This is a genomic window from Actinacidiphila sp. bgisy160 (genome assembly GCF_057707815.1).
The window spans coordinates 169,740-216,852 of the sequence record NZ_JBYIQW010000004.1; the positions used below are offsets into that span (position 1 = coordinate 169,740).

General features: G+C 72.2%; 44 protein-coding genes and 1 riboswitch. Of the genes, 12 read left to right on the forward strand and 32 right to left on the reverse strand.

The features are described 5' to 3' along the window. Positions 1 to 55 precede the first annotated feature (55 nt). Complete coding sequence (locus AC3EUJ_RS06445; protein WP_431959991.1) at positions 56 to 1,405, reverse strand: class II 3-deoxy-7-phosphoheptulonate synthase; 1,350 nt, start codon at positions 1,403 to 1,405, stop codon at positions 56 to 58. Between the two features lie 280 nt (positions 1,406 to 1,685). Between AC3EUJ_RS06445 and AC3EUJ_RS06450 the strand changes: the two genes are divergently transcribed. Beyond that, the gene (locus tag AC3EUJ_RS06450; protein ID WP_431959992.1) at positions 1,686 to 2,204 is read left to right on the forward strand and encodes a hypothetical protein; all 519 of its coding nucleotides are present in this window, start codon (positions 1,686 to 1,688) and stop codon (positions 2,202 to 2,204) included. Here the strand turns inward: AC3EUJ_RS06450 and AC3EUJ_RS06455 are convergent. Further along, complete coding sequence (locus tag AC3EUJ_RS06455) at positions 2,155 to 2,679, reverse strand: anthrone oxygenase family protein (protein ID WP_431959993.1); 525 nt, start codon at positions 2,677 to 2,679, stop codon at positions 2,155 to 2,157. The genes AC3EUJ_RS06450 and AC3EUJ_RS06455 overlap by 50 nt on opposite strands. A gap of 252 nt (positions 2,680 to 2,931) precedes the next feature. Here AC3EUJ_RS06455 and erm point away from each other — a divergent pair, with 252 nt between their 5' ends. Further along, the gene (gene erm, locus AC3EUJ_RS06460; protein WP_431960040.1) at positions 2,932 to 3,684 is read left to right on the forward strand and encodes a 23S ribosomal RNA methyltransferase Erm; all 753 of its coding nucleotides are present in this window, start codon (positions 2,932 to 2,934) and stop codon (positions 3,682 to 3,684) included. 22 nt (positions 3,685 to 3,706) lie between these two features. Here the strand turns inward: erm and AC3EUJ_RS06465 are convergent, their stop codons facing one another. After that, positions 3,707 to 4,291, reverse strand: coding sequence for a Uma2 family endonuclease (locus AC3EUJ_RS06465; RefSeq protein WP_431960041.1), 585 nt, complete (start codon positions 4,289 to 4,291; stop codon positions 3,707 to 3,709). 284 nt (positions 4,292 to 4,575) lie between these two features. Here AC3EUJ_RS06465 and AC3EUJ_RS06470 point away from each other — a divergent pair, with 284 nt between their 5' ends. Then, positions 4,576 to 6,519 (forward strand): anthranilate synthase family protein, encoded by a 1,944-nt coding sequence (locus tag AC3EUJ_RS06470; RefSeq protein ID WP_431959995.1) that lies wholly within the window; start codon positions 4,576 to 4,578, stop codon positions 6,517 to 6,519. Between the two features lie 144 nt (positions 6,520 to 6,663). On the opposite strand, the gene AC3EUJ_RS06475 is transcribed toward AC3EUJ_RS06470, so the two are convergent. The 5 genes from AC3EUJ_RS06475 to AC3EUJ_RS06495 form a co-directional block, all read right to left on the reverse strand. Next, positions 6,664 to 7,326: a uridine kinase family protein gene (locus AC3EUJ_RS06475; protein ID WP_431959996.1), complete on the reverse strand. Its 663-nt coding sequence runs from the start codon at positions 7,324 to 7,326 to the stop codon at positions 6,664 to 6,666. Between the two features lie 131 nt (positions 7,327 to 7,457). After that, positions 7,458 to 8,486 carry a 6-phosphofructokinase gene (locus tag AC3EUJ_RS06480; protein ID WP_431959997.1) on the reverse strand — a complete coding sequence of 343 codons (1,029 nt, stop codon included), beginning with the start codon at positions 8,484 to 8,486 and terminating at the stop codon, positions 7,458 to 7,460. A 179-nt stretch (positions 8,487 to 8,665) separates the two neighbouring features. Next, complete coding sequence (locus AC3EUJ_RS06485; protein WP_431959998.1) at positions 8,666 to 9,325, reverse strand: response regulator; 660 nt, start codon at positions 9,323 to 9,325, stop codon at positions 8,666 to 8,668. Positions 9,326 to 9,342: 17 nt separating this feature from the next. After that, positions 9,343 to 10,482 (reverse strand): MacS family sensor histidine kinase, encoded by a 1,140-nt coding sequence (gene macS, locus AC3EUJ_RS06490; protein ID WP_431959999.1) that lies wholly within the window; start codon positions 10,480 to 10,482, stop codon positions 9,343 to 9,345. Between the two features lie 114 nt (positions 10,483 to 10,596). Continuing rightward, entirely contained in the window at positions 10,597 to 11,313 is a 717-nt protein-coding gene (locus AC3EUJ_RS06495; RefSeq protein WP_431960000.1) for a lysophospholipid acyltransferase family protein, read from the reverse strand. Positions 11,314 to 11,440: 127 nt separating this feature from the next. Between AC3EUJ_RS06495 and AC3EUJ_RS06500 the strand changes: the two genes are divergently transcribed. Both AC3EUJ_RS06500 and AC3EUJ_RS06505 read left to right on the forward strand, forming a co-directional pair. Beyond that, positions 11,441 to 12,226: an alpha/beta hydrolase gene (locus AC3EUJ_RS06500; protein ID WP_431960001.1), complete on the forward strand. Its 786-nt coding sequence runs from the start codon at positions 11,441 to 11,443 to the stop codon at positions 12,224 to 12,226. After that, positions 12,219 to 12,785, forward strand: a complete 567-nt coding sequence (locus tag AC3EUJ_RS06505; RefSeq protein ID WP_431960002.1) for a hypothetical protein — start codon at positions 12,219 to 12,221, stop codon at positions 12,783 to 12,785. The genes AC3EUJ_RS06500 and AC3EUJ_RS06505 overlap by 8 nt, the downstream gene beginning before the upstream one ends. Before the next feature lie 91 nt (positions 12,786 to 12,876). On the opposite strand, the gene AC3EUJ_RS06510 is transcribed toward AC3EUJ_RS06505, so the two are convergent. The 6 genes from AC3EUJ_RS06510 to AC3EUJ_RS06535 form a co-directional block, all read right to left on the reverse strand. Beyond that, positions 12,877 to 13,644 carry an endonuclease/exonuclease/phosphatase family protein gene (locus AC3EUJ_RS06510; protein WP_431960003.1) on the reverse strand — a complete coding sequence of 256 codons (768 nt, stop codon included), beginning with the start codon at positions 13,642 to 13,644 and terminating at the stop codon, positions 12,877 to 12,879. Positions 13,645 to 14,088: 444 nt separating this feature from the next. Continuing rightward, positions 14,089 to 15,030, reverse strand: coding sequence for an ROK family glucokinase (locus AC3EUJ_RS06515; RefSeq protein ID WP_431960004.1), 942 nt, complete (start codon positions 15,028 to 15,030; stop codon positions 14,089 to 14,091). 104 nt (positions 15,031 to 15,134) lie between these two features. Beyond that, on the reverse strand, positions 15,135 to 15,536 hold the full coding sequence (locus AC3EUJ_RS06520; protein ID WP_431960005.1) for a DUF5304 family protein: 402 nt from the start codon (positions 15,534 to 15,536) through the stop codon (positions 15,135 to 15,137). A gap of 67 nt (positions 15,537 to 15,603) precedes the next feature. Continuing rightward, a complete protein-coding gene (locus tag AC3EUJ_RS06525) occupies positions 15,604 to 16,836 on the reverse strand; it encodes an ArsA family ATPase (RefSeq protein WP_431960006.1) in 1,233 nt (410 codons plus the stop codon). Position 16,837: 1 nt separating this feature from the next. Continuing rightward, complete coding sequence (locus AC3EUJ_RS06530) at positions 16,838 to 17,281, reverse strand: SRPBCC family protein (protein ID WP_431960007.1); 444 nt, start codon at positions 17,279 to 17,281, stop codon at positions 16,838 to 16,840. 97 nt (positions 17,282 to 17,378) lie between these two features. Then, complete coding sequence (locus AC3EUJ_RS06535) at positions 17,379 to 18,146, reverse strand: metallophosphoesterase family protein (RefSeq protein ID WP_431960008.1); 768 nt, start codon at positions 18,144 to 18,146, stop codon at positions 17,379 to 17,381. Positions 18,147 to 18,429: 283 nt separating this feature from the next. Here AC3EUJ_RS06535 and AC3EUJ_RS06540 point away from each other — a divergent pair, with 283 nt between their 5' ends. Next, positions 18,430 to 20,226, forward strand: coding sequence for an AMP-dependent synthetase/ligase (locus AC3EUJ_RS06540; RefSeq protein ID WP_431960009.1), 1,797 nt, complete (start codon positions 18,430 to 18,432; stop codon positions 20,224 to 20,226). A 266-nt stretch (positions 20,227 to 20,492) separates the two neighbouring features. Here AC3EUJ_RS06540 and AC3EUJ_RS06545 read toward each other — a convergent pair whose 3' ends face one another. Continuing rightward, positions 20,493 to 21,623 carry a glycosyltransferase family 4 protein gene (locus AC3EUJ_RS06545; RefSeq protein WP_431960010.1) on the reverse strand — a complete coding sequence of 377 codons (1,131 nt, stop codon included), beginning with the start codon at positions 21,621 to 21,623 and terminating at the stop codon, positions 20,493 to 20,495. A gap of 134 nt (positions 21,624 to 21,757) precedes the next feature. On the opposite strand from AC3EUJ_RS06545, the gene AC3EUJ_RS06550 reads away from it, so the two are divergent. Continuing rightward, a complete protein-coding gene (locus AC3EUJ_RS06550) occupies positions 21,758 to 23,008 on the forward strand; it encodes a glycosyltransferase 87 family protein (RefSeq protein ID WP_431960011.1) in 1,251 nt (416 codons plus the stop codon). On the opposite strand, the gene AC3EUJ_RS06555 is transcribed toward AC3EUJ_RS06550, so the two are convergent. After that, a complete protein-coding gene (locus AC3EUJ_RS06555) occupies positions 22,890 to 24,290 on the reverse strand; it encodes an MATE family efflux transporter (protein ID WP_431960013.1) in 1,401 nt (466 codons plus the stop codon). The genes AC3EUJ_RS06550 and AC3EUJ_RS06555 overlap by 119 nt on opposite strands. Positions 24,291 to 24,398: 108 nt before the next feature. Here AC3EUJ_RS06555 and AC3EUJ_RS06560 point away from each other — a divergent pair, with 108 nt between their 5' ends. Then, a complete protein-coding gene (locus tag AC3EUJ_RS06560) occupies positions 24,399 to 24,923 on the forward strand; it encodes a PadR family transcriptional regulator (RefSeq protein ID WP_431960014.1) in 525 nt (174 codons plus the stop codon). A gap of 471 nt (positions 24,924 to 25,394) precedes the next feature. Here the strand turns inward: AC3EUJ_RS06560 and AC3EUJ_RS06565 are convergent, their stop codons facing one another. The 6 genes from AC3EUJ_RS06565 to AC3EUJ_RS06590 all read right to left on the reverse strand — a co-directional run bounded on the left by AC3EUJ_RS06565 (position 25,395) and on the right by AC3EUJ_RS06590 (position 31,985). Continuing rightward, positions 25,395 to 26,486 (reverse strand): M48 family metallopeptidase, encoded by a 1,092-nt coding sequence (locus AC3EUJ_RS06565; RefSeq protein WP_431960015.1) that lies wholly within the window; start codon positions 26,484 to 26,486, stop codon positions 25,395 to 25,397. Beyond that, complete coding sequence (locus AC3EUJ_RS06570) at positions 26,483 to 27,658, reverse strand: hypothetical protein (RefSeq protein WP_431960016.1); 1,176 nt, start codon at positions 27,656 to 27,658, stop codon at positions 26,483 to 26,485. Before AC3EUJ_RS06570 ends, AC3EUJ_RS06565 begins: the two co-directional genes overlap by 4 nt. Positions 27,659 to 27,689: 31 nt before the next feature. Then, positions 27,690 to 28,745 (reverse strand): C40 family peptidase, encoded by a 1,056-nt coding sequence (locus tag AC3EUJ_RS06575; protein ID WP_431960017.1) that lies wholly within the window; start codon positions 28,743 to 28,745, stop codon positions 27,690 to 27,692. A 154-nt stretch (positions 28,746 to 28,899) separates the two neighbouring features. Beyond that, on the reverse strand, positions 28,900 to 29,925 hold the full coding sequence (locus AC3EUJ_RS06580; RefSeq protein WP_431960018.1) for a C40 family peptidase: 1,026 nt from the start codon (positions 29,923 to 29,925) through the stop codon (positions 28,900 to 28,902). 315 nt (positions 29,926 to 30,240) lie between these two features. Beyond that, positions 30,241 to 31,599, reverse strand: a complete 1,359-nt coding sequence (locus AC3EUJ_RS06585) for an NYN domain-containing protein (protein WP_431960042.1) — start codon at positions 31,597 to 31,599, stop codon at positions 30,241 to 30,243. 134 nt (positions 31,600 to 31,733) lie between these two features. Further along, on the reverse strand, positions 31,734 to 31,985 hold the full coding sequence (locus tag AC3EUJ_RS06590) for a hypothetical protein (RefSeq protein WP_431960019.1): 252 nt from the start codon (positions 31,983 to 31,985) through the stop codon (positions 31,734 to 31,736). Positions 31,986 to 32,101: 116 nt separating this feature from the next. Between AC3EUJ_RS06590 and AC3EUJ_RS06595 the strand changes: the two genes are divergently transcribed. Together AC3EUJ_RS06595 and AC3EUJ_RS06600 are read left to right on the forward strand one after the other, a co-directional pair. Further along, positions 32,102 to 32,881: a rhomboid family intramembrane serine protease gene (locus AC3EUJ_RS06595; protein WP_431960020.1), complete on the forward strand. Its 780-nt coding sequence runs from the start codon at positions 32,102 to 32,104 to the stop codon at positions 32,879 to 32,881. Then, positions 32,878 to 33,159 carry an Lrp/AsnC family transcriptional regulator gene (locus tag AC3EUJ_RS06600; RefSeq protein WP_018557042.1) on the forward strand — a complete coding sequence of 94 codons (282 nt, stop codon included), beginning with the start codon at positions 32,878 to 32,880 and terminating at the stop codon, positions 33,157 to 33,159. Before AC3EUJ_RS06595 ends, AC3EUJ_RS06600 begins: the two co-directional genes overlap by 4 nt. Positions 33,160 to 33,201: 42 nt before the next feature. Here AC3EUJ_RS06600 and AC3EUJ_RS06605 read toward each other — a convergent pair whose 3' ends face one another. From AC3EUJ_RS06605 to ctaE, 6 genes are all read right to left on the reverse strand, one after another. Further along, complete coding sequence (locus tag AC3EUJ_RS06605; protein WP_431960021.1) at positions 33,202 to 34,575, reverse strand: aminotransferase class V-fold PLP-dependent enzyme; 1,374 nt, start codon at positions 34,573 to 34,575, stop codon at positions 33,202 to 33,204. A 151-nt stretch (positions 34,576 to 34,726) separates the two neighbouring features. Continuing rightward, positions 34,727 to 34,843: riboswitch (SAM riboswitch) on the reverse strand. A gap of 128 nt (positions 34,844 to 34,971) precedes the next feature. Next, complete coding sequence (gene trpD / locus AC3EUJ_RS06610) at positions 34,972 to 36,036, reverse strand: anthranilate phosphoribosyltransferase (RefSeq protein WP_431960022.1); 1,065 nt, start codon at positions 36,034 to 36,036, stop codon at positions 34,972 to 34,974. A gap of 127 nt (positions 36,037 to 36,163) precedes the next feature. Then, positions 36,164 to 37,801, reverse strand: coding sequence for a cytochrome bc1 complex cytochrome b subunit (gene qcrB, locus AC3EUJ_RS06615; RefSeq protein ID WP_431960023.1), 1,638 nt, complete (start codon positions 37,799 to 37,801; stop codon positions 36,164 to 36,166). Further along, positions 37,798 to 38,838, reverse strand: coding sequence for a cytochrome bc1 complex Rieske iron-sulfur subunit (gene qcrA, locus AC3EUJ_RS06620; RefSeq protein WP_431960024.1), 1,041 nt, complete (start codon positions 38,836 to 38,838; stop codon positions 37,798 to 37,800). Before qcrA ends, qcrB begins: the two co-directional genes overlap by 4 nt. An 8-nt stretch (positions 38,839 to 38,846) precedes the next feature. Beyond that, on the reverse strand, positions 38,847 to 39,656 hold the full coding sequence (qcrC, locus tag AC3EUJ_RS06625; protein ID WP_431960025.1) for a cytochrome bc1 complex diheme cytochrome c subunit: 810 nt from the start codon (positions 39,654 to 39,656) through the stop codon (positions 38,847 to 38,849). 80 nt (positions 39,657 to 39,736) lie between these two features. Beyond that, complete coding sequence (gene ctaE / locus AC3EUJ_RS06630; protein ID WP_319163544.1) at positions 39,737 to 40,357, reverse strand: aa3-type cytochrome oxidase subunit III; 621 nt, start codon at positions 40,355 to 40,357, stop codon at positions 39,737 to 39,739. A gap of 169 nt (positions 40,358 to 40,526) precedes the next feature. Here ctaE and AC3EUJ_RS06635 point away from each other — a divergent pair, with 169 nt between their 5' ends. Then, positions 40,527 to 40,928 carry a hypothetical protein gene (locus AC3EUJ_RS06635; protein WP_431960026.1) on the forward strand — a complete coding sequence of 134 codons (402 nt, stop codon included), beginning with the start codon at positions 40,527 to 40,529 and terminating at the stop codon, positions 40,926 to 40,928. A gap of 2 nt (positions 40,929 to 40,930) precedes the next feature. Here AC3EUJ_RS06635 and AC3EUJ_RS06640 read toward each other — a convergent pair whose 3' ends face one another. From AC3EUJ_RS06640 to ctaC, 4 genes are all read right to left on the reverse strand, one after another. Next, positions 40,931 to 42,196, reverse strand: coding sequence for a L,D-transpeptidase (locus AC3EUJ_RS06640; RefSeq protein ID WP_431960027.1), 1,266 nt, complete (start codon positions 42,194 to 42,196; stop codon positions 40,931 to 40,933). A 120-nt stretch (positions 42,197 to 42,316) separates the two neighbouring features. Further along, on the reverse strand, positions 42,317 to 42,715 hold the full coding sequence (locus tag AC3EUJ_RS06645) for a cytochrome c oxidase subunit 4 (RefSeq protein WP_431960028.1): 399 nt from the start codon (positions 42,713 to 42,715) through the stop codon (positions 42,317 to 42,319). Then, positions 42,712 to 44,454 (reverse strand): aa3-type cytochrome oxidase subunit I, encoded by a 1,743-nt coding sequence (ctaD, locus tag AC3EUJ_RS06650; protein ID WP_431960030.1) that lies wholly within the window; start codon positions 44,452 to 44,454, stop codon positions 42,712 to 42,714. Before ctaD ends, AC3EUJ_RS06645 begins: the two co-directional genes overlap by 4 nt. Further along, entirely contained in the window at positions 44,451 to 45,416 is a 966-nt protein-coding gene (gene ctaC / locus AC3EUJ_RS06655) for an aa3-type cytochrome oxidase subunit II (protein ID WP_431960031.1), read from the reverse strand. The genes ctaD and ctaC overlap by 4 nt, the downstream gene beginning before the upstream one ends. A gap of 270 nt (positions 45,417 to 45,686) precedes the next feature. Between ctaC and AC3EUJ_RS06660 the strand changes: the two genes are divergently transcribed. Further along, on the forward strand, positions 45,687 to 47,081 hold the full coding sequence (locus AC3EUJ_RS06660; protein WP_431960032.1) for a cysteine desulfurase/sulfurtransferase TusA family protein: 1,395 nt from the start codon (positions 45,687 to 45,689) through the stop codon (positions 47,079 to 47,081). The last annotated feature ends 32 nt before the right edge of the window (positions 47,082 to 47,113 follow it).

Sequence of the window (47,113 nt, forward strand, 5' to 3'; positions counted from 1 at the left end):
GGCGCGGATCGATGTGATCCGCGCCCCTCCGAGCGTCCTTGGCGAACGGCCGCGGCTACTGGCCGCGGTACATCTCCGCCACCAGGAAGGCCAGGTCGAGGGACTGGCTGCGGTTGAGCCGCGGGTCGCAGGCCGTCTCGTAGCGCTGGTGCAGGTCGTCGACGAAGATCTCGTCGCCGCCGCCCACGCACTCGGTCACGTCGTCGCCGGTGAGCTCCACATGGATGCCGCCGGGGTGGGTGCCGAGGCCGTGGTGCACCTCGAAGAAGCCCTTGACCTCGTCGAGCACGTCATCGAAGCGGCGCGTCTTGTGGCCCGAGGCCGCCTCGAAGGTGTTGCCGTGCATCGGGTCGCACACCCAGGCGACCTGCGCGCCCGAGGCGGTGACCTTCTCCACCAGGTTCGGCAGCAGCTCGCGGACCTTGCCGGCGCCCATGCGCGTGATGAAGGTCAGGCGGCCGGGCTCGCGGTCCGGGTCCAGCCGGTCGATCAGCGCCAGCGCTTCCTCGGGCGTGGTCGTCGGGCCGAGCTTCACACCGAGCGGGTTGCGGATCCTCGAGGCGAACTCGACGTGCGCGTGGTCGAGCTGACGGGTGCGCTCACCGATCCAGACCATGTGCCCGGACACGTCGTACAGCCGACCGGTGCGCGAGTCCACGCGGGTGAGCGCCGACTCGTAGTCGAGCAGGAGCGCCTCGTGCGAGGCGTAGAACTCGACGGTCTTGAACTCCTCCGGGTCCGCGCCGCAGGCGTGCATGAAGTTCAGCGCGCCGTCGATCTCCCGGGCAAGGGCCTCGTATCGCTGCCCGGACGGCGAGGACCGCACGAAGTCCTGGTTCCAGGCGTGCACCTGCCGCAGGTCGGCGTAACCGCCGGTGGTGAAGGCCCGTACGAGGTTGAGCGTCGCGGCGGACGCGTTGTACATGCGCTTGAGCCGCTCCGGGTCCGGCACACGGGCCGCCTCGGTGAACTCGAAGCCGTTGACCGAGTCACCGCGGTAGGTGGGGAGGGTCACCCCGTCCCGGGTCTCCGTCGGCTTCGAACGCGGCTTGCTGTACTGACCGGCGATCCGGCCCACCTTCACGACCGGCACGGACGCGGCGTAGGTGAGGACGGCGCCCATCTGCAGCAGCGTCTTCAGCTTGCTGCGGATCTGGTCGGCCCCGATCTGGTCGAAGGCCTCCGCGCAGTCCCCGCCCTGCAGCAGGAACGCCTCACCACGGGCCACGGCCCCCAGGCGGTCGCGCAGCTGGTCGCACTCGCCTGCGAAGACGAGCGGCGGATACGACTCGAGGTCCGCGATCACTTCGCGCAGAGCCTCGGGGTCGGGGTACTCAGGCTGCTGCGCCGCGGGCAGTGAGCGCCAGGTCTGGCGCCCGGCGTGGGTTTCAGCGTTCACGGTCACAAAGCCCACATTACGTGGTCGTGTCCGTTCCTTTGCGCATCGGACCAGAGGATGAGACGACGGGGTGAACCGCGCGGATCCCTTTTCGAGGCGCCCGGAGCGGCTCGACGGCCCGGGAGGGGCGCGCCCGCCCGGCCCGTGCACCGGCGCAACCCGGCGCGCGGCAACGGCGCGTCCGGCCCGCCCCCAGCCGCGGAGTCCACCCAGTGAGACGACCCTCAGCCGGGACATACGCTCGGCGCACCCCACGCCGAAGCCGGGACAGAAGGGGGCCGCCGCCATGCCGACGCCGTCCGGGACGTTCACCTACGTGGCACCGGACGACATCCGCGCCGCCGTCGTCCGGCCGGGCGCGGCGGGCCGGGCCGTGCGGTCGCCGGACGACTTCCGGGAGTGGCTGGAGGGCACCGGCACTGCCGAACGCGAGGAGCCCTTCACCTACGTAGTCGGCCCCGGCAGCACGCTCCTGCTGGCACCGCGCCGCAGCGAGCCCGTGGCGTGCGCCGGGGCCGGGCCCGTGCTCGCCGCCGGGGAGATCGCGTTCGCCGTACGGGAGGACGGCGGGTGGGAGGTGAGCGAGGTCGGCAATCAGTCGACCGGCTACTGCCCCGACCCCGAAGCGTCCTGGCCGGCCCTGGCGGCTGCCCTCGACCGCGCCGGGCTCGCCCGCCCCGGGTGGTTCACGCAGGCGGTCGTCTTCCGGCACTGCCCCCGCTGCGGCGAGCGCAGCCTCGTCAAGGACGGCGACTTCACATGTGCCCTGCGCGACGCGCCGCTTCCGCGGCGACCCGGCCGCTGAGGACGAGCGCCCAGCTCAGGCAGCCCAGCGCACCCGTGCACAGGAGCGTGCGCACCAGGTTCCAGCGGACCCAGGCCGCCTCGAACCGCTCGCGCACGGCGGCGATGTCTGCGAGGCGTGCGGGGTCGCCCGCCGCGTCCAGCCGGTCGTTCAGCGGAATGCTGACGCCGAAGGTGACGACGAGCACCGCCAGGTAGAGCACGATCGCGGCGATCACCCAAGGGAGCGGGCCGCGCTCGCCGTCGCGCGGGCAGAGCGCCACCGCGGCGGCGCACAGCAGCAGCGAACCACCGAAGGCCAGCAGGAACCAGCCGTTCTGGATGGCGACGTTGATGCGCTGCATCGCGTCGACGAGCGTGCGGTCGGCCGCCCTGGCCAGACCCGGCATGACGGCGACGGAGAAGGCGAAGAAGAGCCCGGCCATGAGGCCGACGGCGACGGTGGCCGCGACGAGGACGGCGTCTCGGGAAGTCATGCGCCCAGTGAAGCCACGCCCGGTGAGACGGAACATGGCCCGGACGCTCGACCCCATGCGCGAGCGTCCACGCGGACCCCTGGAAAACCAGATGCGGCACCGGCAGGGAGCGGGATACCGTGCGGCACATGGGTTGCACCTACTGCATCAGGCTGCGCCGGGCATAGCCGCGGCGCTCTTCGCCGCGGCATCGGGTCCACCGTCGGAACCTCTTATGTCGCGGAGTGCACACCCATGCCTCACCACCGGTCCATGGTGGGTGGCCGGCACGAGCTCGGCCAGAACTTCCTCACCGACCGCACCGTCATCGCCTCCATCGAGGCCCTCGTCGCCGCCACCAGCGGGCCCATCGTCGAGATCGGCCCCGGCGACGGGGCGCTGACCCTGCCCCTCAGCCGCACCGGCCGTCCCCTCACGGCCGTCGAGACCGACCCCCGGCGCGCACAGCGCCTGCAGCGGCGGCTCCCGCGCGGCACGCACGTCGTCAACACCGATGTCCTGCGCTACCGCTTCCCGCGCGAGCCGCACGTGATCGTCGGCAACCTGCCCTTCCACCTGACGACCACCATCATGCGGCGGATCCTCGCCGCCGACCGGTGGGAGTCCGCGGTGCTGCTCGTCCAGTGGGAGGTCGCCCGCCGCCGGGCCGGCGTCGGCGGCGCCAGCATGCTCACCGCCTCCTGGTGGCCCTGGTACGACTTCACCCTCCACTCCCGCGTCCCCGCGCGCGCCTTCCGCCCGGCGCCCTCGGTCGACGGCGGCCTGCTCAGCATGGGCCGGCGCCCGGAGCCACTCGTCCCGGGCGACCGGCGCGCCTACCAGGCCTTCGTCCAGCGGGTGTTCACCGGCCCGGGCCGCGGTCTGCGCGAAGTCCTCACCCGCACCGGCCACTTCGACCGGGCGGCGCTGCGCGACTGGCTCCGCGCCGAGCGCGTCCCCCCGTACGCCCTCCCCAAGGACCTCTCGGCCGAGCAGTGGGCGTCCCTGTGGCGACTGGTGCGGTGAGCCAACCCGGCGGGAGGGGCGGCTACAGCCGTTCGATCCCGCCGAGGTCGATGTCCACGGCGAACGGCACGGACACCTTGAGACGTTCGTGGTGGATGCCGGTGGCGACGTAGGTCCCGGTGGCCGGCTCCCGTTCGAAGACGTAGACGACGGGGAGCCGGCCCTCGCCCTTCTCGACCCGCCAGAAGTGCGGGATGCCCGCCTCGGCGTACAACTGCGGCTTGCGCTTGCGGTCCCGTTCCTCGGAGTCCGGCGAGACGACCTCGACGACCAGCACGGCGTCGGCCGCCTGGTACCCCGTCTCGTCGGCCCCGTCGCTCGCGGCCTCGGCCCGCACCAGGACGAGGTCCGGCTCGGGCCGGTTGCGCCGGTTCAGGACGACGCTCATCTCCCGCCGCACCCGCAGGGTCTCGGGGGCCGCCGCCCGCAGGCCCTGCTCCAGCAGGTACATGGCCAGCGAGTGGAAACTCTTCTGCGGGCTCACGAAAACCAGGCTCCCGTCGATCAACTCCGTGTGCGGCGGGAGGTCGGGAATGCGGTCCAGGTCGTCCGAGGTGAAGCCGCCACGCGGCGGAATCGCCCAGGCCGGCAGCGGTTCGGCGGTCATGGTTCCTCCCATGGACGGGATTCTGGACGCATCCCCGAGCGTACCGGGGCAGTACCTCACCGCGATGCCCCGAAAGCGTGAGACACCGCCGCCGCGTCGTGAGCCGATGCGTTAGGGTGCGGAACATGTACGCAGAGCAGACGCACCTGCAGTGGTGGTGGACCGCGGATCCGGCGGCCCACTAGCAGCGCGTACGCACAGGCAGACGCTCAGGCCGCCCGAGGGGCGGCCTTCGGTGTTTCTGCGGCCGTCCCTTCCCTCGCCGAAGACCGGAAGGAACCGCCGTGGAGAACCACGATTCCCGCACCGCACCCTCCGCCGCCGCGCTCGTCGAACGGCTGCTGGACCCCGCGTGCCCACCCTTCGCGCTGCTCAGGCGCAGAACGCCGGGCCGGTACGCGGACACCGTCGAAGTGCTGCTCGGCCCGGTCGGGACGGCGGAGCGGCTGACGGACGTCGCGCTGCCGACCGGGGCCCCGGAGGCGGCGCGGCCGACGGTGGACGCGCTGGCTCTGGTGCCGTACCGGCAGATCAGGGAGCGCGGCTTCGACGTCCGCGACGACGGGGCGCCGCTGGTCGTGCTCCGCCCCCGGGAGACGTACGAGCTGCCGCTGCCCGAGCTCATGGCGGCCCTGCCCGGGCACGCGGTGCGCGTCCAGGGCGGGGCCTTCGACGTCGACGACGACACGTACGCCGGGATCGTGGAGCGTGTCATCGAGGACGAGATCGGCCGCGGCGAGGGCGCGAACTTCGTCATCCGGCGCACCTTCCGCGGCGAGATCCCCGGCTTCGGGGCGGCGGACGCGCTCGCGCTGTTCCGCGGGCTGCTCGACGGCGAGCGCGGCGCCTACTGGACGTTCGTGGTGCGCACGCCCGAGCGCACCCTGGTCGGCGCGAGCCCCGAGGTGCACGTGCGGATGGCGGGGGGCACGGTCGTCATGAACCCGATCAGCGGCACCTACCGCTACCCCGCTCAGGGGCCGGACGCGGCGGGCCTGCTCGCCTTCCTGCGAGACGCCAAGGAGGTGGAGGAGCTGACGATGGTGGTCGACGAGGAACTGAAGATGATGTGCACCGTCGGCGACCTCGGCGGCGTCGTCGTCGGCCCGCGCCTGAAGGAGATGGCACATCTGGCGCACACCGAGTACGAGCTGCGCGGCCGCAGCACCATGGACGTGCGGGACGTGTTGCGCGAGACGATGTTCGCCGCGACGGTCACCGGGTCGCCGGTGCAGAACGCCTGCCGGGTGATCGAGCGGTACGAGCCCGGCGGCCGCGGCTACTACGCGGGCGCGCTGGCACTGATCGGCCGGGACGCGGGCGGCGCGCAGACCCTGGACTCCCCCATCCTGATCCGCACCGCGGACGTCGACGCCGCGGGCGGGCTGAAGGTCCCGGTGGGCGCGACGCTGGTGCGGCGCTCCGACCCGTACGCGGAGGTCGCCGAGACGCACGCCAAGGCGGCGGCCGTGCTGGCCGCCCTCGGGGTGCGGCCGGGGCGGGAGCCGCGGCCGGCGGCGGAGCGGCCGCGGCTCGGCGACGACATCCGGGTGCGGGCCGCACTGGACGGGCGCCGCAGGAACCTCGCGCCCTTCTGGCTGCGGATGCGGACCGCGGAGCAGCCCCGCACGCTGACCGGGCACGCCCTGGTGGTGGACGGCGAGGACACCTTCACCGCGATGCTCGCACACGTTCTGCGGTCGTCCGGGCCGGAGGTCACCGTGCGCCGCTTCGACGAGCCGGGTCTGCGCGAGGCCGCCCTCGCCCACCGCGGCCCGGTCGTCCTCGGACCGGGCCCGGGCGATCCGTCCGACACCCACGACCCCAAGATGGTCTTGCTGCGCGGCCTCGCCGCCGAGCTGGTGCGCGGCCACCGGCACGGACTGCTCGGCGTCTGCCTCGGCCACGAGCTGATCGCCGCCGAGCTCGGCCTCGACATCGTCCGCAAGGACGTCCCCTTCCAGGGCGCGCAGACACCGATCGACCTGTTCGGACGAACGGAGACCGTGGGGTTCTACAACTCCTTCACCGCCCGCTGCGACGACACGACGGCGGAGGAACTGGCCATGCACCGCGTCGAGCTGAGCCGCGACCGGGCCACCGGCGACGTCCACGCCCTGCGCGGCCCGGGCTTCGCGGGCGTCCAGTTCCACCCGGAGTCCGTGCTCAGCCTGAACGGCACGGCGATCGTGGCGGAGCTCTTGGCGGGAGTGACGGTCGCCGGGTAGCCACGGGCGTGGGGGGGGACCGGTGCCGCCGCCGGGCCCTGCGCGGGAAGTGCCCGCGCAGGGGTCGAGTCGTACGTCGGCGCGACCGTCCTCGCCGGGCCCGCCGACGCGTCTGCACCCCGACGGGTCTGCACCCCCGGCGCGTCAGACGGCCGCCGCGGGGAACTGGTGCGTCCGCGGGGTGACCGCGCGGGGCCGGCGGGGGCGGGCGGCCGGGACCGGGTCGGGTACGGACTCGGGGACGGGCGACAGGAGCGGGCCGACGAGGCCCAGCACCGCCGCCACCATCTCCGGGCCCTCGTTCGTGCCGTCCACCACCAGATCGGCCAGCGCCCGGGAGGGCGCGACGTGGGCGACGTGCCGCTCCCGGCCGCTTTGCAGATAGTTCAGCAGGGACAGCCGCGGGTCCTGCCGCTGGACCTCGATCTTGCGCAGGATCTTGCGGGCCAGCCGGACGTCGTCGGGGGCGTCCACGTACACCCGCCAGTCCGCCCGTTCCCGTACCGACGGCAGCGTCAGGGCGAACAGGCCCTCGACCACCACGAGGCGCACGCCGGGCCGGGCCAGCGCCGCGTCGATCGCGGCGCTGACGGCGGCCTCGTCGATGGAGCCGGGATGGTTCCAGTCGAGGATGGCGTGCCCGGCGGCGCTGACCGTCCACACGCCCCTGAGGGGATCGTGCGCGGGCACGTAGTAGTCGTCCAGATGGACCAGTGCGATGCTCTCGGGACACTGCAGCGACAGGGCCTCGGCAAGGGTGGACTTGCCGGATGCGGTGCCGCCTGCGACCGCCAGTACACCCGTCATGCCGGGCGCTCCTCATGTGCTCAAGGGGGATAAACGAAGCGGCCGGACAAGCCGGGTGCAGGGAATGTACGGCCGCGTGATCGCCCATGGCAAGCGGTGAAAGCGCAGACGGCGCCGAGGAAACGCGGTGTTTACCCGAAGAAGACGCCTGCCTCCGTGTAGAGGCGCGGATCGACCGTCTTGAGCTGGGTCGTCGCGTCGCGGAGCGGAACGCGGACGATGTCCGTGCCACGCAGTGCGACCATCTTGCCCCAGTCCTGATCGCGGACCGCGTCGATGGCGTGCAGGCCGAAGCGGGTGGCGAGCCAGCGGTCGAAGGCGCTGGGGGTGCCGCCGCGCTGGATGTGGCCGAGGACGGTGGTACGGGCCTCCTTGCCGGTGCGCCGCTCGATCTCCTTGGCGAGCCACTCGCCGACACCGGAGAGCCGTACGTGGCCGAAGGAGTCGAGCGACTGGTCCTTCAGCACCATGTCGCCGTCCTTGGGCATGGCGCCTTCGGCGACCACGACGATGGGTGCGTAGCGGATCTTGAAGCGGCTCTCCACCCAGGCGCAGACCTGGTCGACGTCGAAGCGCTGCTCGGGGATGAGGATGGCGTTGGCCCCGCCGGCGAGGCCGGAGTGGAGGGCGATCCAGCCGGCGTGGCGGCCCATCACCTCGACGACGAGGACGCGCATGTGCGACTCGGCGGTGGTGTGGAGGCGGTCGATGGCCTCGGTGGCGATGTTGACGGCGGTGTCGAAACCGAAGGTGTAGTCGGTGGCCGCCAGGTCGTTGTCGATGGTCTTGGGTACGCCGACGCAGGGGACGCCGTACTCGTCCGACAGGGCGGTGGCGACGCCAAGGGTGTCCTCGCCGCCGATCGCGATGAGTGCGTCGACCTCGTACTTGGCGAGGTTCTCCTTGACGCGCCGCACGCCGTTCTCCGCCTTGAGCGGGTTCGTGCGGGACGAGCCGAGGATGGTGCCCCCGCGCGGGAGGATGCCGCGCACCGCGGGGATGTCGAGCGGCACGGTGTCGCCCTTGAGGGGGCCGTGCCAGCCGTCCCTGAAACCGGTGAACTCGTATCCGTACTCCTGGACACCCTTGCGCACGATGGCACGGATGACCGCGTTGAGCCCGGGGCAGTCTCCGCCGCCGGTCAGCACGCCAACTCGCATGATCCATCCCTTCCCGTTCGCACCTTTTGCCTGCGCCCACGACGCTAGCGTGACCGGCGTCACAGGTGGGATGGGCCGTTCGGTGAAATCCCTTGATCTACGGGGATGTTGGCGCGCCGATTTCACCCTTCCGGGCGGCGCGCGGCGCGGGGCCGGGCGCCCCCGGGACGGCGTCGGGGCTACTCCTCGTCCAGTCCTCGTTCGATGGCGTAGCGGACGAGTTCGACGCGGTTGTGCAGCTGGAGCTTGCCGAGGGTGTTCTGGACGTGGTTCTGGACGGTGCGGTGGGAGATGACCAGCCGTTCGGCGATCTGCTTGTAGCTGAGTCCCTTGGCGACAAGCCGCAGGACCTCGGTCTCGCGGTCGGTGAGCCGGGGTGCCTCGGGCGTGTCGGCCGCGGCGGGGGCGGGGTCGGAGGCGAGGCGGCGGTACTCGCCGAGGACGAGGCCGGCGAGGCCGGGGGTGAAGACCGGGTCGCCGACGGCGGTGCGCCGGACGGCGTCGAGGAGTTCCTCGCGGCCGGCGGATTTCAGCAGGTAGCCGGTGGCACCGGACTTCACGGCCTCCAGGACGTCCGCGTGCTCGCCGCTGGCGGACAGCACCAGCACCCGCAGGGCGGGGTTGTCGGCGATGACGTCCTTGCAGACCTGGACGCCGGACAGGCCGGGGAGGTTGAGATCGAGGACGAGCACCTCGGGCATGGCCGCCTTGGCGCGCCGCACCGCCTCCGGTCCGTCGCCGGCGGTGGCGACCACCACGTATCCGGCCTCGGTGAGGTCGCGGGCGACCGCGTCCCGCCACATGGGGTGGTCGTCGACCACCATCACCTTCACGGCCATGACCCCAATCTCCTCCCTCACTTGACGAGCCTCAACTCGACTTCTGTCCCCTGCCCGGGCACCGACACCAACTCCGCCGTGCCGCCGAGGTCCCGGAGCCGGCCGCGGATGGACTGGGCGACCCCGAGCCTGCCCTCGGCCTCGGCGGCGGCGAGGCGGCCCTCGGGGATGCCGGGGCCGTCGTCGCGGACGCTGACCAGCACGGCCCCGGGTTCGTCCTCGACGAGGATCCAGGCGTGTGCGTCCTCTCCGGCGTGCCGGCGGACGTTCTCCAGGGCGGCGCCCACGGCGGCGGTGAGCTCGCGTGCGGCGCGGGCCGGGAGGAGGACGGGGGTGCCGGGGGCGGAGACGGTGACCCGGGCGCTGCCGTACGGGGCGAGCAGCCCGCGCAGGTCGCGGGGCGCGTCGGCGTCCTCGCCGGCGGCTTCGGCGTCGGTGCCGTCGCGGGGGGACGGCAGGGCGGCGTCGGTGACCAGGGCGCGCAGGGCCGCCTCCTGCTCTCCCGCCATGCGGCCAAGGGCCTCGGCCTCGCCGCCGATCTCGGCGCCGCGCCGCTGCACCATGGCGAGCACCTGCAGCACGTTGTCGTGGATGTCGCGGGCCAGCCGCTCCCGCTCGCGGGTGGCGGCCTCGATCTGCAGGGCGCGGGCGAGGGTGCGTTCGCTGGCGCGGGCGACCTCGACGACGTATCCGATGGCGATGCTGGCGATGGCGACCAGCAGCACATTGTGGAGGGTGTCGCGGGCCGGGGCGCCGCGTTCGACGATGTTGGCGCCGCCGACGAGGCAGGAGGCGGCGGCGGCCCAGCGCCAGCCGCCCTTGATGGCGAAGGCGAGCACGGAGCCGGCGGTCCAGATCGACGGCAGGGTGGGGCCGCCGTCGAGGATGCGCTGGTGCGCCTCGACGAGCGGGGTGATGAGGATGCCGGTGAGCGCGACGGCGAGGTCGGCGATGAGGAAGGGCCTGGTGCAGCGCTGGGGCGAGCTCACCTTGCCGATGGTGGCCAGCGTCCACACGGCGAGCACCGTCAGGTAGGCCGCGCCCGCCAGGGGGTGCGCGTGCTCGTGGTAGGCGACGGCGTAGAGCCCTATGGCGTAGGCGGCGGTCAGCACCCGGTAGCCGGTGAGGGCGCGCCACAGCGGCTGCTCGACGGACATGCGTGTGACGCGTGCGGGCCGCGCCGCGGCGGGCGCGGCGGTTCTCCGCCCGGTCGCGCCGGTCTTCTCCCCGGCCATGGGCCGTCCCCCCCGTTTCCCCCCGGGCGCGTCCGGCTAGGACTCGCCGTGCTGCTGTTCCTTCTTCGCCGCCTCGGCGATCTGCCGCTTGGCGGCGGTCGCGTAGATGTCCACGTACTCCTGGCCGGAGAGCTTCATGATCTCGTACATCACCTCGTCGGTGACCGAGCGCAGGATGAAGCGGTCGTGCTCCATGCCCATGTAGCGGCTGAAGTCCAGCGGCTTGCCGATCCGGATGCCGGGGCGCATCAGCTTGGGCATGACCTGGCCGGGCGGCTGGATCTTCTCCGTGTCGATCATGGCGACCGGGATCACGGGCGCGCCGGTGGCGAGCGCGATGCGGGCCAGTCCGCCGGGCTTGCCGCGGTAGAGGCGGCCGTCGGGCGAGCGGGTGCCCTCGGGGTAGATGCCGAAGAGCTCGCCCGCCTCGATGACCTTTATCCCGCTTTTGATCGCGGCCTCACCGGCGCCGCGCGCTCCGGAGCGGTCCACGGGGAGCTGGCCGACGCCCTTGAAGAAGGCGGCGGTGAGCTTGCCCTTGATGCCGGGTGTGGTGAAGTACTCGGCCTTGGCGATGAAGGTGACCTTGCGGTCGAGCACGGCGGGCAGGAAGAAGGAGTCCGAGAAGGACAGGTGGTTGCTCGCCAGGATCGCCGGTCCCTGCTTGGGGATGTGCTCGAGGCCCTCCACCCACGGCCGGAACGCGGCTCGCAGGGGATGGCCGATGGCGATCTTCATCACGCCGTACAACAACCGATGACCTCCTGTGTCTGACGGGAAGACCATAACGCCAGATCCGCCGGTGCTCTCCCCCGGTGTCGGCCGTCCGCGTACTGTGAGGTATTGCTTTTCGCGCATTCCACCGAACAGGAGACGTACGGTGCCGCTGATGCCCGGAGCCGAGCCCTACCGCCAGGACGGCGGTGAGGTCGGCGTGCTGCTGTGCCACGGATTCACCGGCACGCCGCAGTCCATGCGGCCGTGGGCCGAGTACCTCGCCGAGCGGGGCCTGACCGTGTCCGCACCGCTGCTGCCGGGGCACGGCACGCGCTGGCAGGACATGCAGCTGACGGGCTGGGAGGACTGGTACGCGGAGGTGGACCGGGAATTCCGCGCACTGTCCGAACGCTGTGACCGCGTGTTTGTCTTCGGAATGTCGATGGGCGGGGCCCTGACCCTGCGGCTGGCCGCGCAGCACGGCGCCGCGGTCAGCGGTATCGCCCTGGTCAACCCCTCGGTCAAGGCCGACAGCCATCGGCTGAAGGCCGTCCCCCTCCTGCGCCACTTCGTGCCCTCCGTGCCGGGCATCGTGAGCGACATCGCCAAGGAGGGCTCGGAGGAGGTCGGCTACGACCGCACCCCGCTGCGGGCGGTGCACTCGCTGAGCCGTTTCTGGAAGCTGGTCCGGCACGAGCTGCCGCAGGTGACGCAGCCGCTCCTGCTGCTGCACAGCCGGGTCGACCACGTGGTGCACCCGTCGAACTCGGCGGTCGTGCTGAGCCGGGTGTCGTCGGCGGACGTCACGGAGACGGTGCTGGAGCGCAGCTACCACGTCGCGACGCTGGACCATGACGCGGAGACGGTCTTCGAGGAGTCGTACGCCTTCGTCGAGCGCCTGTCGGGTGCGGGGGAGCGGGCGGACAAGGAGGACGCCGCCAGTGGCTGAGCCCGAGGAGGAGCGTCGGCAGGTGCCGGAGGGCGGCGAGCCGGAGCGCACGCCGCTGGACGAGGAGTCGGCGTGGGCCGAGCTCGTCGCGGCGTACGAGAAGGACCCCGAGCCCGGGACGGGCTCCTGGCCCGCGGCCGAGGACGTCCCGGCGGCGGACCGGGACGGCAAGGGCGAGGCCGACCGGGAAGGCGGCGAGGGCACGGCGGACCCGTCCGCACTGCCCTCGGCGCCGGACGCGACGCGCATCGTCATCCACCCCGTGCTGTCCGGTCCGCGTGACTACGAACTGGACGAGGACGAGGACGAGGGCCACTACGAGCCGCCGGAGCCGCCGCCGCTGCCGGAGGCGGACGTGACGACGAAGTTCGCCTGGCTCGCCGCCGTGGGCGGGCCGCTGCTGATCTTCGGTTTCGTCCTCTTTCAGGAGCCGATGCCGTGGTGGGCACTCACGGTCGGCGTCGGCGGTTTCCTCGGCGGCTTCGCCACCCTGGTGACGCGGATGCGTCCGGGCGGCGACGAGGACGACGACCTGCCGGGCGGCGGCGCCGTCGTCTGACCGGCGCCACGTACTGCTCTCGTCCGGGACCGGAGGCCCGGCAGCCGGACGGTCGGCGACCGTTCCATGCAGCGGTCCTGAGGCCGCGCCGTCATCGGGCGGAGGCGGGCACCCTGAGGGCGGCCAGGACCGGGAGGTGGTCCGTGGCCGCCCGCAGGTCGTACGGGGTGACGCCGGGCAGGCCGTGCGGGACGCCGCAGCCGAGGACCTCGATACCCGGGGTCGTGAAGATCGCGTCGATCCGCTGGTGCGGGTCCTCGGGGGTGGAGGTGTACTCGCCGCCCCAGGGCCGGACCGCCCAGGCGTCCTGCAGGTCGTCGGCGAGCCGGCGGAAGGTCCTGCCGTGGGGGCGGTCGTTGAGGTCGCCGCCGACGACCGCGTGCGGCTCGCCCATGGCGGCGAGCCGGTCGAGCAGCATGCCGCCCTGCTCGTAGCGTTCGCGCGCGTGGAGCGAGAGGTGGCAGCTGACGACGGACAGGCGGGCGCCGCCGACGCGCACGACGGCGGTGGCGAAGCCACGCCGGTGCAGGCCGGGGGTGCGGGGCAGCAGGACGTCCTCGGCGCGTTCCACGTGTACCCGCAGGGAGGACAGCACGAGGGGGCCGGTGGCGGTGGCCCCGCCGGTGACGGCGACCAGTCCGCAGGCGCGGGAGAGACGGGCGACGGCCTTGCGCCAGCGGAAGAAGCGCGGGGCCTCCTGGATCAGCGCGACGTCGGGGTCGCAGGCGCGGATCACCCGGGCGAGCGCCGCGGTGTCGTCCCGCATCGAGCGGATGTTGTAGCTCAGCACGCGGACGACGGCGGAGCCGTCCGGCTCGGTACGGGACGCCGGCAGCTCCGGCGGCGGGCCCTGGCTCACGGGGTCACTGTAGCGGCGCCCCGGTCGGGCGCGACGGCGGGACGGCCCCGTGCGTGTGGTCGGTGCCGAGGCTCGCGCACCGCTGTCGCGACGGCGTCGACGACTCCGTCGGAGGTCTGCGGGGTCGCCGCCTTCACCTCCGCGCGGGCGGAGTTCGCCGGGGACCACCGGTTGCGTCGCCGAGGTGCGGCTGAGCGCCACGAGGTCGGGCGAGGCGGCCTGCGGGGCCGGCACGGATCCGCTCGACGGCGCCCGGGACGTCGCCCGGGACGGCGCCCGCGAACTCGCCCGTCCGCTCGCCGAAGTCGCCGCGAAGCACGGCGCAGCCCGGGTGCGCACCCACACGGCCGCGCATCCGCCGCGCCCGGGAAGGGCGGGTGCCCCCGTTGCTCCTGGGCGGGAGCGACGGGGGCACCGGATGCCGTGCGGGTGACCGCCGGGGGGCTAGCCCTGGCGGGCGAGGTCGGCCGCGCCGACCAGGCCGGCCTTGCCGCCGAGCTGGGCGGCGAGGACCTGGGCGTGCGGGCGGTACTGACCGCCGACCAGCCAGCGGCGGAAGGACTTGCGGATGGGCTCGAGGACGAGCTCGCCCTCGTCGGAGACACCGCCGCCGACGATGAAGGCGGAGGGGTCGAAGAGCGAGGCCAGGTCGGCGAGGCCGGCGCCGGCCCAGCGGGCCAGCTCGCGGAAGGAGTCGACGGCGACCTTGTCGCCCTCGCGCGCGGCCCGGCTGATGTGCTGGCCCTGGATGCCCTCGGGCGTGCCGTCGCCGAACGACAGCAGCAGCGCGGCGTTCTCCGGCTGGGCGACGGCCCGCTGCTTGGCGTACCGCACCAGCGCCCGGCCGGAGGCGTACTGCTCCCAGCAGCCCTGGCTGCCACAGCCGCAGAGCAGACCGTCCGGCACCATGCGGATGTGGCCGAACTCGCCGGCCACGCCGAAGCGGCCGCGGCGCAGCTTGTTGCCGATGATGATGCCGCCGCCGAGCCCGGTGCCCAGGGTGATGCAGATGACGTCCTCGTGGCCCTGTCCCGCGCCGAAGCGGTACTCGCCCCAGGCCGCGGCGTTGGCGTCGTTCTCGACCACGACGGGCAGGCCGACGCGCTGTTCGACCTTGTCCTTCAGCGGCTCGTGGCGCCACCGGATGTTGGGCGCGAAGAGCACGGTGGCGCGCTTGTCGTCGACGTAGCCGGCGGCGCCGATGCCGACGGCCTCGACCGTGTGGTTGGCGCTGACGTCGTGCACCGCTGTCGCGATGGCATCGACGACGCCCCCGGAGGTCTGCGGGGTCGGCACCTTGACGATCTCGAGAATCGCGCCTTCCTCGTCGACCACGCCGGCCGCGATCTTCGTGCCGCCGATGTCGACGCCGATGGTGAGTCCCATGTATCCCTCAGTATTCGGTCGAGCCCCGCTGCGTCCAACCGTACCGGAGGGCGACCCGCGCCCTGTTCGGGCCCGATGTTCCTCCCGGGTCCGCGTCGCGCCGTTCAGTCCAGGTCGATGCGTTCGCTGGGCGGGGTGTCACCGCCGGAGGTCCAGCGGCGTTCCTGTCCGCTCACCGCCGCGCGGTAGGCGGCCAGGAGTTCGGCGCCCGCGGCGGCGAGGTGGTCGAAGACCTCGGGGTTGCGCTCGACGATCGGCTCGACGGCCTGCTTGACCTGCGAGATCAGCCCCTGCGCGGCCATCTCCGCGGCAGGGCCGCGAAGCATCGACAACCGGTCGGTGACGGCTTCCGCGAGACGCCTCAGCTCCTCGCCGGCGCTGCCGGCGGTCTGGCCGCTCTGCTGCCGTCGGCGGGCGTTCTCCGCGGCGATGTCCTCCGCGCTCGCCTTGGCCCAGGCGTCGGAATCGGTGTCGGGGCGGCCCGCGCGGTCCGTGGATTCGCTCATGGTGGCTCCGTAAGGCTCCGGCTTGGTACCAACGACGGTACCCGAACGGGGGCGGCGCTTTCAGTGCTCAGCGGGGCCAAAGACCGGGATCCGGGGCGAACCGGACCTGCAGCGCGCCGTCACGGAGCGCGGCACCGGCCACGGTGCAGCGGCGCAGCGCGGAGGGCAGCGGGAGGATGCGGCGGTATCCCTCGGCGTCGACGACGAGTTCGTCGCCGCGGCGTACGAGGTCGACGGTGTCGCGTGTCGCGCCCGGCAGCGGCAGCCGCCACAGCAAGTGGCCCTCGGCGGCGAGCCGGTCCTCGGTGGTCCACGGCTGCGCGGCGGGGCCCTCGGGCACCTCGGCCGGCGGCAGGGCGGCGAGCCGGGCGAGGTCCTCGGCGCCGCGTGGTTCCCGGCCGAGGTGCGGCAGTTCGTGGAGCGCGGTGGGCGTGCCGGCCAGTTCCGCGCGCAGGGCGCGCACTTCCTTGCGGCGGTGGCCGGCGAGTTCGGCGAGCCAGGGGTCCGGGGAATCGGCGGGCAGCAGCCGGTTGGCGACGACGGCTTCGAGGCGGTGGCCGTACAGGGCCAGTCCGGTGCGGGCCCGGCGCACGGCGTCGGCGGCGTGGGTGCCGGGGGCCACGACGAGCCGGACGGTCGTGGCGGAGTCCTCGATCACTGCCTGGGCGGTGGCCAGTTCCCGGTCGACGCGGGCGGCCGCCTCGTAGGCCCAGGCACCGGGCGCGGGCACGCCCGCGAGCTGGGCGAGGACGGGGCGCAGGGCGCGGGCGGCCTGCCGCTCCTGGGGAACCAGCCGGGCGATGTAGCGGCGCAGTTGCGCGGGGAGCGCGAGTGCGGCCAGGGCGTCGTGGACCGGCGGGAGGTCGACGACCACGAGGTCCCAGCCGCCGGCGGTGTCCCGCAGGGCGCGCAGCAGTGCGAAGGCGTCGGCGCCGGGGAGTTCGGTCAGCTCCTCGGGGTCCAGCGGGGCCGCGCCGAGCAGGTCGAGCAGGGACCCGAGGCGTTCCTGGACGGCCCCGGCGTCGGCTCGGAAGGCGGCGGCCGCGTCGATGCGCGCGGCCCACAGGCCGGGGACGGACGCGACGGGGGCGATGGGCAGGGCTGCGGTTTCGTCCGTCCGCGGAGCGCCCTCACCCCCGGCCGGGGCGGGCACCGGGCCCAGCACCCTGTCGAGGGAGGCGTCACGGTCGGCGGAGAGCAGCAGCACGCGCCGCCCGGGCGTGCTCGCGGCCACGGCCGTGGCGGCGGCGACCGTCGTGCGCCCGGCGCCGCCCGTGCCGGTGACCAGGAGCGTGCGCACGTCAGCCCTGGGACTCGACGCGCTTCTTCAGGCCGGCGAGGGCGCGGTCGATGATGACCTTCTCGGCCTTACGCTTGATCATGCCGAGCATGGGGATCTTGACGTCGACGGTCAGCTGGTAGGTGACCTCGGTGCGCTTGCCGTCCTCGATGGGGGCCAGGACGTAGGCGCCGTCCAGGGTGCGCAGCATCTGGGACTTGACCAGGGTCCAGCGGACCTCGTTGTCTCCGACCCAGGTGTAGGCGAGGGTGTGGTCGTCCTTGATGGCGCCCGCGTCCAGGAGGAGCCGGACCTGCTCGGCGCGGCCGTCACCGCCGGCCGAGAGGATCTCGGCCTCCTTCACCTCGCCGGTCCACTCCGGGTACCGGGCGAAGTCGGCGATGACGCCCATGACATCGGCCGGGGCCGCGTCGATCGTGATGCTCGACCTGGTGTGTTCCGCCATCGCCGTGGCCCCTCCGGGACGTCGCGTCGTACCTGCTGTCGTATGTCTGCTGGTGAAGGCTACCGCCTGGTCGGGCGGCCGGAGACCGCCGGGGCGGTCACCAGTGCAGTGCCCACGGCGTTCGGGTGGAGTTGAAGTGACCGACGTTGACGCATTCGGTCGCCCCCAGGCGCATCCGCCGTACGAGCGGCTGGTGGACGTGGCCGAAGAGGGCGTAGCGGGGCCGGACCCGGCGGATCGCCTCGAGCAGGGCCTCGCTGCCGCGTTCGAGACGCCGGGCGACGGTGTCGTAGCAGAGCTCGGGAACGGCCGGCGGGATGTGCGAGCACAGCACGTCGACCTCGCCGAGGGCCTCCACCTTGGCGGCGTACGTCTCGTCGTCGATCTCGTACGGGGTGCGGTAGGGGGTGCGCAGCCCGCCGCCGACGAAGCCGAAGACCAGACCGCCGATCTCGGTGGTGGTGCCGTCGAGCACGGTGGTGCCGGGCCGGGCGTACTCCGGCCAGAGCGCGGGGATGTCGACGTTGCCGTAGGTGGCGTACGTCGGGGTGGGGAACGCGGCGAACAGCTCGGCGTACTGCCGCCGCACGGCGGACTCGATGGCGGTGCGCCGGTCGGTGCCGAGCCCCGCCCACAGTTCGCGGTCGAGGGCGCGGGCCTCGTCCCAGCGCAGGGCGGTGCGCAGGCCGACCATGCGGGAGGTGTTCTCGGCGCCGAAGAGGTCGGGGAAGATGCCCTGGGAGTGGTCGGCGTAGTCGAGGAAGAGGATCAGGTCGCCGAGGCAGATCAGCGCGTCGGCGCCGTCCCCGGCCCTGGCGAGGGCCTCGGAGGCACCGTGGACGTCACTGACGACATGGACCCGCATGACGATCACTGTAGGACGCGCCGGGCGGGGTTGGGGAGGGCACACCGGGGCCCCTGTTACCTGCGGGTCACCAGGGGCCTCGACTACGCTTCCGACCAGTGGATCCGCACTGTGCCGCGGCGGGCGTCCGGCGTGTGACGACGATGTGACACACAAAACATCTACACGGCACCCCTACCGGAGAAGCTTTACCGGTGGGTAACGTCCAGGCCGACCGTTCCACGCTCAACCATGCAGTGGACGCAGCCAGCACCGCCGCCGGCGCCGATGAGGAGCAGCAGTTTTGCGCGAGTTCAGCCTTCCGGCCCTGTACGAGGTCCCCGCGGACGGGAATCTGACGGATCTCATCCGCCGCAACGCCGCTCAGCATCCCGACGTTCCCGTCATCGCCCGGAAGACCGCGGCCGGCGACTGGGCGGACGTGACCGCGACCGCCTTCCTGGCCGAGGTCCGTACCGCCGCCAAGGGCCTGATCGCCTCCGGCGTGCAGCCCGGCGACCGGGTGGCCCTGATCTCCCGCACCCGGTACGAGTGGACCCTCTTCGACTTCGCCATCTGGAGCGCGGGCGCGGTGACCGTCCCGGTCTACGAGACCTCCTCCGCCGAGCAGATCGAGTGGATCCTCGGCGACTCCGGGGCCGTCGCCGCCGTGGTGGAGAGCGAGGCCCACGAGAAGTCCGTGGAGTCGGTGCGCGACCGCCTGCCGCACCTCAAGCACGTGTGGCGGATCGAGGCGGGCGCCGTGGAGACCCTCGGCGCGGCCGGCACGGACGTCGCCGAGGCGACGGTGGACGAGCGCGGTGCCTGGGCCAAGGCCGACTCCCCCGCCACCATCGTCTACACCTCGGGCACCACCGGTCGCCCCAAGGGCTGCGTGCTCACGCACCGCGCGTTCTTCGCCGAGTGCGGCAACGTCGTGGAACGCCTGAGGCCGCTCTTCCGCACCGGCGACTCCTCGATCCTGCTCTTCCTGCCGCTCGCGCACGTCTTCGGCCGGCTGGTCGAGGTCGCCAGCATCATGGCCCCGATCAAGCTCGGGCACGTCAGCGACATCAAGAACCTCACCGGCGAACTGGCCGCCTTCCGCCCGACGCTGCTGCTGGGCGTGCCGCGGGTCTTCGAGAAGGTCTACAACTCCGCACGCGCCCAGGCGCAGGCCGGCGGCAAGGGGAAGATCTTCGACAAGGCCACCGACGTGGCGATCGAGTACAGTCGCGCGCTGGACTCGGCCGGTGGCCCCTCGCTCGGCCTGAAGTTCCGGCACAAGGTCTTCGACCGGCTGGTCTACAGCAAGTTGCGCGCCGTGCTCGGCGGCCGCGCCGAGTACTCGATCTCCGGCGGGGCTCCGCTGGGCGAGCGGCTGGGACACTTCTACCGCGGCATCGGCTTCACGGTGCTGGAGGGCTACGGCCTGACCGAGTCCTGTGCGGCCACCGCCTTCAACCCCTGGGACCGCACCAAGATCGGCACTGTCGGCCAGCCGCTGCCTGGTTCCACGGTCCGCATCGCCGACGACGGCGAGGTCCTGCTCCACGGCGAGCACCTGTTCTCCGGCTACTGGAACAACCAGGCGGCCACCACCGAGGCCGTCACCGACGGCTGGTTCCACACCGGCGACATCGGGACGCTGGACGAGGACGGCTACATCACCATCACCGGCCGCAAGAAGGAGATCATCGTCACCGCGGGCGGCAAGAACGTCGCCCCGGCCGTGATCGAGGACCGGATCCGCGCCCACGCGCTGGTCGCCGAGTGCATGGTGGTCGGCGACGGCAAGCCCTTCATCGGGGCGCTGGTCACCCTGGACGAGGAGTTCCTGCCGCGCTGGGCCGAGCAGCACGGCAAGTCCGGCCGCACCGTCGCGGATCTGCGCGAGGACCCGGAGCTGCTGGCCGAGGTGCAGTCGGCGGTCGACGAGGGCAACGCCGCGGTGTCCAAGGCTGAGGCGGTCAAGAAGTTCCGTGTTCTGGCGACGCAGTTCACGGAGAAGTCCGGTCACGTGACGCCCTCGCTGAAGCTGAAGCGCAACGTGGTGCTGCGGGACTTCGCGGACGAGATCGCCGCGATCTACGGCAAGTGAACCCTCCCCGCACGGGCCTGACAGGCCCTCACTCACGTTGACGGTGGCCGCCGTACGCCTTGGGCGTGCGGCGGCCACCGGCGTTCCCGGGTGATGCCGTCCTGGGCCAGGACCCTGGCGATGGTGCGCTCGGCCGGGGCGGTGATGGTGACGAACGGTTCGACCCCGATGGAGCCGGGGAGGAGGCCGTCCTGGCCGTTCGCGCGCGGCTGTCGAAGGCCCGGACGACCCGGGCCGGAACCCCAGGCCTCACGCCGGGGGGCACGTCAAAGGAGTGCCTTCAGCCGCCCGGCGAGCAGATCCCACCGCCACGCGTCCTCGACCCACTTGCGGCCGCGCTCGCCCATCCGGCGCCGCAGCTCCTCGTCGCCCAGCAGCGCCAGGATCCGCTCGGCGGCCTCCCCGGGCTCCCCGCCGCGCACCACCCAGCCGGTCTCGCCGTCCAGCACCGCGTCCGGCGCCCCGCCGGAGTCGCCCGCGACGACCGGCAGGCCGGTGGCCGAGGCCTCCAGGTAGACGATGCCGAGCCCCTCGACGTCCAGCCCGCCGCGGCGCGTGCGGCACGGCATGGCGAAGACGTCCCCCGCCCCGAAGTGCGCGGGTAGCTCCTCCCAGGGCACGGCGCCGGTGAACCGCACCGACTCCGCCACCCCGGTCCGCTCGGCGAGCCGCTTCAGCTCGTCCGCGTACGGGCCGCCGCCCACTACCAGCAGGACGGTGTCCGGCTGGGCGGCCAGGATCAGCGGCATCGCCTCGATGAGGGTGTCCTGGCCCTTGCGCGGCACCAGGCGGGAGACGCAGACGACCACCGGCCGGTCGGTGAGGCCCAGGCGGGCACGCACGGCCTCGCCGCCGGAGGCCGGGTGGAAGGTCTTCTCGTCCACGCCCGGCGGCAACTGCACCATGCGCCCCGCGGCCCCGGGCGTCAGCGCCCGGGCGATCCGGGACCGGGTGTACTCGCCCAGGTAGGTGATCGTGTCGGTGCCCTCGCCGATGCGCCGCAGCAGGCCACGGCTCGCGGGCAGCTGTGCCCATCCCGCCTCGTGCCCGTGGGTCGTCGCCACCAGCCGGCGCGCCCCCGCCTTCCGCAGCGCGGGCGCCATCAGCCCGAGCGGCGCCGCCGCCCCGAACCACACCGACGTGCAGCCGTGCTCGCGCAGCAGCGCGGCGGCCCGCCGGGTCACTCTCGGGGTCGGCAGCAACATCGTCGTACGATCACGTACGACCGGGAAGGGCTGCTCGGCGTCGAACGCGGCGACCTCGGAGCCGTCCCGCCAGGTCGACGCGTACACCACCACCCGGCCGGGATCGAGGCGCAGCGCCATGCTGTGCACGAACGCCTGGATGCCACCGGGACGTGGTGGGAAGTCGTTGGTGACGATCAGGGTCTTGTCCATACGGCGCCGAGGGTATCCGGTGCGGTCCGCGGCAACCGACCGCGGCCCCCCGCGCGTCTATGCTCCACACGCCTGTCCACGGGTGAGACCGGCATCATGCATCATCACAGCAGAACCGATTCGACGAGGTGGACATGGCAGGCGACAGCGGCAAGCGGCTCCCGGTCGGGCCGGTCCTCGCCTGGGTGGCCACCAGGGTCCTGCTGCTGCTCTACGTGTTCAAGGTGCTCAGCCTGTCCCCGCTGGACGTGACCACCGACGTCTCGGCGATCTACCACGGCTGGTACGAGGTCCTGCGGGCCGGCAGCTTCCCCCACCAGGACGTCACCTGGCAGTACCCGCCCGCCGCCGCGCTCGCGGTGCTCTCCCCCGCGATGCTGCCGTTCCTCGACTACACGACCGCCTTCTTCTGGCTCGCCTGCGCCGCCGACCTGGCCGCATTCGCGCTGCTGCTGCGCGGTTCGCGCGGCAAGGGGCGGCGGGTGGCCGGCGCCTATGTGTGGGTGCTGGGAGTGCCGCTGCTGGGGCCCACCGCGTACGCGCGCTACGACGTGATGGTCACCGCCGTGGCCGTGGCCGCGCTGCTGGCGACGGTGCGCCGCCCCAGGGTCGCCGGCGCGCTGATCGCGTTCGGCGCGATGCTCAAGGTCTGGCCGGTGCTGCTGCTCACCGGGGTCCGCGACCGCCGGGTCTGGGCGGCGGCCGTGGCCGGAGCGGGCGTCCTGGCCCTGGGCTTCTGGCTGTGGATGCCGGGGGCCTTCGCCTTCCTGCGCTTCCAGGGCGAGCGGGGCACCGAGGTGGAGTCCCTGGGCGCCCTGGTCTTCCACATCGCCCGACACCACGGCTGGCAGGGGCAGGTGCAGCTCAACTACGGCTCCATGGAGTTCCTCGGGCCCCATGTGGGCCTGGTGAGCGACATCGCGCTCGGGCTGACCATCGCCGCCTTCGCCTGGCTGCTGCTGTGGCGGCTGCGGGCGCGGACGTACGGCCCGCAGACGCCTTTCGACGCGGCGTTCACCGCGGTGCTGCTGTTCACCACGACCAGCCGGGTGATCAGCCCCCAGTACATGATCTGGCTGATCGGCCTGGCGGCCGTCTGCCTCACGCTGCGGGCCAGCGTGATGGCGGTACCCGCGACGCTGGTGCTGGTGGCGACGGTGCTCACCCTGTACGAGTTCCCGGTGCGCTTCGGGGACGTCGTCGGCAGCACCGACCTCGGCATCACGCTGCTGCTGCTGCGCAACGGGCTGCTGGTCGCGGCCTCGGTCATCGCGTGCCGCCGGCTGTGGGTGGCCTCGGCGCGCCTGCCGAAGCGGCCGCGCAGCGCGCCGACGACGGCTCAGCCGGAACACGGCCAGGACGCCGAGAAGCTGCTGACCTGGTGAAGGCCGCCGTCACGGCCAGGCACTGCAGCCCCGCGGCCACGGCCAGCGCCACGCTGACGCCCACGAGTTCCAGCCCCGCCGGGACGGCGAGCACGTAGGCGAGCGGCAGCTGCACCGCCGTGCCCACCAGGGTCACCCGGACCAGCAGCGCGGCCCCGCCGCCGCCCTGGAAGACACCGCCGAGCGCGATGAAGCACGCGAGCAGCACCAGGTACGGCCCCAGGGTGCGCAGGAACACCGTGCCCTCCGCCGCCACGGCGGGCTCCGCGCCGAAGGCGGCCATGATCCACGGCGCGGTGGGCTGCAGCGCGACCGCCGCGAGGAGTCCCAGCCCGCCGCCGAGCAGCAACGCCTGGCGGCCGATCGCGCGCCGCTCGTCGCGGCCGGCACCCAGGTGGTACGCGGTGTGGATCGAGGCCGCCTGGCGCACGGCGTAGAAGCCCATGGTCGCCACGTACATCGCCTTGGTCGCGATCCCGTACGCCGCGACCCGGTCGACGCCCAGCCGGGCCACGATCGCCACCAGGGTCAGCGTGCCGGCCATCCGGACGAGGAAGTCCGCCGCCATCGGCGCCCCGGTCACGGCCGTGCGGCGCAGCGCGGCCGCCACCGGTTCGGCGGCCGGCACCGCCGCGGCCCGCCGCATCAGCGGGTCGCAGCGCAGCAGCGCCAGCCCGGCGGCCAGGGCCACCGCACGGCCCACGACGGTGGCCACGGCCGCGCCCCGCACCCCGAGGGCGTGGATCAGGAACGGGTCCAGGAGCAGGATCAGCCCGCCCGCCAGCAGGGCGAGCCGCATCGGGGTGCGGGTGTCGCCGGCGCCCTTGAAGACGCCATCCAGGGTGTTCTGGGCGTAGAACACCGCCGTACCCGGGAGCGACACCGCGAAGTACCCCGCGGCGAGGCGGACCGCCTCCGGGTCGCCGTGCGCGCCGAGCAGCAGCGCCGCCAGCGGCTCCCGGCACAGGAAGCCGCCGGCGGCCACGGCCGGCATCAGCAGCGCGCACAGCGCCCACCCGCCGCGGACGGCCGCCCTGACCGCCGCCGGGTCCCGCGCCCCGGCGGCCCGGGAGATCAGCACCGTCGTCCCCTGCGCGGCCATCAGCACGACCCCGAGCAGCACGTTCTCGGTGTTCGTGGCCACCGCCACGGCCGCGACGGCCGCTCCCCCGCCGCCGAGCCGGGCCACCCACAGCACGTCGATGATCCCGGCGACGACGCCGGCGAGCAGTTCCAGATAGACCGGGCCGGCCAGCGCGACCAGTCGGGCGCGGTGCGTCATGGGTCCCCTCCCCAAAGGGTTACCTCGTTTCGAGATACCGCGTTTAGAGGTACCATGATGGCATCGAACGGACAAGTCCGAACGCGTGATCGAGAAAGGCGGCCAGCGGTGCTGGAGCTCACGATCCTGGGCTTCCTGTACGAGGAATCCCTGCACGGCTACGAGCTCAAGGAGCGCATCGCCGCACTCAACGGCCACGTCCGCCCGGTCAGCGACGGCGCGCTCTACCCGGCCATCAACCGCCTGACCGCGGCCGGACTGGTCAGCGAGCACAGCGAGCCGGGCGTCGGCGCCGCCCCGCGCCGCGTGCTCTCGCTCACCGACAGCGGACGCGCGCGGCTGCTCGCCCGGCTCCGCGACCCCAAGCCGATCGAGATCACCGACTCCACGCGCTTCTTCGCGGTGCTGGCCTTCCTCAGGCACCTGCCCGACGCGACAGCGCAGGCCACGGTGCTACGACGCCGCCTGGAGTTCCTGGAGACCCCCGCCAGCTTCTTCTACGACCGCGGCAGACCGGTCCGCGCCGAGGAGGCCGACGACCCCTTCCGCCAGGGCATGCTCCGCGTCGCCCGCGCCACGGGCCGAGCGGAACGCGAATGGCTCACGGAGACCCTGGCCGACCTCACCGCCTGAGCAACGGCCCGCCCGACCCGCGACAGCCGCATACGCGGGGCCACGCGCATGCCGTCCCGCTGAGCGGAAGGAAGCGAGCACCGCGCATCCGGGACGGTGCGTACGGCCGGGCCAACCAACCGCGGCAGGGGCGCACGACCTGAGCGCGAGCCGCCCGGAGGCGGATGGCCTGCGACCGGAGCCGGACGCGCGGGCGCGACTGCCTTCCCCCGGACGCCCGCCGACCGCGAAGAGCCGCGGACGACCCACGGCCCGAGCAAACAACCCGGGACCGGACAGAAGCCCTCGCGGACCGCGTCCGGGGACGACGCCCGCCGCCTGCGGCCAGGCCGCCGCGGGAGCCGGACGCGCGGGCGCAAGTGGCGTTCCCGCGGACGCCCGCCGACCGCGAAGGGCCGATGCGCGGCGAGCCGCGGACCACCCATGGGCCGGCCGGCGGTAAGCAGCGGGGCCGGGCGCGGGGCGGATCCGCTAGGGCGTGGTGGCGGCGAAGGCGCGGGCGGCGGCGATGCGCTGGACGGGGGTGGGGTGGGTGCCGAAGAGGGCGTGCAGCACGCGCGGGGGGTCGGGGTCGGAGACGTTGGCGACGGTGAGTCGGCGCTGCATGGCGATGAACCGTTCGGCGTCCCCGGTGAGTTCCAGGGCGTGCGCGTCCGCCCGTCGTTCGATCCGCCGGCTCAGGGCGCAGCCGAGCGGCCCGGCGCACGCCGACAGCACCGCGGCCACCGCGGCCAGCAGGAACAGCCCGCGGGGATCACCGGTGCCGTACGAGGAGGCGGCCATGACCGCGGAGAGCACGCAGACCCCCGCCCCCGCGCCCACGGCGCCGAGCAGCGTGCCGCGCAGCACGTCGCGGTGCTTGACGTGCCCCAGCTCGTGGGCGACGACGAGTTCGACCTCCTCCGCCGGGGCCGTGCCCAGCAGCGTGTCGTAGGCGACGATCCGCCGGGTGCGCCCGAATCCGGAGACGTACGCGTTGAGCGCGGTCGTCCGCCGGGACGCGTCGGCGACGAGCACCGCCCGTACGGGGATCGCGTCCCGCTCGGCCAGCGCCAGCAGCGCGTCGCGCAGGGGCCCGTCCTCCATCGGCCGGAAGCGGTTGAAGAGCGGTTCCAGGACGACCGGGGCGAGCCAGGACAGCACGACGGCCGCGCAGACCGCGCCCAGGGCCGCCCAGGCCCAGCCGAGGCCGTAGTAGCCGTACAGCGCGGCCAGCACCAGCGGCACGGAGACGAGCAGCCCGCGCAGGACGTCGAGGGCCCAGCCGCCCCAGCCCTGGGTGACGAGCCCGTACCGGCGCCGCACGACGCGGACCCGGGCCGAGAACGGCAGGGTGACCGCCTGCTGGAGCAGCACCAGCGACAGGCCGCCGGCCAGGACGCGCAACACTTGGGTGTCGCCGAACAGCCCGGCCAGGGCGGCGCCCGCGGGAGTCAGCCCGAGCACGAGCAGCAGGGCGAGCCCGGCGGCCCGGCCGCCGAGCAGGGCCGGCAGCTGGGCGCGGCGCAGCGCCCTGCCGCGGGCGGTCTCCTCCGGCGTGAAGTCCGCGTCCGTGCCGGTCATCCCAACTCCCCCTTGACGTAGGCCCGCCAGCGCGCGGTGAGGGCGTCCTCGCCGATGCCGAGCGTGCCGTGCGGATCCGCACCGGAACGGTACAGCGCGACCAGCCGGTCGGCGCCCCACGTGTCGGCGATGAGCCGGCAGGCCAGCCAGGCGCCCTCGTAGGCCTGGGCCTGACCGGGCGCGCCGGGCGCGAAGCCGGCGTCTGCCGGGAGGTGCCCGGGCGGGCCCGAGGCGATGACGTCGCGGCGCAGCTCCGGTGCCAGGCTCGCCGCCGGGCGGCCGGAGTCCCGGTAGGCGACCCAGTCGGCGAAGCCCTCGGAGAGCCACAGCGGGGTGCGGGAGGTCGTCGCGGCGCGCGTGGCGACATGGGTGGTCTCGTGGGTCAGCACGACCTGACGGCCGAAGGCCGACAGCCCGGCGAAGGCCTCGGGGTTGACGATGACGCGTCCGGCGGGCGCTGTGCCGCTGCCCCCGGCCTCCCCGGTGGTGACGGCCGCGACGTCCGCGTACGTCTGCGCGGGAGCGTCCAGGAGCTGCCCCATGCGCCGCAGGGAGGACGGCACTTCGAGCACCACCCGCCCGGTCCAGCCCTTCCCGCCCCAGGCCCGCCGCACCTGCGGGACGGCCTGGTCCGCGTCGGTGGCGTACCCGGCGAGCACCGCCCGGTCACCGGTGCCGAGGACGAGGCTGTGGCTGCCGCGGACGACGTGCAGCGCGCCCTGCTCCCACAGCAGGCCGCCCGGGTCGCCGTCACCGGCCACCCGCCAGTGTCCGGCGCCGTCCGCGCGCAGCAGCAGTGACTCGTCGGTGGTGACCGGGGCGCTGTCGTAGCCCCCCAGGCGGTAGCGCAGCTGGACGCGGACGGTCGCCGGGTCGGTGCCCTCCGTGGAGACCAGCCGGTACGACCAGGAGGCGAGCGGGAGCTCCTCCAGGTTGTGGAAGACCTGGCGCTCGGCGGCGCGCCGGGCGGGCGTCACATCCGCCAGGTACGCCTTCTCGTCGCGGTCCAGGACCGCGTCGGCCCGCCGTTCCAGCAGTTGCCGGACGACCGGGTCCCCGGGGCGCCCTTGCCCCGTCGCGCGGTCGCCCGCGGGCCCGCAGCCCGCGAGGAGCAGCGCCGCGCAGCACAGCGCGGCGGCCACGGCGCGGGTCGGCGAACGGAAGAGGGCCACGCCGCCGATCGTACGGTCCCGGCGTGGACGGTCACGTGGGCCGGGTCACGGCCGAGATCGGCAGCATGGCGACGGGGTCGTAGCGGACCCGGGCGCCGGGGTAGGGGGCGTGGATGACCTGGCCGCCGCCGACGTACATGGCGACGTGACTGGCGTCGCCGCGGTAGATGACCAGGTCGCCTGGGCGGGCCTGGCTGAGCGGCACGTGCCGCCCGGCGTTCAGCTGGGCCTGGGAGGTGCGGGGCAGGCCCACGCCGGCCTGGCGGTACGCCCAGACCATCAGGCCGGAGCAGTCGAAGGAGCCGGGGCCGGTGGCACCCCACACGTAGGGGGCGCCCACGGCGGAGCGCGCGGCGGCGACGGCTGTCGCGGCGCGTACGGACAGCGGGCCGAGGTCGGGGATGTCGACCATGCGGCCGGAACGCGAGGCGCGGGCCTCCAGGCGGCGGGCGAGCCGGGCCCGTTCCTCCGGGGACAGGGAGTTGACCAGGCGGGCGGCCGCCATCAGCTTGTGCTGCACGGCCTTCTTGCGGGCCGTGAGGCTGCTGCGGGCCCGCTCGAGCTCGCCGAGCCGTTCGGTGGCCCGGGAGCGTTCCTGGTCCAGGAAGCGCTGGGCGGAGCGGAGTTCGCCCAGGCGCGCGTTGCCGCGGTTGCTGATCCGGTCGAGGGTGGCGGCGCGCTCGAGGTAGGTCGCGGGGTCGGGTGAGAGCAGCAGCGCGAGGGTGGGGTCCACTCCCCCGCCGCGGTACTGGGCTCCGGCGTACGTGCCGAGTTCGTCCCGGAGTCGGTTGACCCGCTCCTGGCCGCGGGCGGCCCGGTCCTGGAGCACCTCCACCTCGCGCCGGAGCCGCCGGGTGTTCTCGCGGGCGGCGTTGAACTGCTCGGTGGCCCGCTCGGCCTGGGTGTAGAGGTGGTCGATGCGAGCCGCGACATCGACGGAGGTGTCCGCCGGGTCGGCGGCGGCCGTCTGCGCGGCGCCGGCCGCGCCCGCCATCGCGGCGGCGGCGGTGGCCGCCGCCGTCAGGACCGTGGCCCTGGAGGTACGCGGGGCCCGGCCGGGCTGCGGGATGCGTCGATGGGATGGCACGTCGACCGACAGTAGTCAGCCGGACGCGCAGAGTTCAAAGACCGGGTACCGCCGGGCGGCCGGGCGGCGCTCCGCTTGCGCAGGTCACCGCCAGGCCGTCACCGTACGAGATCACCCGATAGGTTCAACGGGTTCCGGTGGTTCCGCCCGCGTCTCAGATGCGGACACCGAACTGGAACGGCATGTTGTTGATGGACTCGTAGCGCACGACCGTGCCGGTGCGCGGCGCGTGCAGGACCATGCCGTTGCCCGCGTAGAGGGCCACGTGGTGCTGGTCGCCGTAGAAGATGACGAGGTCGCCGGGCGCCAGCTGGCTCATCGACAGCCGGGTGCCGGCGTTGGCCTGGGACTGCGAGGTGCGCGGTATGGACGCGCCGGCCTGGGCGTAGGCCCAGGAGGTGAGGCCGGAGCAGTCGAAGGAGCTCGGGCCGGTGGCGCCGTAGACGTAGGGCGACCCCAGCTTGGTCTTGGCGGCCGAGAGGGCGGCGGCAGCGAGGGAGGAGGCCGGGGTGTCGTTGCCCAGGTCGACGCGCTCGTTGGAGCGGCTGGCGCGGGCGTCGGCGGCGGCAAGGGAGGCACGCTGGGCGGCGGTCAGCGAGTTGAGCAGCCGCTGCGCCTCGGCGAGCTTCGCCTGGACTTCCTTCTTCTTCTTGCCCAGCTCGGTGCGGGTCTCGTCGAGCTCGTTGAGCTTGCTCGCGGCCTCCGCCTTCTGCTGGTTGAGGGTGCGCTTCTTCTCCGCGATCTGCTTGAGCGCCTCGGCCTGCTTGGTGCTCAGCTGGTCGAGGGTGGACGCCTTGTCGAGGTAGGTGTCCGGGTCGGAGGAGAGGAAGAGCTGGAGCGACGGGTCGATGCCACCGCTGCGGTACTGGGCGCTGGCCAGGGTGCCGAGGTCGTCCTGGAGGTCGTTGAGCTCGGACTGCTCGCGGGCCACCTCGTCCTGGAGGTCCTCGACCTGCTTCTGCAGCTTCCCCTGCTTCTCCTTGGCGCCGTTGAACTTCTCGGTCGCCTGCTCCGCCTGCTCGTACAGGCCGTCGACCTTGGCCTTGACGCTCTTGACGGACGGCTTGGCAGGGGCGGCCTGGGCCGCCTGCGCGGACAGGGCGACGGCTGCGGCGGCGGTCGCGGTGAGCACGGTGACACGTGTGCGACTGGCCTGCTTGGGACGACGGTGGGACGCCACTCGGGCGAGCTCCTTCTTCCTCCAGCCGCCTGCCGCATGCATCGGGAACTGCGTTCCCCGGCTCCAAGCACCGGCGTCCCCCGTCGTACGCACGGCACTTCAGATCGGCGGGACCTCCACCGCCATCCGGGCTGGATGATCGACTGGGCAGAGGTTCGAGGCACGACCCTAGTGACCATCTTGTGATCGGATCAAATCCCTGAAGAAAAAAAGTCGCTCGGCCACGTTTTCTTTACACACATCGCACGTGCAGTGATGACCAGTTGACGCTGCGTCCACGAAAAGCGCCTCACGCGCCCCACGGTGTGCTCCAGGTCACACCCGGGCAAGTCGCTTCAGCAGCAGGGTGGATGCGACCGGCCGGGCGCCGGCGCGGGCCACACCGTCAGCAACTTCGCGATCGGAAGAAACCACCACAATCGGACGACCGGGAGGTTCCGCCCGAACCAGACGCCGGATCAGTTCGTCCGCCGTCTCACCGGCCTTGCTGAACAGCACCCGCACCCCGCGCGGCGGCGCCAGCAGCACCGGGGCGTCCAGATCGGCCCCGTCGAAGACGCAGGTGACCTCTGCACCGCTCTGCGCCGCGAGCACCGCCAGACCGCCCAGCAGCCGCAGCCGCTGCTTCTCCAACGGCAGCGCCGGATAACCGGTCTTGGTCACGTTGTAGCCGTCGACCACCAGATGGGACTGCGGCAGCGCCAGCAACTGGTCCAGCAGCGCCGGGTCGTCCTCGGACAGGGCGCGCCGCGCGATGTCCTTCGGGCTGATCGTCCCCGGCGTCACCGCGTCGACGCTGTCAGCGGGCCGGGCCCCCATGGTGTCCCGCGGCGGCAGCGCCAGCTCCCGGCGCAGTCCCGAGGCGGCGTCGAGCACGGTGTCCAGCAGCAGCCGCAGCCGCATGTCCTCGGTGCTGCGGCCCTCCCGGGCCGCCCGGCGGGACGCCTCCACGGCCTGCTCGGCCTCGGCGAGCCGGGCGCGCAGCCGGCGCGCCTCGCCGTCCGCCGAGGCCTTCTCCGCGGCCGCGGCCGCGCGCGTCTCGTCGAGTGCGGCCTCGACCTTGCGCAGCGCGGCCTCGGCCCGCTTCACGTCGCTCGCCGCGCTGCGCAGCTTCCGCTGCAGCGACTCGGCCTCCTTGCGGGCCGCCTCCAGCTCGGTGCGGACCCGCACGGCCTCGCTACGGGCCTGGGCGCGAACCTCGTCCAGTTCCGTCTTCAGCTGCCGCAGCTCACGCTGCGCCTCCTCGCCCGCCCGTTCGGCGCTGACCCGCTGGGCCTCCTCGCCCGCCGCGGCCACCAGCTTGGCCCAGCCCGCGGGACGCAGCAGGTACGCGGCGGCCGCCACATCCAGCGGGTCGACCGCGGGGGGCGGGGTGCCGGCGTCCAGCGCCTCGCACAGTTCCGGTTCGGACTCGCGCAGCCGGGCGCCCACCCGCTGCCGGAAGGACGGGTCGCCCTCCAGGGCCGTGGCGAGCGCGGTCGCGGCGAACTTGGCGCGGCGGCTCGGGGTGAACCGGGCGTACGGACGCAGCACCGCGGGCAGCTCGCCCGGGGTCAGCCCGCCGAACGCCTCCGCCGCCAGGGCTACTACGCGGTGGCGCACGCCCTCGGGCAGCGGACGGTCCAACGTCTCGCCGTGGACGGACTCCTCCGGCGCAGCCGCGGCCCCGGGCACGGCCGCTTCGTCGCCGCGGCCCGGGTTACCGCCGGTCCCGTCCACCCGTCACTCCCGTCCAGTCCGTGGGCGCCTCCCCGGCCTCCTTCAAACTCTCTGGCCGCGCCGCATTCTTCTATTGTCCCCGGCGGCGCTCAGGCCTGCGTCGCCGCCGCCGCGTCGGGGCGGTCGACCAGCTCGACCTGGTCCACGGCGTTGCACCAGCGGCACCGCACCGACTCCACGGTCTCGCTGAGCACCTCGCGCTCCTCGACCGAGGGCTCGCCCGCCAGGTCCAGGTGGACGTACTCGACGACCTTGCTGGAACGGGTGACGTCGAACCGGGTCAGATTGCCGCACAGGGTGCAACGCCAGCGGGTCGTGGCGGTCGGCAGGGGCACCGGCATCGGTCGTCTCCTCGGTCGCGCGCGGATGTGTTCCGGTCACCCTACGGCCTCGGTGGTCCCACGCGCTGCGGCGAGGCTCCCCACGTCCGTTACACCCGTTCCGTCATGATCGGTCCATGGTCATCCCGGTGTACGACAAGAACCCCGTCCGCCGCACACCCGTGGTGACGTACGCCCTGATCGGGCTGTGCGCGGTGCTCTTCCTCATCGGCCCGTCCTCCGGGCTCAACCTCATGTACGGCGTGGGCCACGATCAGGTGTGTGCCCAGGCGACGTACTTCGCCCGCTGGGGTGTCATCCCGAGCGAGCTCTGGCACGGCCGGATCCCGCCGGCGCGGGTGCCGATGCCGACCGGCTGCCCGCCCCTGCGGTCCTTCGCCACCTCGCCGTTCGCGTCGGTGCTCACCGCGCTGTTCGTCCACGGCAGTTGGGTCCACCTGCTCGGCAACATGCTCTTCCTCTGGGTCTTCGGCGACAACGTCGAGAGCCGCATGGGCCGCTTCCGGTTCCTCCTCTTCTACGTCGCCTCCGGCTACCTGGCGACCTACGGCTACGCGCTCGGGCACACCTCCTCCGTCCAGACCCTGGTCGGCGCGTCCGGGGCGATCTCCGGGGTGCTCGGCGCGTACCTCTACCTCTATCCCCGGGCCAGGGTGACCAGTGTCTTCCCCTTCCTGTTCTTCCTGCCGTTGCGCTTCCCGGCCTGGATGGTGCTGATCTTCTGGTTCGTCCTGCAGTGGCTCGCCGGAGAGATCCAGCAGACCGGCCCCGGGGTCGCCTACCTCGCCCACATCACCGGCTTCGTCTTCGGCTTCCTGTGCGCGTGGGTGTGCTATCGCGCAACGCCTAAGCTGGAGCCCGCAGGCAGGGCGACCCAAGGAGACCTACAGCCGTGATCACCGCGATCGTGCTCATCAAGACCAGCGTCGACCGTATCCCCGAGATCGCGGAGTCCATCGCCGCGCTCGACAGTGTCAGCGAGGTCTACTCCGTCACGGGGACCTACGACCTGGTCGCCATGGTGCGGGTGGCCCGGCACGACGAGCTCGCTGACGTCATCCCGGGCCGGATCAGCAAGATCCCCGGCGTCGAGGCCACGGACACCCACGTGGCGTTCCGCACCTACTCCCAGCACGACCTCGAGACGGCCTTCGCCATCGGCCTGGACGCGTAACCGGTCCGCCCTGCACGGCCCCGCGGGGTCGGGCCGCGCCGCTCAGGCCTGGTCCCGGTCCGGCACGCAGCGGCCGTCCTCGGTGCGGTAGCGCCACCTGGCACCGTCCGCCACGAGTTCCCGCACCGCGTCGACGAAACGCTCCACGTGCTCCTCCGGGGTGCCCGCGCCAAAGGAGACACGGACGGCGTTGAGCGAGGGGAGCTCGCCCGGGGCGGCGTCGGGCGCTGCGCACTCGCCCGGCTCCTGTTCGGTGCCGCCGAGCAGGGTGCGCACCAGGGGGTGCGCGCAGAAGAGGCCGTCGCGGACGCCGATCCCGTACTCCGCGGAGAGCGCCGCCGCGAAGTGGGAGCTGTTCCAGCCCTCGACGACGAAGGAGATGACGCCGACCCGGGCGGCGTCCTCGCCGAACAGCGAGAGCACCCTGACCCCGGGGACCTCGGCCAGTCCGGCCCGCACCCGGGCGACCAGCGCCTGCTCACGCTCGACCAGCCGGGCGAAACCGGCCTCCGCCAGCGCGCGGCAGGCCGAGGCGATGGCGTAGGCCCCGATGACGTTGGGCGAGCCGGCCTCGTGCCGGGCGGCCGTGGTGTGCCAGTCGACGTCCACCCCGCCGTCGGCGCGCCGGGCCACCCGCCGCGAGGCGCCGCCGCCGGCCAGGTAGGGCTCGGCCGCGCACAGCCAGTCGGCGCGGCCGGCCAGCACACCGGAGCCGAAGGGCGCGTACAGCTTGTGCCCGGAGAAGGCCACCCAGTCCACGTCGAGTTCGGCGATGTCCACCGGGTGATGCGCGGCCAGCTGCGCCGCGTCCAGCACGATCCGGGCACCGTGCGCGTGGGCCGCCGCGGCCAGCTCCCGCACCGGCCACAGCTCACCGGTCACATTGGACGCCCCCGTCACACAGACCAGCGCCGGTCCGCGCTGCTCCCGGGCGGCCAGGGCCTTCTCCAGCGTCGTCACGGCCTCCCCCGGCGTGCGGGGGGCGGCCAGGTAGCTCACGTCGGAGGCGCGCCACGGCAGCAGGGAGGCATGGTGCTCGGTCTCGAAGACGAAGACGCTCGTGCCGGCCGGCACGGCGGTGGCCAGCAGGTTCAGCGAGTCGGTGGTCGAACGAGTGAAGATCACCTGGTCGCCGGGGCGGCAGCCGAGGAAATCCGCGACCGTGGCCCGGCTCTGCTCGAACAAGTCGGTCGACAGCTGCGAGAGGTAGCCGGCCCCCCGGTGCACGCTGCCGTAGTACGGCGCATAGGCCGCCACGTCGTCCCAGACCCGCTGCAGCGCGGGCGCGCTGGCCGCGTAGTCCAGGGCCGCGTAGCCGACCTCGCCCCCGGTCACCAGCGGCACGAGGACGTCGCGCCCGAGGACGGGCAGCGGGGCATGGACGGACGAGGGCAGGGCGGCAGGGCGCAGCGACATGGCGAAGTCTCCTGGGAGCGAGCAGAAGTGACGAGACGTCAGTGAAGACGGAACAGCCCTCGGCACGACGGGCGAAGGCCCGGGGAGGGTGGGGATACGGCTGGGGCCCCGAAGGCCCTAGCGCATTCGCTTGCTCATGGAAGAACTCCTCTGACCGCGCTTGCCGCAGACCTCGCTGCCTGCGGCCTGGTCATCACCCGGGGCACCCCGCCACGGAAGGAGGGTTGCCGGACAGCGGGCCGGGGCCGTTTCGCTGTCACTCGTGACCTGCCCAGCATCATGCCACACGCACGGGGCGCCGCAAGCCGCGATCCGCATCGCGGACGCCCCGCCCCCGCGGGCGGACAGCACGCAGGGCCGGGCCAACGGCCCCGGCCCTGCACGGTGGTTCGGTGACTACGCCTGCGTGGCCGCGGCCCACCGCTCCAGCGTCCGCGCCGCCGCGCCGGAGTCGACCGACTCGGCCGCACGGGCGATGCCGGCCGCGATCCGCTCGGTCAGCGAACCGCCCGCGCCCTCCAGCGCCACCAGCGCGGCGGCCGAGTTGAGCAGCACGGCGTCGCGGACCGGGCCGGTCTCGCCGGCCAGCAGCCGCCGGGCGACATCGGCGTTGTACGCCGCGTCCGCGCCCCGCAGCGCCTCGATCGGCACCAGTTCGATGCCGACGTCGCGCGGGTCGAAGGACTCCTGCTCGACCTTCCCGTCCCGCACCACCCACACCTGGGAGGTGGCCGTGACGGTGAGCTCGTCCAGTCCGTCGTCGCCCCGGAACACCAGCGCGGAGGAGCCCCGGCGGGCCAGCACGCCGGCGATCAGCCCGGCCATCCGGGTGTCGAAGCACCCCACGGCCGAGGCCCCCACGCGTGCCGGGTTGGTCAGCGGGCCGAGGATGTTGAACGAGGTGGGGATGCCCAGGTCGCGGCGGGCCGGGGCGGCGAACCGCATCGCGGGGTGGAACTTCGCCGCGAAGCAGAAGGTGATCCCGGTCTCCTCGGCGACCTTCGCCACCCGGTCGGCGGGCAGGTCGAGGTTGATGCCGAGCTTCTCCAGGACGTCGGAGGCGCCGCTGGCGCTGCTGGCGGCGCGGTTTCCGTGCTTGACGACCTTGGCGCCCGTGCCGGCGATGACGATGGCGGACATCGTGGAGATGTTCACCGTCCTGGCGCGGTCGCCGCCGGTGCCGACGATGTCCACGGCGGGGCCGGGGATGTGCAGCGGCTCGGCGTGCGCGTACATCGACTCGACGAGGCCGGTGACCTCCTCGACGGTCTCCCCTTTGGCCCGCAGTGCCACCATGAAGCCGGCGACCTGGGCGTCGGAGGCCTCACCGCTCATGATCCGGTCCATCGCCCACGCCGTGTCGGCGGCGGTCAGGTCCTTGCCGTTCAGCAGCGCACCCAGGACGTCGGGCCAGGAGCCGCCCGCCATTGATGCGCCTCCGGCGGGGTTCACAACGCTCATGGTCCACACTCCATGGGGTCTGACGTGCGACGGGAAACCTTCGCCCCAGCCTATCGGCGCCGGGGAACGGGAAAGGGTCCCGTCCATCGAATGGACGGGACCCTGCCCGGTGGCACAGCTTCAGTGATCAGTGGTGACCGTGGCCGCTCGTGATCTCCTCGTACTCCTCGACGGTGGGCTTGTCGATCTGCGTCCCCTCGCCGTAGTAACCGCGAGACAGCCTCGCGCGCAGCTTCGCCGTACGGCCGGCCTTCTTCTCCACGCCGTTCTCGTCGACCTCGGGACCGATCTCCAGCGGCTTGGGCTGCTCGTGCTGGGTGAGCTTGAACAGCGCGCCCTGCTCCAGCGGCTCGTGGATCTCGATGAACTCACCGTGCGGGAGCCGCTTGATGATGCCGGTCTCGCGACCGTGCAGCACCTTGTCGCGGTCGCGCCGCTGCAGGCCCAGGCAGATCCGCTTGGTGACGAAGAAGACCAGCACCGGCAGCACGAAGAACGAGATCCGGACCACCCAGGTGATCGCGTTGATCGACAGGTGGAAGCGGGTCGCGAACAGGTCGTTGCCGCCACCGACGAGCAGGATCAGGTAGAGGCTGATCCAGGCGGCGCCGATGCCCGTGCGCACGGGACGGTTGCGCGGCCGGTCGAGCAGGTGGTGCTCGCGCTTGTCACCGGTGACCCAGGATTCCAGGAACGGGTAGACCCCCATGAAGCCCAGCACCAGCGGGAAGACCACCAGCGGGATGAACACGCCCAGTACGAGGGTGTGGCCCAGGAAGTTGATCTCCCAGCCCGGCATGATGCGGATCAGGCCCTCGGAGAAGCCCATGTACCAGTCGGGCTGGGCGTCGGTCGACACCTGGTCCGGACGGTAGGGCCCGTATGCCCACACGGGGTTCACGGAGACCAGCGCGGACATGGCCGAGATGACACCGAAGACCACGAAGAAGAAGCCGCCCGCCTTGGCGGTGTAGACCGGGAAGAACGGCATGCCGACGACGTTCTTCTCCGACTTGCCGGGGCCGGGCCACTGCGTGTGCTTGTGGTAGACGATCAGGATCAGGTGGGCCACCAGCAGGCCCGCCATGATGCCCGGGATCAGCAGCACGTGGATCGTGTAGAACCGCGGCACGATGTCGGTGCCGGGGAACTCACCGCCGAAGAGGAAGAACGACAGGTACGTGCCGACGATCGGCACGGACAGCACGGCGCCTTCCATGAAGCGGATACCGGTGCCCGACAGCAGGTCGTCCGGCAGCGAGTAGCCCATGAAGCCGTCGAACATGCCGAGGAACAGCAGCAGGAAGCCGAAGACCCAGTTGATCTCGCGCGGCTTGCGGAACGCACCGGTGAAGAAGACGCGCATCATGTGCACGAGCATCGCGGCCACGAAGACGATGGCCGCCCAGTGGTGGATCTGCCGGACGAGCAGACCGCCGCGCACGTCGAAGCTGATGTGCAGGGTCGAGGCGTACGCCTCGGACATCTTGATGCCCTGCAGCGGCGCGTAGGAGCCGTCGTAGACGACCTCGTTCATCGCCGGGTGGAAGAACAGCGTCAGGTAGACACCGGTCAGGATGATGATGATGAAGCTGTAGAGGGAGATCTCGCCCAGCATGAAGGACCAGTGGTCCGGGAAGATCTTCCGCAGGTTGGCCTTGCTCAGGCTGTAGATGCCCAGCCGGCCGTCGGCCCAGTCGGCGACGCGTTCGCCGGCCGGAGCCTTTCCGCGCGGCTTCCCGCTCGCGCTCGTGTTGGTGCTCATCCACGCTCCCAAAAGGCCGGGCCCACGGGCTCATCGAAGTCGCCCAGCGCCTCGAGATAACCCTCGCCGTTCACACTGATGTGCAGCTGCGGCAGGGCGTGACCGGCGGGGCCGAAGATCACCCGGGCACCGTCGGACAGGTCGAACGTCGACTGGTGGCAGGGGCAGAGCACGTGGTGCGTCTGCTGCTCGTAGAGGCTGATCGGGCAGCCGACGTGAGTGCAGATCTTGGAGAACGCCAGGATGCCCTGGTGCGCCCACTCGCGGGACTTCTTGTCCTTGATGTCGTCCGGCTGGATACGGACGATCATCAGGGCCGCCTTGGCGAGCTGCTCCTGGTAGTCGTGCTGCTCCTCCTCCAGGCCCTCGGGCACCGCGAAGGTCAGCGAGCCGACGGCGACGTCCTCGGGACGCAGCGGCTTGTTGGTGTTCTGGTTGATCAGCAGCCTGCCCTTGGACCACAGCGTGTGGCGGAGCTTGTCCTCCGGCAGCGGGCCGAGGTCGCGCAGCAGGAACAGCCCGGAGAGCGGCACCAGGGTCAGCGCGCCGAGCATGGTGTTGCGGATCAGCTTGCGGCGGCCGATCTGGCTCTCTTCGGAACCGGTGGCGAAGTCGGACAGGACCTGGGACCTGACCTCGGGGCTCGCCGCGATCGGGTGGCGGTCGTCGGCGACCTCGACGTCCGACATCAGCGTGCGGGCCCAGTGGACCGCGCCGGCGCCGATGGCGAAGAGCGAGACGCCGAGGGTCATGCCCAGCGCGAAGTTCAGCGCGCTGATGTGACCCAGCGGCCAGATGTAGACGATCTTGTCGATCGGGAGGACCACGAAGCTGGCGATGAAGCCCAGCGTGGCGAGCATCGACACGGTGAACAGGAACGCCACCGTGCGCTCGGAGGACTTCGCGGCCTTCTCGTCGATGTCCTGGCGACGCGGCTGGTGCGCCGGGAGACCCGGGTCCGCGAACGGGTTCTCCGCGGTCGCGACCTGGCCGCCGCCCTCGTGTGCCGGCCTGTCCGGCAGGTTCTCTTCTGACATGTCCTGACTCATGACTTCTTCGCCTTGGTGGTGTGGGCCGCGAGCCAAATGGCGCAGGCGATCAGGGCCCCGAGGCCGAAGATCCAGCCGAAGAGACCCTCGGTGACCGGGCCGAGGCTGCCCAGCGACATACCGCCGGGGCTCGGCGCACCCTCGCCGTTGACGGCGTCGAGGTACGCGATGATCTCCCGCTTGTTCTCCTCCGGCATCGTCGTGTCGGGGAAGGACGGCATGTTCTGCGGGCCGGTCAGCATGGCCTCGTACAGGTGCTTGTTGCTCACGCCTTCCAGCGTGGGCGCGTACTTGCCGTGCGTCAGCGCGCCGCCCTTGCCCTGGTAGTTGTGGCACTGGGCGCAGTTGGTGCGGAACAGCTCCCCGCCACGCGCCTTGTCGGCACCGGCCGGGTCGTACTGCTCCTCGGTGGGCGTGACCGGGCCGGGGCCCAGCGAGGCGATGTACGCCGCGAGCTGGTCGATCTGCTTCTGGTCGTAGATGACCTTCTTGCGCGGCACCTGGGCGCCGGGCTGCTGGGCCGGCATGCGGCCGGTGCCGACCTGGAAGTCCACGGCCGCGGAGCCGACGCCGACGAGGCTGGGGCCGTCACTGCCGCCCTGCCCCGACGTGCCGTGGCAGCTGGAGCAGCCGACGGTGTACAGCCTCTTGCCCTCTTCGATGGCGAGGGACTGCGAGCTGTCGTCGGCCTGCGCCTTGGGCGCCGGCGCGAGCGCGGCGTACAGCCCCCCGATGGCCGTGAGCGCGACAAGTAGGACGACGAGCGCCGCCAGCGGGTGGCGCCGTCGTGCGGAGAGCTTTTTCACGGATTACCCCGGTGTCAGGATCTCTTGCGTCGATGGTTCTGGATGTCGTGACCGTGCGCGCAACGGGCGCGGGGGTCCGACTACTTGATCAGGTAGATCGTGGCGAAGAGGCCGATCCAGACGACATCGACGAAGTGCCAGTAGTAGGACACGACGATGGCCGCGGTGGCCTGCTCGTGGGTGAACCGCCGTGCCGCGTAGGTCCGTCCGAGGACCAGCAGGAAGGCGATGAGACCACCCGTCACGTGCAGACCGTGGAATCCGGTGGTCAGGTAGAACACCGAACCGTACGGGTCGGAGGAGAGCGAGAGGCCGTCCTCCTTCACCAGGTTGGTGTACTCGAAGATCTGACCGCCGATGAAGATCGCGCCCATGATGAACGTCACGATGAACCACGCGCGCAGCTTCTTCACATCGCCGCGCTCGGCGGCGAAGACACCCATCTGGCAGGTGAAGGAGGAGAGCACGAGGATCGTGGTGTTCGTCGCCGAGAACGGGATGTCCAGGACGTCGGCGTGCGCCTTCCAGTACTCGGCACCCGTCACCGAGCGAAGGGTGAAGTACATCGCGAAGAGGGCCGCGAAGAACATCAGCTCGGAACTCAGCCAGATGATGGTTCCGACGCTGGTGAGGTTCGGCCGGTTGACCGACGGGTGCGCGTGCCCGGTTTCTACTGCTGTTGCTGTCGCCACGACCGACATTATGTCGGTCGCTTATCTCGCGCTCACTCCGGGGGGTGCCATTCGGTGTGTCAAGGCCCTTGAGGTAGGGAAAGGCGTCGCCCGAAGGAGCTAACCCTCCTCGAAGGACCCTGCTCGGGAGTAAGGTTCGGCCACAGGCAGGCGACTCCACGAAGGCGAGGAGGCACGGATGCAGACGACCGCGACGGTGCTGGTCTACAGCGACGACAGGAACACCCGGGAACAGGTCCGTCTGGCCGTCGGCCGCCGCCCTGCGAGCGACCTGCCGCCGGTCGAGTACCTGGAGTGCGCGACCCTCCCGGCGGTCCTCAGCGCGCTGGAGAACGGCGGCATCGACGCGTGCGTGTTCGACGGCGAGGCCGTCCCGGCCGGCGGCATGGGGGTGTGCCGTCAGGTGAAGGACGAGATCTTCCGCTGCCCGCCGGTGCTGGTACTCATCGGGCGTCCCCAGGACGCCTGGCTGGCCAGCTGGAGCCGGGCCGACGCGGCGGTGAGCCACCCGGTCGACCCGGTCGCGCTGAACGAGGCCCTGGCGGAGCTGCTGAGGCAGCGGCTGGCCGTCGACGCGTAGCGTCACATCTCGGGCCGCAGACGGGCTCCAGGGGCGTCGGTACGGTCGGCCACGGCCGGGTCGGCGCCCTTGCGCGTTCCCGTCGCGCTGCCCTTGCGCCACTCGCTCCAGGACAGGTTCCAGTCGCCGAAGCCGTTCCCGAAGGCGGGCATGTCGTCGCCCAGGCTGTTGACGACCGAGACGAGGTCTCCGACGCGCACGTTGTCGAAGAACCAGTGGGCGTTCTCGGTGCTCATGCCGACGCAGCCGTGGCTGACGTTGGCGATCCCCTGCGAGCCCACCGACCAGGGCGCCGCGTGCACGTACTCACCGCTCCAGGTGACCCGGGTGGCCCACTGGACGGGCAGGTCGTAGGAGTCGGAGCTGCCCGAGGCGATACCGACGGTCTCGCTGCGCATCCGTACGTTGGCCTCCTGTCCGAGCACCACCTTGATGCCGTTGCGGGTGGAGAACCCCGGCTTGCCGGTGGTCACCGGGATGGTGCGGACGAGCTTGCCGTTGCGCTTGAAGGTCATGGTGTGCCTCGCGGCGTCGGTGACGGCCTCGATGCGGTCGCCGGTGCGCAGCGTCAGGGGCTTGACGTCACCCCCGTAGAGCGAGCCCTTGATGTGCACGTTGTTCAGGGTGCTGCGCACGTCGATGCGGGCGTGCGCGGGCCAGTAGGTACGGGGACGGTAGTGCAGGGTCTTGTCGTCGACCCAGTACCAGGCGCCCTCGTCGGCCGCGGGTGAGGCGTTGACGTGCAGGTTGCGCTCGACGACGCTCCGGCCGAGGGTGTCCTTGACCGGGGCGCTCAGCTCGGCGGTGATGGGCTGGCCGACGCCGTAGGTGCCGCTCTCCGGGCCGAAGGTGACCTTCAGGTGGCGCTTGGTACCCGTGGTGTCGACGGCGAGCGTCCTGCGTCCCTGGTGGCCCTTCGCGTCCTCGGTGGTCACTTTGACGACGTAGTGCGCCGCGGCGGAGAGCTTCGAGGTGCTGCGCCAGCGCTTGCCGTCCGCGGACAGGCGGCCGCTCACGTAGCGTCCGGAACCGTCGGTGGCCGTCACGTCGGTGATGCGGTTGCCCTCACCCTTGACGGTGATTTCCAGCGGCTTCTTGGGGTCGGCCTTCTTCGACCCGGCGGCTCCCCCGGTCCACACGACCTGGCCGGCGGCATCGTAGGGGGCGGTGGCGAGGGGATCGCCGCCGCCCGAACAGGAGGCCAGCGGCGCGGAGAGTGTCACTGCGGCGATCGCGGTCGCCATGCGGCGCGGAGAAAAGTGACCCATGGTCACCACGCTAAGCAGAGATGATCTACGCCGCTCGTCGAGCGCGTACGAACGGGCGATGGCCCGGACCCCCGCTCGGGGTCCGGACCATCGTGGTGCGGTGCGTGGGCGCCGGGGCGCTCACTGGGTGCGGTTCTCGCCCCGGTAGTACTCGAAGACCCAGCCCCACAGGCCGACGAGGATGAACGGCGACGCGAAGTAGATCAGCCACCAGCCGAAGATGATGCCCAGGAAGGCCAGGGCGCCACCGAAGGCCAGCAGCAGCGGCTGCCAGCTGTGCGGGCTGAAGAAGCCCAGCTCGCCGGAGTCGTCCGCGACGTCCGCGTCCTCGCGGTCCTGGGCGCCGGTGTCGGCGCGCCGGGCGGTGAAGGCCAGGTAGAACCCGACCATCACGGAGAGGCCGAAGGAGAGGAACAGCGCCGTGGTGCCGACCGGCTCCTTGGACCACAGGCCGTAGACCACGGCCATGCCCAGAAAGAAGACGGACAGCCACAGGAACAGCTTGCCCTGGAACTTCACTTGCCGCTCTCCTTCTCATCGCCGCCGGAGACGGCCGGAGCCGCGCCGACGTTCTCCAGCTGGTCCAGAGCGGCGATCTCCGGGTGGTGGAGGTCGAACGCCGGGGATTCGGACCGGATGCGCGGCAGCGTGAGGAAGTTGTGCCGCGGCGGCGGGCAGGAGGTCGCCCACTCCAGCGAGCGGCCGTAGCCCCACGGGTCGTCGACCTCTACGGGCTTGCCGTACCTGGCGGTCTTCCACACGTTGTAGATGAACGGCAGCATCGACAGACCCAGCAGGAAGGAGCTGATGGTCGAGATGGTGTTCAGCGTGGTGAAGCCGTCCGCGTTCAGGTAGTCCGCGTAGCGGCGGGGCATGCCCTCGGCACCCAGCCAGTGCTGGACGAGGAAGGTGCCGTGGAAGCCGAAGAACAGCGTCCAGAAGGTGATCTTGCCCAGACGCTCGTCGAGCATCTTGCCGGTGAACTTCGGCCACCAGAAGTGGAAGCCGGAGAACATCGCGAAGACGACCGTTCCGAAGACGACGTAGTGGAAGTGCGCCACGACGAAGTAGGAGTCGGAGACGTGGAAGTCCAGCGGCGGCGAGGCCAGGATGACACCGGTCAGACCACCGAAGGTGAAGGTGATCAGGAAGCCGATCGCCCAGAGCATCGGTGTCTCGAAGCTCAGTGAGCCCTTCCACATGGTGCCGATCCAGTTGAAGAACTTCACACCGGTCGGTACCGCGATCAGGAAGGTCATGAAGGAGAAGAACGGCAGCAGCACACCACCGGTGACGTACATGTGGTGGGCCCACACCGTCGCCGAGAGGCCGGCGATGGAGATCGTCGCCGCGATGAGGCTGACGTAGCCGAACATCGGCTTCCGGGAGAAGACCGGAATGACCTCACTGATGATGCCGAAGAACGGTAGCGCGATGATGTACACCTCTGGGTGCCCGAAGAACCAGAAGAGGTGTTGCCAGAGCAATGCGCCGCCGTTGGCGGCGTCGAACACATGCGCACCGAACTTCCGGTCGGCCTCCAGGGCCAGCAGCGCCGCGGCCAGCACGGGGAAGGCGAAGAGCACCAGCACACCGGTGAGCAGCACGTTCCAGGTGAAGATCGGCATCCGGAACATCGTCATGCCGGGAGCGCGCATGCAGATGATCGTGGTGATGAAGTTGACCGAGCCGAGGATCGTGCCGAAGCCGGAGAACGCCAGACCCATGATCCACAGGTCGCTGCCGATGCCCGGCGAGCGGACCGCGTCGGTCAGCGGGGCGTAGGCGAACCAGCCGAAGTCGGCGGCGCCGTTCGGGGTCAGGAAGCCTGCGACCGCGATCAGTGAGCCGAACAGGTAGAGCCAGTAGGCGAACATGTTCAGCCGCGGGAACGCGACGTCCGGGGCGCCGATCTGCAGCGGCATGATCCAGTTCGCGAAGCCGGCGAAGAGCGGGGTCGCGAACATCAGCAGCATCACGGTGCCGTGCATCGTGAAGAGCTGGTTGAACTGCTCGTTGGACACCACCTGAGTGCCCGGGCGGGCGAGCTCGGCGCGCATGACGAGCGCCATCACACCGCCGATGAGGAAGAAGAAGAACGACGTCGCCAGATAGAGCGTGCCGATCGTCTTGTGGTCGGTGGTGGTCAGCCACTTGACGATGACATTGCCGGGCTGCTTGGTGCGGACCGGCAGCTCGTCCGCGTACATGTCGCCGTGCGCGGCGGCCGCACCGTGGGGTTCGTTGAGAATGCTCACTGGGTCTTGGTCTCCGCGTTCTTGGCGTTGCCGGTGGTGGCAATGCCTGCCGGGACGTAACCGGTCTGCCCCTTCTTCGCCAGGTCCTTCAGGTGCTGCTTGTAGGCCTCCGGGGAGACGACCTTGACGTTGAAGAGCATCCGGGAGTGGTCCACACCGCACAGCTCGGCGCACTTGCCCACGAAGGTGCCCTCCTTGTTGGGAGTCACCTGGAAGACGTTGGTGTGGCCGGGGATGACGTCCATCTTCATCAGGAAGGGGACCACCCAGAAGGAGTGGATGACGTCACGCGAGGTGAGGACGAACCGGACCGACTCGCCCTTGGGGAGCCACAGGGTCGGGCCCGGGTTGCCGGTGTCCTGGTCCTTGGAGGCGGGCGTGCCGAAGTCGTAGACGCCGTCGGCGCCCGCGGGCGCGTCCAGCTTCTTCGCCGGGATGGAGGAGAGCTCCGCGGGGACCTTGCCGGCGGCGGGGGTCGACGGGTTGCCGTCCACGTCCTCGACGTAGTTGAAGGCCCAGCTCCACTGGAAGCCGACCACGTTGACGACGTGGTCGGGGCGCGCCGAGGTCTCCAGCAGCTTGGACTCGTCCCGGGCGGTGAAGTAGAAGAGCACCGAGATGATGACCAGCGGGACCGTGGTGAAGAGCGCCTCGATCGGCATGTTGTAGCGGACCTGGGGCGGGATCTCCACCTTGGTGCGGCTGCGCCGGTGGAAGATGATGCTCCAGATGATCAGACCCCACACGAGCACGCCGACCGCGAGCGCGGCAGCCCAGGAGCCCTGCCAGAGCGACAGGATGATCGGGGCCTCTTTGGTGACGGGGCTGGGCATGCCGAGGCGGGGGAAGTCCTCGTATGTGCAACCGGTGGCGGTCGCAAGGACCAGGCCCGCGGCCAGCGCCTGCGGCAGAATCCGCCGCATCGGGCGCCGCGACGAGCGGTCGGAGCCGTAGGGACTCACGTAGCGCCTTCCCGAGAGTCTCGCCCGCGCGCGTCCGGAGTCCCGGCCTGTGCTGGTCGGTCGCCCTGGCGCGGGCAGTGGTGTGGATGTTTATGCGGACCAAACCCTACTGGACTCGATTTTGGGGCGCGCGGGGAGGGGGGCCAACGCGCCGGGGCGGCCCCCGAAGGGGTGTCGGGCACCGCCGCGCACCTGCGGAGGGCCCCGTTTCGGGCGCTTTTGACTGGTCCCCAGACGCTCGGGGCGGGGCCGGGGCGTAGCGTGCACCACGTGCCCTACTTCGACGCCGCGTCCGCCGCACCACTGCATCCCGTCGCCCGGCAGGCCCTCCTCGCCGCGCTCGACGAGGGGTGGGCCGATCCCTCCCGGCTCTACCGCGAGGGGCGCCGCGCACGGCTGCTGCTCGACGCCGCCCGGGAGGCCGCCGCCGACGCCGTCGGGTGCCGTCCGGACGAACTCGTTTTCACTCCTTCGGGTACACGTGCCGTGCACGCGGGGGTGGCCGGGGCGCTCGCCGGCCGGCGCCGGGTCGGCCGGCACGTGGTCGTCTCCGCCGTCGAACACTCCTGCGTGCTGCACGCGGTGGACGACGCCGATGTCACGGAGGTGGGCACGGACCGCACGGGTCTGGTCGACGCCGGCGCCTTCGGTGCCGCGCTGCGCGAGGACACCGCGCTGGCCTGCCTGCAGTCCGCCAACCACGAGGTCGGCACCGTGCAGCCGGTCGACGAGGCCGCGGAGCTGTGCCGGGCGGCGGGGGTGCCGCTGCTCGTCGACGCCGCCCAGTCGCTGGGCTGGGGCGCGGTGGCGGGCGGCTGGTCGCTGCTGACCGCGAGCGCCCACAAGTGGGGCGGGCCGTCCGGGGTGGGCCTGCTGGCGGTCCGCAAGGGCACCCGCTTCGCCGTCCAGGGGCCCGCGGACGAACGGGAGTCGGGGCGCGCGCCCGGTTTCGAGAACCTGCCCGCGATCGTCGCCGCGGCGGCCTCCCTGCGGGCGGTGCGCGCCGAGGCGTCCGCGGAGGCGGCGCGGCTGTCCGCCCTGGTCGACCGCATCCGCACCGCGGTGCCCGAACTCGTCCCGGACGTCGAGGTGGTGGGCCACCCCGAGCTGCGGCTGCCGAACGTGGTGACCTTCTCCTGCCTCTACGTGGACGGCGAGGCACTGCTGCACGAACTGGACCGGGAGGGCTTCTCCGTCTCCTCCGGGTCGTCGTGCACGTCCAGCACGCTGACGCCCAGCCATGTCCTGAAGGCGATGGGTGTGCTGTCCGAGGGGAACGTGCGGGTCTCGCTGCCGGCGGGGGCGGAGGCGGGCGACGTGGACCGCTTCCTCGAGGTGCTGCCGGGGGTGGTGCGGACGGTGCGGGAGCGGCTCGGCGCGCCGGCGTCCGGCCCCGCGGCGGGGGCGGTACGGACGGCGGAGGCGGGGGCGGAGGGCGAGCCCGACCTCGTCGTGGACTCCCTCGGCAAGCGGTGCCCGATCCCGGTCATCGAGCTGGCGAAGGTCATCGGGGACGTGCCGCTGGGCGGCGTCGTGTCGGTGCTCTCCGACGACGAGGCCGCCCGGCTCGACATCCCCGCGTGGTGCGACATGCGCGAGCAGGAGTACCTCGGCGCGCACGCGGCGCCCCGGGGCGTCGCCTACTGGGTGCGTCGCGTCTCCTGACGAACCCGGCGGTCGTGGGGGGGGGGGGGGGG

Bases quoted from the DNA above. Each gene is read 5' to 3' on its own strand.
- AC3EUJ_RS06450 (WP_431959992.1), top strand. From the start codon at position 1,686: ATGCCGACGCCGTCCGGGACGTTCACCTACGTGGCACCGGACGACATC.
- AC3EUJ_RS06455 (WP_431959993.1), bottom strand. From the start codon at position 2,679: ATGACTTCCCGAGACGCCGTCCTCGTCGCGGCCACCGTCGCCGTCGGC.
- erm (WP_431960040.1), top strand. From the start codon at position 2,932: ATGGTGGGTGGCCGGCACGAGCTCGGCCAGAACTTCCTCACCGACCGC.
- AC3EUJ_RS06465 (WP_431960041.1), bottom strand. From the start codon at position 4,291: ATGACCGCCGAACCGCTGCCGGCCTGGGCGATTCCGCCGCGTGGCGGC.
- AC3EUJ_RS06475 (WP_431959996.1), bottom strand. From the start codon at position 7,326: ATGACGGGTGTACTGGCGGTCGCAGGCGGCACCGCATCCGGCAAGTCC.
- AC3EUJ_RS06480 (WP_431959997.1), bottom strand. From the start codon at position 8,486: ATGCGAGTTGGCGTGCTGACCGGCGGCGGAGACTGCCCCGGGCTCAAC.
- AC3EUJ_RS06485 (WP_431959998.1), bottom strand. From the start codon at position 9,325: ATGGCCGTGAAGGTGATGGTGGTCGACGACCACCCCATGTGGCGGGAC.
- macS (WP_431959999.1), bottom strand. From the start codon at position 10,482: ATGTCCGTCGAGCAGCCGCTGTGGCGCGCCCTCACCGGCTACCGGGTG.
- AC3EUJ_RS06515 (WP_431960004.1), bottom strand. From the start codon at position 15,030: ATGGGACTCACCATCGGCGTCGACATCGGCGGCACGAAGATCGCGGCC.
- AC3EUJ_RS06520 (WP_431960005.1), bottom strand. From the start codon at position 15,536: ATGAGCGAATCCACGGACCGCGCGGGCCGCCCCGACACCGATTCCGAC.
- AC3EUJ_RS06530 (WP_431960007.1), bottom strand. From the start codon at position 17,281: ATGGCGGAACACACCAGGTCGAGCATCACGATCGACGCGGCCCCGGCC.
- AC3EUJ_RS06535 (WP_431960008.1), bottom strand. From the start codon at position 18,146: ATGCGGGTCCATGTCGTCAGTGACGTCCACGGTGCCTCCGAGGCCCTC.
- AC3EUJ_RS06545 (WP_431960010.1), bottom strand. From the start codon at position 21,623: ATGGACAAGACCCTGATCGTCACCAACGACTTCCCACCACGTCCCGGT.
- AC3EUJ_RS06550 (WP_431960011.1), top strand. From the start codon at position 21,758: ATGGCAGGCGACAGCGGCAAGCGGCTCCCGGTCGGGCCGGTCCTCGCC.
- AC3EUJ_RS06555 (WP_431960013.1), bottom strand. From the start codon at position 24,290: ATGACGCACCGCGCCCGACTGGTCGCGCTGGCCGGCCCGGTCTATCTG.
- AC3EUJ_RS06565 (WP_431960015.1), bottom strand. From the start codon at position 26,486: ATGACCGGCACGGACGCGGACTTCACGCCGGAGGAGACCGCCCGCGGC.
- AC3EUJ_RS06590 (WP_431960019.1), bottom strand. From the start codon at position 31,985: ATGCCGGTGCCCCTGCCGACCGCCACGACCCGCTGGCGTTGCACCCTG.
- AC3EUJ_RS06595 (WP_431960020.1), top strand. From the start codon at position 32,102: ATGGTCATCCCGGTGTACGACAAGAACCCCGTCCGCCGCACACCCGTG.
- AC3EUJ_RS06605 (WP_431960021.1), bottom strand. From the start codon at position 34,575: ATGTCGCTGCGCCCTGCCGCCCTGCCCTCGTCCGTCCATGCCCCGCTG.
- trpD (WP_431960022.1), bottom strand. From the start codon at position 36,036: ATGAGCGTTGTGAACCCCGCCGGAGGCGCATCAATGGCGGGCGGCTCC.
- qcrB (WP_431960023.1), bottom strand. From the start codon at position 37,801: ATGAGCACCAACACGAGCGCGAGCGGGAAGCCGCGCGGAAAGGCTCCG.
- qcrA (WP_431960024.1), bottom strand. From the start codon at position 38,838: ATGTCAGAAGAGAACCTGCCGGACAGGCCGGCACACGAGGGCGGCGGC.
- ctaE (WP_319163544.1), bottom strand. From the start codon at position 40,357: ATGTCGGTCGTGGCGACAGCAACAGCAGTAGAAACCGGGCACGCGCAC.
- AC3EUJ_RS06635 (WP_431960026.1), top strand. From the start codon at position 40,527: ATGCAGACGACCGCGACGGTGCTGGTCTACAGCGACGACAGGAACACC.
- AC3EUJ_RS06640 (WP_431960027.1), bottom strand. From the start codon at position 42,196: ATGGGTCACTTTTCTCCGCGCCGCATGGCGACCGCGATCGCCGCAGTG.